This is a genomic window from Actinosynnema sp. NPDC023794 (genome assembly GCF_040639675.1).
Classification (GTDB): domain Bacteria; phylum Actinomycetota; class Actinomycetes; order Mycobacteriales; family Pseudonocardiaceae; genus Actinosynnema; species Actinosynnema luteola.
Window position 1 is genome coordinate 1 of record NZ_JBFAFR010000015.1, and the last position, 55918, is coordinate 55918.

At 71.5% G+C, this 55918-nt stretch carries 61 protein-coding genes, 1 tRNA gene and 1 pseudogene; 34 read left to right on the forward strand and 29 right to left on the reverse strand.

The window, feature by feature from the left end; translation table 11 throughout:
• The 4 genes from AB0H12_RS26845 to AB0H12_RS26860 form a co-directional block, all read left to right on the forward strand.
• A partial coding sequence (locus tag AB0H12_RS26845; RefSeq protein WP_499626378.1) for a cytochrome c oxidase subunit I occupies positions 1-1029 on the forward strand: 1029 nt, incomplete at its 5' end.
• Between the two features lie 88 nt (positions 1030-1117).
• Entirely contained in the window at positions 1118-2344 is a 1227-nt protein-coding gene (gene serB, locus AB0H12_RS26850) for a phosphoserine phosphatase SerB (RefSeq protein WP_499626379.1), read from the forward strand.
• Between the two features lie 14 nt (positions 2345-2358).
• A complete protein-coding gene (locus tag AB0H12_RS26855; protein ID WP_499626685.1) occupies positions 2359-3048 on the forward strand; it encodes a peptidyl-tRNA hydrolase in 690 nt (229 codons plus the stop codon).
• A gap of 25 nt (positions 3049-3073) precedes the next feature.
• Positions 3074-4483 (forward strand): phospholipase D-like domain-containing protein, encoded by a 1410-nt coding sequence (locus AB0H12_RS26860; protein ID WP_499626380.1) that lies wholly within the window; start codon positions 3074-3076, stop codon positions 4481-4483.
• Positions 4484-4638: 155 nt separating this feature from the next.
• Here the strand turns inward: AB0H12_RS26860 and AB0H12_RS26865 are convergent, their stop codons facing one another.
• Entirely contained in the window at positions 4639-6666 is a 2028-nt protein-coding gene (locus tag AB0H12_RS26865; protein ID WP_499626381.1) for an ATP-dependent DNA helicase, read from the reverse strand.
• Between the two features lie 143 nt (positions 6667-6809).
• The gene (locus AB0H12_RS26870; protein WP_499626383.1) at positions 6810-7385 is read right to left on the reverse strand and encodes a biotin transporter BioY; all 576 of its coding nucleotides are present in this window, start codon (positions 7383-7385) and stop codon (positions 6810-6812) included.
• Between the two features lie 439 nt (positions 7386-7824).
• Here AB0H12_RS26870 and AB0H12_RS26875 point away from each other — a divergent pair, with 439 nt between their 5' ends.
• The 4 genes from AB0H12_RS26875 to AB0H12_RS26890 all read left to right on the forward strand — a co-directional run bounded on the left by AB0H12_RS26875 (position 7825) and on the right by AB0H12_RS26890 (position 10826).
• Positions 7825-8625, forward strand: coding sequence for a choice-of-anchor protein CoaP (locus AB0H12_RS26875; protein WP_499626385.1), 801 nt, complete (start codon positions 7825-7827; stop codon positions 8623-8625).
• Positions 8626-8628: 3 nt separating this feature from the next.
• Positions 8629-8775 (forward strand): LPXTG cell wall anchor domain-containing protein, encoded by a 147-nt coding sequence (locus tag AB0H12_RS26880; protein ID WP_499626387.1) that lies wholly within the window; start codon positions 8629-8631, stop codon positions 8773-8775.
• 99 nt (positions 8776-8874) lie between these two features.
• Entirely contained in the window at positions 8875-10038 is a 1164-nt protein-coding gene (gene wecB / locus AB0H12_RS26885) for a non-hydrolyzing UDP-N-acetylglucosamine 2-epimerase (protein WP_499626388.1), read from the forward strand.
• A 125-nt stretch (positions 10039-10163) separates the two neighbouring features.
• Complete coding sequence (locus AB0H12_RS26890) at positions 10164-10826, forward strand: hypothetical protein (protein WP_499626390.1); 663 nt, start codon at positions 10164-10166, stop codon at positions 10824-10826.
• A 151-nt stretch (positions 10827-10977) separates the two neighbouring features.
• On the opposite strand, the gene AB0H12_RS26895 is transcribed toward AB0H12_RS26890, so the two are convergent.
• Together AB0H12_RS26895 and AB0H12_RS26900 are read right to left on the reverse strand one after the other, a co-directional pair.
• A complete protein-coding gene (locus AB0H12_RS26895) occupies positions 10978-11547 on the reverse strand; it encodes an isochorismatase family protein (protein WP_499626392.1) in 570 nt (189 codons plus the stop codon).
• A gap of 10 nt (positions 11548-11557) precedes the next feature.
• Complete coding sequence (locus AB0H12_RS26900) at positions 11558-12832, reverse strand: nicotinate phosphoribosyltransferase (protein WP_499626394.1); 1275 nt, start codon at positions 12830-12832, stop codon at positions 11558-11560.
• A gap of 76 nt (positions 12833-12908) precedes the next feature.
• On the opposite strand from AB0H12_RS26900, the gene clpS reads away from it, so the two are divergent.
• The 7 genes from clpS (at position 12909) to AB0H12_RS26935 (ending at position 16782) form a co-directional block, all read left to right on the forward strand.
• On the forward strand, positions 12909-13208 hold the full coding sequence (gene clpS, locus AB0H12_RS26905) for an ATP-dependent Clp protease adapter ClpS (protein ID WP_053717098.1): 300 nt from the start codon (positions 12909-12911) through the stop codon (positions 13206-13208).
• A complete protein-coding gene (locus AB0H12_RS26910) occupies positions 13205-13762 on the forward strand; it encodes a DUF2017 domain-containing protein (RefSeq protein WP_230566059.1) in 558 nt (185 codons plus the stop codon). Before clpS ends, AB0H12_RS26910 begins: the two co-directional genes overlap by 4 nt.
• Positions 13762-14325: a peptidase S58, DmpA gene (locus AB0H12_RS26915; RefSeq protein ID WP_499626397.1), complete on the forward strand. Its 564-nt coding sequence runs from the start codon at positions 13762-13764 to the stop codon at positions 14323-14325. Before AB0H12_RS26910 ends, AB0H12_RS26915 begins: the two co-directional genes overlap by 1 nt.
• Positions 14326-14421: 96 nt before the next feature.
• Entirely contained in the window at positions 14422-14946 is a 525-nt protein-coding gene (locus tag AB0H12_RS26920) for a DUF2231 domain-containing protein (RefSeq protein ID WP_499626399.1), read from the forward strand.
• Positions 14947-14997: 51 nt separating this feature from the next.
• Positions 14998-15453 carry a M67 family metallopeptidase gene (locus tag AB0H12_RS26925; protein WP_073889135.1) on the forward strand — a complete coding sequence of 152 codons (456 nt, stop codon included), beginning with the start codon at positions 14998-15000 and terminating at the stop codon, positions 15451-15453.
• A gap of 71 nt (positions 15454-15524) precedes the next feature.
• Complete coding sequence (locus tag AB0H12_RS26930; protein WP_230566056.1) at positions 15525-15797, forward strand: MoaD/ThiS family protein; 273 nt, start codon at positions 15525-15527, stop codon at positions 15795-15797.
• A 34-nt stretch (positions 15798-15831) separates the two neighbouring features.
• Positions 15832-16782: a PLP-dependent cysteine synthase family protein gene (locus AB0H12_RS26935; RefSeq protein ID WP_499626401.1), complete on the forward strand. Its 951-nt coding sequence runs from the start codon at positions 15832-15834 to the stop codon at positions 16780-16782.
• 51 nt (positions 16783-16833) lie between these two features.
• On the opposite strand, the gene AB0H12_RS26940 is transcribed toward AB0H12_RS26935, so the two are convergent.
• Both AB0H12_RS26940 and AB0H12_RS26945 read right to left on the reverse strand, forming a co-directional pair.
• Positions 16834-18144, reverse strand: coding sequence for an extracellular catalytic domain type 1 short-chain-length polyhydroxyalkanoate depolymerase (locus AB0H12_RS26940; protein WP_499626402.1), 1311 nt, complete (start codon positions 18142-18144; stop codon positions 16834-16836).
• Positions 18141-18824 (reverse strand): polysaccharide deacetylase family protein, encoded by a 684-nt coding sequence (locus AB0H12_RS26945; protein ID WP_499626404.1) that lies wholly within the window; start codon positions 18822-18824, stop codon positions 18141-18143. Before AB0H12_RS26945 ends, AB0H12_RS26940 begins: the two co-directional genes overlap by 4 nt.
• A 423-nt stretch (positions 18825-19247) precedes the next feature.
• Between AB0H12_RS26945 and AB0H12_RS26950 the strand changes: the two genes are divergently transcribed.
• Positions 19248-20018, forward strand: coding sequence for an MBL fold metallo-hydrolase (locus AB0H12_RS26950; RefSeq protein WP_499626406.1), 771 nt, complete (start codon positions 19248-19250; stop codon positions 20016-20018).
• Here the strand turns inward: AB0H12_RS26950 and AB0H12_RS26955 are convergent.
• Positions 20015-20860 carry an SMP-30/gluconolactonase/LRE family protein gene (locus AB0H12_RS26955; RefSeq protein WP_499626408.1) on the reverse strand — a complete coding sequence of 282 codons (846 nt, stop codon included), beginning with the start codon at positions 20858-20860 and terminating at the stop codon, positions 20015-20017. The genes AB0H12_RS26950 and AB0H12_RS26955 overlap by 4 nt on opposite strands.
• 148 nt (positions 20861-21008) lie before the next feature.
• Here AB0H12_RS26955 and AB0H12_RS26960 point away from each other — a divergent pair, with 148 nt between their 5' ends.
• From AB0H12_RS26960 to AB0H12_RS26980, 5 genes are read left to right on the forward strand one after another with little or no spacing between them, the layout of a single operon-like run.
• Complete coding sequence (locus tag AB0H12_RS26960; RefSeq protein WP_499626687.1) at positions 21009-21632, forward strand: rhomboid family intramembrane serine protease; 624 nt, start codon at positions 21009-21011, stop codon at positions 21630-21632.
• A complete protein-coding gene (murI, locus tag AB0H12_RS26965) occupies positions 21629-22426 on the forward strand; it encodes a glutamate racemase (protein ID WP_499626409.1) in 798 nt (265 codons plus the stop codon). The genes AB0H12_RS26960 and murI overlap by 4 nt, the downstream gene beginning before the upstream one ends.
• A 17-nt stretch (positions 22427-22443) precedes the next feature.
• A complete protein-coding gene (locus AB0H12_RS26970; protein WP_499626411.1) occupies positions 22444-23256 on the forward strand; it encodes an MBL fold metallo-hydrolase in 813 nt (270 codons plus the stop codon).
• Positions 23246-23749 carry a hemerythrin domain-containing protein gene (locus tag AB0H12_RS26975; RefSeq protein WP_499626413.1) on the forward strand — a complete coding sequence of 168 codons (504 nt, stop codon included), beginning with the start codon at positions 23246-23248 and terminating at the stop codon, positions 23747-23749. The genes AB0H12_RS26970 and AB0H12_RS26975 overlap by 11 nt, the downstream gene beginning before the upstream one ends.
• A gap of 10 nt (positions 23750-23759) precedes the next feature.
• Complete coding sequence (locus tag AB0H12_RS26980) at positions 23760-24158, forward strand: OsmC family protein (protein ID WP_499626415.1); 399 nt, start codon at positions 23760-23762, stop codon at positions 24156-24158.
• A 150-nt stretch (positions 24159-24308) separates the two neighbouring features.
• Here the strand turns inward: AB0H12_RS26980 and AB0H12_RS26985 are convergent, their stop codons facing one another.
• Positions 24309-24833, reverse strand: coding sequence for a DUF2231 domain-containing protein (locus AB0H12_RS26985; RefSeq protein WP_499626417.1), 525 nt, complete (start codon positions 24831-24833; stop codon positions 24309-24311).
• A 54-nt stretch (positions 24834-24887) separates the two neighbouring features.
• Between AB0H12_RS26985 and rph the strand changes: the two genes are divergently transcribed.
• Both rph and rdgB read left to right on the forward strand, forming a co-directional pair.
• A complete protein-coding gene (rph, locus tag AB0H12_RS26990) occupies positions 24888-25652 on the forward strand; it encodes a ribonuclease PH (RefSeq protein ID WP_123743797.1) in 765 nt (254 codons plus the stop codon).
• A complete protein-coding gene (gene rdgB, locus AB0H12_RS26995; RefSeq protein WP_499626419.1) occupies positions 25649-26254 on the forward strand; it encodes an RdgB/HAM1 family non-canonical purine NTP pyrophosphatase in 606 nt (201 codons plus the stop codon). Before rph ends, rdgB begins: the two co-directional genes overlap by 4 nt.
• Here the strand turns inward: rdgB and AB0H12_RS27000 are convergent.
• The 4 genes from AB0H12_RS27000 to AB0H12_RS27015 all read right to left on the reverse strand — a co-directional run bounded on the left by AB0H12_RS27000 (position 26245) and on the right by AB0H12_RS27015 (position 31714).
• Positions 26245-29343 (reverse strand): NACHT domain-containing protein, encoded by a 3099-nt coding sequence (locus AB0H12_RS27000; RefSeq protein WP_499626689.1) that lies wholly within the window; start codon positions 29341-29343, stop codon positions 26245-26247. The two genes, rdgB and AB0H12_RS27000, sit on opposite strands and share 10 nt — an antisense overlap.
• A 15-nt stretch (positions 29344-29358) precedes the next feature.
• Positions 29359-29832, reverse strand: coding sequence for a thioredoxin-dependent thiol peroxidase (gene bcp / locus AB0H12_RS27005; RefSeq protein WP_499626420.1), 474 nt, complete (start codon positions 29830-29832; stop codon positions 29359-29361).
• Positions 29833-29851: 19 nt separating this feature from the next.
• Positions 29852-30382, reverse strand: a complete 531-nt coding sequence (locus tag AB0H12_RS27010; protein ID WP_499626422.1) for a hypothetical protein — start codon at positions 30380-30382, stop codon at positions 29852-29854.
• Positions 30383-30670: 288 nt separating this feature from the next.
• The gene (locus tag AB0H12_RS27015) at positions 30671-31714 is read right to left on the reverse strand and encodes an LLM class flavin-dependent oxidoreductase (protein ID WP_499626425.1); all 1044 of its coding nucleotides are present in this window, start codon (positions 31712-31714) and stop codon (positions 30671-30673) included.
• Positions 31715-31808: 94 nt separating this feature from the next.
• Here AB0H12_RS27015 and AB0H12_RS27020 point away from each other — a divergent pair.
• A pseudogene (locus AB0H12_RS27020) lies at positions 31809-32850 on the forward strand (FAD-dependent oxidoreductase).
• Here AB0H12_RS27020 and AB0H12_RS27025 read toward each other — a convergent pair.
• Entirely contained in the window at positions 32816-34147 is a 1332-nt protein-coding gene (locus AB0H12_RS27025; protein ID WP_499626426.1) for a styrene monooxygenase/indole monooxygenase family protein, read from the reverse strand. The pseudogene AB0H12_RS27020 and the gene AB0H12_RS27025 overlap by 35 nt on opposite strands.
• Before the next feature lie 67 nt (positions 34148-34214).
• Here AB0H12_RS27025 and AB0H12_RS27030 point away from each other — a divergent pair, with 67 nt between their 5' ends.
• Both AB0H12_RS27030 and AB0H12_RS27035 read left to right on the forward strand, forming a co-directional pair.
• Positions 34215-35288, forward strand: a complete 1074-nt coding sequence (locus AB0H12_RS27030) for a sensor histidine kinase (RefSeq protein ID WP_499626428.1) — start codon at positions 34215-34217, stop codon at positions 35286-35288.
• Entirely contained in the window at positions 35279-35917 is a 639-nt protein-coding gene (locus AB0H12_RS27035) for a response regulator transcription factor (protein ID WP_499626430.1), read from the forward strand. The genes AB0H12_RS27030 and AB0H12_RS27035 overlap by 10 nt, the downstream gene beginning before the upstream one ends.
• Here AB0H12_RS27035 and AB0H12_RS27040 read toward each other — a convergent pair.
• The gene (locus tag AB0H12_RS27040) at positions 35902-36519 is read right to left on the reverse strand and encodes a DedA family protein (protein ID WP_499626431.1); all 618 of its coding nucleotides are present in this window, start codon (positions 36517-36519) and stop codon (positions 35902-35904) included. The two genes, AB0H12_RS27035 and AB0H12_RS27040, sit on opposite strands and share 16 nt — an antisense overlap.
• A gap of 68 nt (positions 36520-36587) precedes the next feature.
• Complete coding sequence (locus AB0H12_RS27045) at positions 36588-37010, reverse strand: SRPBCC family protein (protein WP_499626433.1); 423 nt, start codon at positions 37008-37010, stop codon at positions 36588-36590.
• A 35-nt stretch (positions 37011-37045) separates the two neighbouring features.
• On the opposite strand from AB0H12_RS27045, the gene AB0H12_RS27050 reads away from it, so the two are divergent.
• Together AB0H12_RS27050 and AB0H12_RS27055 are read left to right on the forward strand one after the other, a co-directional pair.
• On the forward strand, positions 37046-37597 hold the full coding sequence (locus AB0H12_RS27050) for a TetR/AcrR family transcriptional regulator (protein WP_499626435.1): 552 nt from the start codon (positions 37046-37048) through the stop codon (positions 37595-37597).
• A gap of 191 nt (positions 37598-37788) precedes the next feature.
• Positions 37789-38739 (forward strand): CobW family GTP-binding protein, encoded by a 951-nt coding sequence (locus AB0H12_RS27055; RefSeq protein ID WP_499626437.1) that lies wholly within the window; start codon positions 37789-37791, stop codon positions 38737-38739.
• A 53-nt stretch (positions 38740-38792) separates the two neighbouring features.
• On the opposite strand, the gene AB0H12_RS27060 is transcribed toward AB0H12_RS27055, so the two are convergent.
• Positions 38793-38866: transfer RNA gene (locus AB0H12_RS27060), tRNA-Leu, on the reverse strand.
• Positions 38857-39300 (reverse strand): hypothetical protein, encoded by a 444-nt coding sequence (locus AB0H12_RS27065; protein ID WP_499626439.1) that lies wholly within the window; start codon positions 39298-39300, stop codon positions 38857-38859. Before AB0H12_RS27065 ends, AB0H12_RS27060 begins: the two co-directional genes overlap by 10 nt.
• 115 nt (positions 39301-39415) lie before the next feature.
• Here AB0H12_RS27065 and AB0H12_RS27070 point away from each other — a divergent pair, with 115 nt between their 5' ends.
• Positions 39416-39637, forward strand: a complete 222-nt coding sequence (locus tag AB0H12_RS27070) for a DUF3618 domain-containing protein (RefSeq protein ID WP_499626691.1) — start codon at positions 39416-39418, stop codon at positions 39635-39637.
• Between the two features lie 7 nt (positions 39638-39644).
• On the opposite strand, the gene AB0H12_RS27075 is transcribed toward AB0H12_RS27070, so the two are convergent.
• Together AB0H12_RS27075 and AB0H12_RS27080 are read right to left on the reverse strand one after the other, a co-directional pair.
• Positions 39645-40259, reverse strand: coding sequence for a TetR/AcrR family transcriptional regulator (locus tag AB0H12_RS27075; protein ID WP_230566030.1), 615 nt, complete (start codon positions 40257-40259; stop codon positions 39645-39647).
• Between the two features lie 94 nt (positions 40260-40353).
• Positions 40354-40614, reverse strand: a complete 261-nt coding sequence (locus AB0H12_RS27080; RefSeq protein ID WP_498780016.1) for a hypothetical protein — start codon at positions 40612-40614, stop codon at positions 40354-40356.
• Between the two features lie 223 nt (positions 40615-40837).
• Between AB0H12_RS27080 and AB0H12_RS27085 the strand changes: the two genes are divergently transcribed.
• Positions 40838-41356, forward strand: coding sequence for an LPXTG cell wall anchor domain-containing protein (locus AB0H12_RS27085; RefSeq protein ID WP_499626441.1), 519 nt, complete (start codon positions 40838-40840; stop codon positions 41354-41356).
• Between the two features lie 9 nt (positions 41357-41365).
• Here the strand turns inward: AB0H12_RS27085 and AB0H12_RS27090 are convergent, their stop codons facing one another.
• The gene (locus AB0H12_RS27090) at positions 41366-41974 is read right to left on the reverse strand and encodes a TetR/AcrR family transcriptional regulator (RefSeq protein WP_230566027.1); all 609 of its coding nucleotides are present in this window, start codon (positions 41972-41974) and stop codon (positions 41366-41368) included.
• Between the two features lie 77 nt (positions 41975-42051).
• Here AB0H12_RS27090 and AB0H12_RS27095 point away from each other — a divergent pair, with 77 nt between their 5' ends.
• On the forward strand, positions 42052-43539 hold the full coding sequence (locus AB0H12_RS27095; RefSeq protein WP_499626443.1) for a flavin-containing monooxygenase: 1488 nt from the start codon (positions 42052-42054) through the stop codon (positions 43537-43539).
• 128 nt (positions 43540-43667) lie between these two features.
• On the opposite strand, the gene AB0H12_RS27100 is transcribed toward AB0H12_RS27095, so the two are convergent.
• The 5 genes from AB0H12_RS27100 to AB0H12_RS27120 form a co-directional block, all read right to left on the reverse strand.
• Positions 43668-44384, reverse strand: coding sequence for a type 1 glutamine amidotransferase (locus tag AB0H12_RS27100; protein ID WP_499626445.1), 717 nt, complete (start codon positions 44382-44384; stop codon positions 43668-43670).
• The gene (locus AB0H12_RS27105; protein ID WP_499626447.1) at positions 44381-45559 is read right to left on the reverse strand and encodes a Mur ligase family protein; all 1179 of its coding nucleotides are present in this window, start codon (positions 45557-45559) and stop codon (positions 44381-44383) included. The genes AB0H12_RS27100 and AB0H12_RS27105 overlap by 4 nt, the downstream gene beginning before the upstream one ends.
• Before the next feature lie 114 nt (positions 45560-45673).
• Positions 45674-46156, reverse strand: a complete 483-nt coding sequence (locus AB0H12_RS27110; protein ID WP_230566023.1) for a helix-turn-helix domain-containing protein — start codon at positions 46154-46156, stop codon at positions 45674-45676.
• 130 nt (positions 46157-46286) lie between these two features.
• Positions 46287-46952, reverse strand: coding sequence for a SanA/YdcF family protein (locus tag AB0H12_RS27115; RefSeq protein WP_499626448.1), 666 nt, complete (start codon positions 46950-46952; stop codon positions 46287-46289).
• A gap of 20 nt (positions 46953-46972) precedes the next feature.
• The gene (locus AB0H12_RS27120) at positions 46973-48712 is read right to left on the reverse strand and encodes an LCP family protein (RefSeq protein WP_499626450.1); all 1740 of its coding nucleotides are present in this window, start codon (positions 48710-48712) and stop codon (positions 46973-46975) included.
• Between the two features lie 434 nt (positions 48713-49146).
• Between AB0H12_RS27120 and AB0H12_RS27125 the strand changes: the two genes are divergently transcribed.
• Positions 49147-52092: a glycine--tRNA ligase gene (locus AB0H12_RS27125; protein WP_499626692.1), complete on the forward strand. Its 2946-nt coding sequence runs from the start codon at positions 49147-49149 to the stop codon at positions 52090-52092.
• Between the two features lie 66 nt (positions 52093-52158).
• On the opposite strand, the gene AB0H12_RS27130 is transcribed toward AB0H12_RS27125, so the two are convergent.
• Positions 52159-52320 (reverse strand): hypothetical protein, encoded by a 162-nt coding sequence (locus AB0H12_RS27130; RefSeq protein WP_230566020.1) that lies wholly within the window; start codon positions 52318-52320, stop codon positions 52159-52161.
• Positions 52321-52630: 310 nt separating this feature from the next.
• Here AB0H12_RS27130 and AB0H12_RS27135 point away from each other — a divergent pair, with 310 nt between their 5' ends.
• The gene (locus AB0H12_RS27135; protein WP_499626453.1) at positions 52631-53740 is read left to right on the forward strand and encodes a sugar ABC transporter substrate-binding protein; all 1110 of its coding nucleotides are present in this window, start codon (positions 52631-52633) and stop codon (positions 53738-53740) included.
• Between the two features lie 16 nt (positions 53741-53756).
• Here AB0H12_RS27135 and AB0H12_RS27140 read toward each other — a convergent pair whose 3' ends face one another.
• Positions 53757-54479, reverse strand: coding sequence for a hypothetical protein (locus AB0H12_RS27140; protein ID WP_499626455.1), 723 nt, complete (start codon positions 54477-54479; stop codon positions 53757-53759).
• Between the two features lie 23 nt (positions 54480-54502).
• On the reverse strand, positions 54503-54835 hold the full coding sequence (locus tag AB0H12_RS27145; RefSeq protein WP_499626457.1) for a hypothetical protein: 333 nt from the start codon (positions 54833-54835) through the stop codon (positions 54503-54505).
• Positions 54836-55080: 245 nt separating this feature from the next.
• On the opposite strand from AB0H12_RS27145, the gene cspE reads away from it, so the two are divergent.
• A complete protein-coding gene (gene cspE, locus AB0H12_RS27150; protein WP_053717138.1) occupies positions 55081-55287 on the forward strand; it encodes a transcription antiterminator/RNA stability regulator CspE in 207 nt (68 codons plus the stop codon).
• Between the two features lie 84 nt (positions 55288-55371).
• Here the strand turns inward: cspE and AB0H12_RS27155 are convergent, their stop codons facing one another.
• Positions 55372-55791 (reverse strand): ester cyclase, encoded by a 420-nt coding sequence (locus AB0H12_RS27155; RefSeq protein WP_499626459.1) that lies wholly within the window; start codon positions 55789-55791, stop codon positions 55372-55374.
• Between the last annotated feature and the right edge of the window lie 127 nt (positions 55792-55918).

A 55918-nucleotide genomic window follows, 5' to 3' on the forward strand; every position in this document is an offset into this window, starting at 1 on the left:
CACCTGTTCTGGTTCTTCGGCCACCCCGAGGTCTACATCGTCGCGCTGCCGTTCTTCGGCATCGTGTCGGAGATCTTCCCGGTGTTCAGCCGCAAGCCGATCTTCGGCTACAACGGCCTGGTCTACGCGACGCTGGGCATCGCGGCGCTGTCCGTGGCCGTGTGGGCCCACCACATGTACGCCACCGGCGCGGTGCTGCTGCCGTTCTTCGCGTTCATGACGTTCCTGATCGCGGTGCCCACCGGCATCAAGTTCTTCAACTGGATCGGCACGATGTGGAAGGGGCAGCTGACGTTCGAGACACCGATGCTGTTCAGCATCGGCTTCATCGTCACGTTCCTCTTCGGCGGTCTGTCCGGCATCCTGCTGGCGGCGCCGGCGATCGACTTCCACGTGTCCGACACGTACTTCGTCGTCGCGCACTTCCACTACGTGCTGTACGGCACGATCGTGTTCGCCACGTTCGCGGGCATCTACTTCTGGTTCCCGAAGATCACCGGCCGGATGATGGACGAGCCGCTGGGCAAGCTCCACTTCTGGACCACGTTCCTCGGCTTCCACGCCACGTTCCTGGTGCAGCACTGGCTGGGCAACGAGGGCATGCCGCGCCGGTACGCGGACTACCTGCCCAGCGACGGCTTCACCACGCTGAACACGATCTCGACGATCGGCGCGTACATCCTCGGCGCGTCCACGCTGCCGTTCATCTGGAACATCTTCAAGTCCTACCGGTACGGCGAGACCGTGAAGGTGGACGACCCGTGGGGCTTCGGCAACTCGCTGGAGTGGGCGACCTCGTGCCCGCCGCCGCGGCACAACTTCACCGAGCTGCCGCGCATCCGCTCGGCGCGCCCGGCGTTCGAGCTGCACTACCCGCACATGATCGAGCGGCTGCACAGCGAGGCGCACGTGACGTTCACCGGCAAGGCCATCGCGCACGAGGACGCGAAGCCCGCGCCGTCGGAGGTGGCCGCCGCCGCTGTGCAATCGGGCACAGCCTCGGAGGACACCGAGGGCGACCACAAGTAGCGCTTGTAACCTGAGCGCAGGTTCAACGGCGAGCCCCGAAGACCGTTCCGGTCTCGGGGCTCGCCGCTGTCTGGCATAGGAGCCATCAGTGACCAAGCCCAGCGCCACGCCCGTCCTGATCACCGTCACCGGACCGGACAAGCCGGGGGTCTCCTCCGTGCTCTTCGCGGTGCTGACCAGGCACGGCGTGGAGATCCTCGACGTCGAGCAGGTCGTCATCCGCGGTCGGCTGGTGCTCGGCGTGCTCGTGGCCGCCGACCACGACCCGGAGGGGTTGCAGGAGGCCGTCGAGCAGGCCATGGCGACGGTGTCCATGCACGTCGAGGTGGAGATCGGCGCGGACTCGAAGCGGACCGCGCGGCTGGAGTCCAGCCACGTGCTGATCCTGCTCGGCCGACCGGTCACGGCCCGCGCGTTCACCGAGGTGGCGCGTCGGCTCGCGTCGCTCGGCGTGAACATCGACGCGATCCGCGGTGTCGCCGACTACCCCGTCACCGGCCTCGAGCTGCGGGTTTCGGTGGCCGAGGACACGCCGGAGAGCGACGCGCAGCTGCGGTCGGCGTTGGCCGAGGTGGCGGTGCGGGGTGGGCTGGACATCGCGGTGGAGCGGGCCGGGCTGACCCGGCGGGCCAAGCGGCTGGTGGTGTTCGACGTCGACTCCACGCTCATCCAGGGCGAGGTGATCGAGATGCTGGCCGCGCACGTCGGGGTGGAGCCGCAGGTCAAGGAGATCACCGACGCGGCGATGCGCGGCGAGCTCGACTTCACCGAGTCGCTGCGGCGGCGGGTGGCGCTGCTGGAGGGCCTGGACGAGTCCGTGCTGGACGAGGTCGCCGAGTCGCTGGAGCTGACGCCCGGCGCGCGGACGACCGTCCGGACGTTGAAGCGGCTCGGGTTCCGCTGCGGTGTGGTGTCCGGCGGCTTCACGCGCGTGATCCAGCGGCTGGTCGACGACCTCGGCCTGGACTTCTGCGCGGCCAACGAGCTGGAGATCGTGGACGGCAAGCTGACCGGCCGGGTCGTCGGCGAGGTCGTGGACCGGGCGGGCAAGGCGGTGGCGCTGCGGCGGTTCGCCGACGAGCAGGGCATCACGCTGGCGCAGACCGTGGCCGTCGGCGACGGCGCCAACGACATCGACATGCTCGGCGCGGCCGGGCTGGGCATCGCGTTCAACGCCAAGCCCGCGTTGCGCGAGGTGGCGGACACGGCGCTGTCGCACCCGTTCCTGGACGCGGTGCTGTTCGTGCTCGGCGTGACGCGTGCCGAGGTGGAGGCCGCGGACGCGGCGGACGGTCTGGAGCTGAACCGGCTGTGAACCCGATCCTGCGGATGCTGGTGGACCGGCACTACGCGACCGACGAGGAGGACCCGGAGTCGGTCCGGGCGATGCCGGTGGTGCTGCGGATCGAACGGTCCGCGCCGCCGTCCCGGACGGACGTGCTGGAGGCCGCCGCGGCCGCCGCCGTCGCGGTGTGCCTGGACGACCGCGCGCTGCCGGGCGGCGAGTGGCACGACGAGCTGGTGGCGTGGGTGCGCGGTCGGATCCGGAAGGTGACGCGGCGGGCACGGGGCGCGCACTGGGAGGCGGTGCAGTCGTTGCCGGGCGTGACGATCACGGTCGGCGGCGCCTCGGTGCGGGCGTTCGTGCCGGGGCGGGTGGTCGACCTGCCCAAGGAGCTGAGCCGGTTGCAGATCTCGGGCAGCGAGCTGCCGCCCGACGAGCCCGGCCCGGTCCCGCCCGGCGCTCACGAGCTCTGGCTGAACCCGCGCGTCGAGATGACGGCGGGCAAGGCCGCGGCCCAGGTGGGGCACGCGTCCATGCTGCTCGCGCCGCACCTGTCCGAGGCCGAGCTGAAGGAGTGGGCGGAGCTGGACTACCGGTGTGCCGTGCGGGCGCCGTCGGCGGCGGACTGGGACGCGCTGGTGGCGCGGCCGGACGTCGTGATGGTGCGGGACGCCGGGTACACCGAGGTCGCGCCCGGCACGGCGACGGTGGCCGTGCACCGACGTTTCGGCTGACCGTTTTGCGGTAACCATCCCCGGCGTGGGCCTGTTGGACGTGCTGGACGCCAAGCTCGGTGACGGGCTGGAGAGCTTGCTGTGCGCGCACCACGAACGCCGGCTGCGCAAACTCGGGTGGGGTTCGGCCTTCGGCTCGGAGGCCGGCTGGTGGACGCCCCGGCGGCCGGTGCGGACCGGCAACCGGGTCGAGGTGCTGGTGGACGGGCACGAGGTGCTGCCCGCCATCGCGTCGGCGATCTCGTCGGCACGCAGGTCCGTGCACCTGGCCGGGTGGTGCGCGAGCCCGGACTTCCGGCTGACCCGTGAACCGGGTTCGCCGACGTTGCGCGAGCTGCTGGCGTCGGCCGCGTCCCGGGTGCCGGTGCGCGTGCTGCTGTGGGCGGGGCCGCCGGTGCCGATGTTCGAGCCGACCCGCAAGCGCGTGCTGGCGGCGCAGCGCGAGTTCATGCGCGACAGCGCGGTCCGGTGCGAGATCGACGCGCGGGAGCGGACGCTGCACTGCCACCACGAGAAGATCGTCGTGGTGGACGACGAGGTGGCGTTCGTCGGCGGCATGGACCTGACCGCGGTGGAGGGCGACCGCCACGACACCGCCGAGCACCCGCCCCGCGAGCCGCTGGGCTGGCACGACATCGGGACGCGCCTGCACGGGCCGATCGTCGCGGACGTGGCCGACCACTTCCGCCTGCGCTGGCAGGAGATCGCCGGCGAGCACCTGCCCCCGGCGACGCCGCCCGCGCCCGCCGGCCCGTCCTCGGCCCAGCTCGTGCGGACGATCCCGGAGCGCACCTACGACTTCGCGCCGCGCGGCGAGTTCAGCCTGCTCGACTCCTACCTCCGCGCCCTGCGTTCGGCGACGCGCCTGATCTACCTCGAGAACCAGTTCCTCTGGTCACCCGAGGTCACCGAGGTCCTGATCGACAAGCTCCGCAACCCGCCCGACCCGGACTTCCGCACGGTCCTCGTGCTGCCGCGCAAGCCGAGCAACGGCGCGGACACCACCCGCGGCCAGCTGGGACGCCTGCTGGACGCCGATGACGGCAACCACCGCCTGGTGGCGGCCACGCTGTCCTCGCACGACGGCGCGACGTCCTCGTCGGTCTACGTGCACGCGAAACTGGCCATCGTGGACGACCGCTGGCTGAGCATCGGCTCGGCCAACCTGAACGAGCACTCGCTGTTCAACGACACCGAGGTCAACGTCGTCACCGACGACCCCGACATCGCCCGCGACACGCGCCTGCGCCTCTGGTCCGAACACCTGCAACGCCCGCTCTCCGACGTCACCGCTCCCGCCCACGACGTCGTCGACCGCCTCTGGCGGCCCACCCTGACCGCCCCGGGCAAGCACCGCCTGACCGCCCTGCCCGGCGTCTCCCGCCGCGCCGGCCGCCTCCAAGGCCCGCTCCGCGGCCTCCTCGTCGACGGCTGACCGCGCGTGTCGTACCTCCGGACCGCGCGTGTCCTACCTTCACGTCCCGCGTGTCCTGCGTTCAGGACGCGCGTGTCCTACGTTCAGGACGCGCGTGTCCTACGTTCAGGACCCCCGAGTTCAACGCTCAGAACACGCGACCTGCGGAAACGGCGTCAGTTGTTCGCCGCGTCGAGCCGCTTGAGCGCCGCCCGCACGACCTCCGGGTCGTACGTCGTCCAGAACGGCGGCAGCGAGGCGCGCAGGAACCCGCCGTAACGGGCCGTCGCCAGCCGCGGGTCGAGGATCGCCACCACGCCCTTGTCGTTCATCGAACGCAGCAGCCGCCCGGCCCCCTGCGCCAGCAACAGCGCCGCATGGGTGGCCGCCACGGTGAGGAAACCGTTGCCGCCGCGCGACTCCACCGCCTTCTGCCGCGCCGACGCCAGCGGGTCGTCCGGCCGCGGGAACGGGATGCGGTCCATCACCACCAGCGACAGCGCCGGTCCCGGCACGTCCACGCCCTGCCACAACGACAACGTGCCGAACAGGCACGTCCGCGCGTCCTCGGCGAACCGCTTCACCAACTGCCCCGTGGCGTCGTCACCCTGGCACAGCACGGGGTGGTCCACCTTGTCCCGCAACGCCTCCGCCGCCGCCTTCGCCGCTCGCATCGACGAGAACAGCCCCAACGTGCGCCCGCCCGCCGCGTTGACCAGACCCTCGATCTCGTCCACGTAGGACGGTGGCAGCCCGTCGCGCCCCGGCGGCGGCAGGTGCCGTGCCACGTACAGGATCCCGCTGGTGCCGTGCTCGAACGGCGAGCCGACGTCCAGCCCGCTCCACCGCGGCACGCTCAGGTCCGACGGCGGCTCCTTGTCCGTCGCCGTCCCCTCGGCCTTCTGCGCCCCCGACGCCGCCGGCAGACCCCACTGCCGCGCCAACGTGTCGAACGTGCCGCCCAACGTCAACGTCGCCGAGGTCAGGACCGTGGTCCGCTTCCCGAACAGCCGCTCCCGCAGCAACCCGCCGACGCCCAACGGCGCGACCCGCAACGACGGCGGCTTGTTGCGGTCGGCGAAGTCACCCGACACCCAGACCACGTCGTGGTCGGAGTCGAACGCCTCCAGGATCCGCGTGGCGCAGTCGTGCACGTCGTCCAGCAGCGACATCGCCAACTTGCGCGACGTGGCGCCGTCCACGTCCTCCTTGCGCTCCGGCCCCAACGACGTGATGCACGCGTGCGCCGCGTCCTTGGTCGCCCGCAACGCACCGGCCAACGCCTGCGGCAGGCTGTCCAGCCGACCGGCCGGCAACTCCTCCAGGATCATCGCCAGACCGTCGCTCGCCTCGGCCATCCGGTCGGCCACGGTCTGGTCGATCAGCCGCCCGCAACGCCGCGCGGCCGTGGCGACCAGGGACGCGCTCAGCTCCTCCGTCGCCACCGACGTGACGCGGTCGACCAGGTCGTGCGCCTCGTCGATCACCACGACGTCGTGATCGGGCAGGACCTGGTAGCCCTCCAGCGCGTCCACGGCGAGCATCGCGTGGTTGGTCACGACGACGTCCGCCTTGCCCGCCTCGGCGCGGGCCTTCTCGGCGAAGCAGTCCACGCCGATCGGGCACTTGTTCACGCCGAGGCACTCGCGCGCGGTCACGGAGACCTGACGCCACGCCTGGTCCGTGACGCCCGGCACGAGCTCGTCCCGGTCACCGGTCTCGGTGTCGGACGACCACTCGTGCAGGCGCTTGATCTCGCGGCCCATCTTGGACACCGCGAACGGGTCGAACAGGCCCGCGTCCTCCGGCTCGTCCGGCGCTCCCGTGTGCAGGCGGTGCATGCACAGGTAGTTGCGGCGGCCCTTGAGGATCGCGAACCTCGGCTCGCGCCCCAGCTCCTTGCGCAACGCCTTGGCGAGCCGGGGCAGGTCGCGGTCGACCAGCTGGCGTTGCAGCGCGATGGTCGCGGTGGAGATGACGACCGTCGTCTCCTCGGCCACGGCGTGCCGCAGCGCGGGCACCAGGTAGGCCAGCGACTTGCCCGTGCCGGTGCCCGCCTGGACGGCCAGGTGCTCGCCGGTCCGGATCGACCGCTCGACGGCCTCCGCCATGTCGACCTGGCCCTGGCGTTCGGCACCGCCCACCGCCTCCACGGCAACGGCGAGCAACGTCCTGGTGTCGGGGATCGCGGTGGTGGCGGGCACGGCGAAGACCGTACCCGCCCACCCCGTCACCGCGGGCCGGACACCCCAACGCGTGCTGAGCGTTGAACTCGGGTGTTCCGAACGTAGGACACGCGCGTTCTGGGACGTAGGACTCTCGCGCGCTGGAGGTAGGACTCTCGGGGTTACTTGCGGTTGACCAGGGCCCAGGTCGCCGGCAGGAGACCGGCGGCCAGGGCGATCTTCAGCGCGTCGCCCAGCAGGAACGGCGTCACGCCCAGCTGCAACGCCTTGCCGAAGCCGACACCCGCCGCGGCCATCAGCCACGGCACGCCGCACGCGTAGATCGCCAGGTTGCCCACCGCCATCGTGCCGACGGTCCGCAACGGCGTCCGGTCACCGCCGCGGGCGGCCAGGTGGCCGACCAGCGCGCTGGCGAACACGAACCCGACCACGTACCCGAGCGACGCGGGCGTGCCCGACGAACCGCCCTGGAACCACGGCACGCCGGCCACACCGGCGACCAGGTACAGGACCATCGACGCGCCACCGCGCTGCCACCCGAGCGCCGCGCCCACCAGCAGGGCGGCGAACGTCTGGCCGGTCAGCGGCACGGGGCTGCCCGGCACCGGCAGCGCGACCTGGGCGGCCAGGCCGGTCAACCCGGCGCCCGCGACGACCAGGGCGATGTCACGCGCGAGAGCGCCCGGGACCAGGTCGGCGAGCACCGCGCGACGGCCGGGAACGGCGAGGACGGACACTTGGGACCTCCCAGAGGATCGACTCACCGGGAGGTTAACCGGCGATCACTCGTTCGGTCTTTGTCGAAGCTCTACAAAGTTGGCCATCTCACGCGCGACGAGCCGACGCGCCAGTGGTCCAGCGCCACGTCACCGGGGCGATCACCCGGTTGGGACGTTCGGCACCGGGCACGCAAGCACCTCTGACCGAGTCCTTTCCATCGATCGAGGGATCGCCCGATAGGGCTGCGTGGTGGTCATCGGGTCTGCATAGAGCGAACCTCACCCCCGGAACGAGTGACAACGTGACGTGTTTTCGGGCAGTTCACCCACGTTCAGTGGCCGTGATTGGGCGATTCGAGTGGTGGTTGTCCCTCTTTACGGTCAGCAACCCTTAATGCGACGGGAGGAACGCCGATAGGGGCATTTGCTCGACCAGACGTTTCGAGGAAGGGGTCCCATGCGTGCGCCAATGACGCGTCACGCCGCGGTGGCCGGCTTGGTCGCCGTCGCGGCGCTGGTCGTCGGAGCCGGACCGGCCTCGGCGGCGCCCGGGGACGCCTCGGCCGGTGGCGCGCGGGTCGACTTGTCGCTGCCGGGCCGTGCCGCGGTGTCGGCCGGCCCGTTCGCCGCCGTCGACGCGAACGGCCCCACCGCCGCCACGTTCGCGGGGGTGGACCTGCCGAACGCCCTGAGCACCGGCGTGATCAACGCGTCCGCGTCACGCGACGACAAGACCGGCGGCGTCGGCGCCCGGGCGAGCACCGCCGACGTCCGGCTCGACCTGCTCTCGACCACGACCGGCGGCGTGTCCGCCGAACTGGTCGAAGCCGAGTGCGCGGCCACCCAGAGGGGCCTGGTGGGCACGGCCGAGCTCGTCGGCCTGGACCTCGGCGGGCTCGGCGGGCTCGGCGAGATCGGCGAGATCGGCGAGATCGGCGCCCGACCCGCGCCCGACACCACGATCGACGTCGGCCTCCCCGGCGTGGGCACCGCCGAGGTGGTGTTCAACGAGCAGGTGCGCAACGCCGACGGCAGCCTCACCGTCAACGGCGTCCACGTGACCCTGGTCGGCGGCACGCCGGGCCCGGTCGGCGTCGGTGACCTGGTGCTCTCGACCGTCACCTGCGGTCCGGCCGGCCTGCCGATCCCGATGGCGTCCGGCGCTGGCCTGTGCGTCGGGCTCGGCCTGCTCGCCCTGTTCGGCGTGCCCGTCGGCGCCGCGGCGCTGCGCCGACGACACGAACCCGCGGCGGTCTGAGCCGTGTACGAGGTCCCCGGCAGCGGTGACGCGGTCGGCACGGGAACCGACTCGTCGGCGGCGACCGGCGCCGGACTCGCGTGGCGGGTGGTGGCCGGCCTCGTCCTGGCCCGCGCGGCCCGCGGGCGACGAGCGACAGCCGACGAGTAGCGCGCGTGCGCCCCGGCCACGCGCCGACCCCCAGTCGCGCGGCCGGGGCGCCGCACCCAGCCCCGGGACACCTCTCGAAACCGCAGTGAAGGGAGCAAGGTGAAGGAAGTCGTGCTGCTCGCGGGCACCCGATCCGAAGCGGTGAAGATCGCGCCGGTGGCGCTGGCGCTTGGTGACCACCCGGTGCTCCGGCCCGTGATCGTCCACAGTGGACAGCGCAACGGAATGGTCGAGCAGGCCCTGAGCGCGTTCGGCCTGCTCGTGGACGTCGAGCCGGCCGTGCCGCGGGCCACCGGCGGCCAGGCCGAGCTGTTGGCCCGCCTGGTCGCGGAGTTCGACCGCCTGCTGCGCGGGCGCGACCCGGCCGTCGTCCTCGTGCCGGGCGACACGACCACCGCGCTGGCCGGCGCGCTCGCCGCGTTCTGGCGCGGCACCCCGGTCGCGCACCTCGCAGCCGGGCTGCCCACCGGCGACGTCGCCGGACCGTTCCCCGAGGAGGGAGCCCGGCGAATGATCGCCCGGATCGCCACCCTGCACCTCGTGCCGACCGACGACGACGCCGCCGCGCTCGTCCGCGAGGGCATGGGCGACCGCCGGATCGTGGTCACCGGCAACACCGTGGTCGACGCCGTGCAGCGGATCGCCGCCGCCGACCTGCCCGCCCGCGACCCCGACCTCGCGGTGCTCGAACGCGTGCTCGACGAGCGCTCCGAGCGACTGGTGCTGGTCACGGCGCACCGGCGCGAGTCGTGGGGCAAGCCGTTGACGCGCGTGCTGCACGCCGTGCGGGCGATCGCCGACCGACACCCCGACGTGCGCGTGCTGCTGCCCGTGCACCCGGACCCGCGGGTGCGTGCGGCGGCACGGGCCGTGCTCGGCGGGCACGAGCGGATCGTGGTGACCGGGCCGTTGGACTACTCGGACCTCGTGCGCGCGCTGCGGCGGTCCTCGCTCGTGCTCACCGACTCCGGCGGCATCCAGGAGGGGGCGCCCACGTTCGGCGTGCCGGTGCTGGTGCTGCGCGACACGACCGAGCGGGTGTCCGCGGTGGAGGCGGGCGGGGCGTGGCTGGTCGGCACCGACCCGATCCGGATCATCGCCGAGGCCGGCTGGGTGCTCGGCGCGCGGCTGCGGCTGCCGCGGGGGCGCAACCCGTTCGGCGACGGCCGCGCGGCGATCCGGGTGCGTGGCGCGTTGGAGCGGCTCGTCGGTCTGCCGAGTGATTTCGCCGGCGCGCCGCTGCCGCTGCGCATCCCGTGCTGACCGCGTTCCGTCACTCGAACAGGTATCGGTTCTCCTCTTGCGGGTGATGTATGCGCGAGATCGTCGGGTCGTGTCCGCCGGAGCTCGATAGTCCTCACGACCGCGAATAGCAGAAGGGCGACACGATGAAGCAGAACGGAGCGCGCCGGGTCGGCGCCGTGACCGCGGCGCTGGTGCTCGGCCTGGTCACCGCCGCGCCACCGGCGTCGGCGGCCAACCCGGCGGGGGTGGCGTCCGTCGGCTCCGCCGAGTTCACCAAGGCGGGCACGCGGGTCACCGTCGCGCCGCTGGCGCCGTGCGCGGTCGACGGCACGACGTCGAACAAGTCCGAGGCGGTGAGCCGCACGGGCGTCCGGTTCGGCGCGGGCACGTCGTCGTGCACCACCGCGGTGGCCGACCCGGAGAACGGCACGACCACGTCCACGTCCGAGGCGGTCGGCGCGGAGTTCGAGCTGTCGGCGCTGATGTCGGCGGGCGGGCCGAGGCTGCGGGTGGCCAGGTGGAAGGTCACCTGCGTGGGCACCGTGTCCGGCACCAACGCGGGGTGGGCGGCGGACGGCCTGCAGGGCTTCGCGGGGCTGCCCGAGCAGATCCCGACGAACTACGTGCACGAGGTGAAGGCGGGCGACGGCACGGTGCTGGCCACCGCGACGTTCGGCGAGACGAGCGTCGCGGACCCGAACGACGGCAGCATCGCGATGACCATGCTGCACCTGCGCTTCACCGAGGCGTCCACCGTGACCGGCGACGTCGTCCTCGGCGCGACCGCCTGCTCCCCGACCCCCTGACCCCGCGCGTGTCGAACCTCCAGGCCCGCGTGTCGAACGCTCAGGACCTCCGAATTCACCGTTCAGGACCGCGACCGGCGGACGTGAACGCCGAACTCACCCGACCTGGGCGTTCGACACGCGGGACCCGAGCGTTCGACACGCCGGTCGGTCAGCCGACGCGAGGGGTGCCGGACAGCGTCACGCCGGCGTCGCCCAGCCGCGTCAACGCGCTGTCCACGGTCGCCTGCGACACGCCCGCCGTCAGGTCCAGCAGCACGGTCGTCGCGAACCCGGCGTTCGCCGCGTCCACCGCCGTCGCACGCACGCAGTGGTCGGTCGCCACCCCCACCACGTCCACCTGCTCCACGCCACGCGCCCGCAGCCAGTCCACCAACTGCTCACCCGAGCGCGACGAGCCCTCGAACCCCGAGTACGCCGCCGCGTACGCGCCCTTGGAGAACACTTCCTCCACCGCCGTCACGTCGAACTCCGGGTGGAACGCCGCACCGGCCGTCCCCGCCACGCAGTGCACCGGCCACGAGTCGACGAAGTCCGGCGTCTCGCTGAAGTGCGCCCCCGGGTCGATGTGGTAGTCACGCGTCGCCACCACGTGGTCGTACGACGACGAGGCGACGTGCGCCGAGACCGCCGCCGCCACCGCCGCGCCACCGGGCACCGCCAGGGAGCCGCCCTCGCAGAAGTCGACCTGCACGTCCACCACGATCAGCGCCTTGCTCATCTTGCGCCCCCTACAGGAACGTCGTCGGGATCGCGGGCTCGCCGCGGGACAGCTTCAGACCTTCCCACGGCACGGTCACGAGGGCAGCACGCAGCCGTTCCCGGCTCTCCGCCAACGTGTCCAGGCCGTCGACCCGTCGGCCGGCGCGGACCAGCGGCACGGCGAGCAGCCGGTCGTGCGCGCCCGTCGACGGTTCGGAGTCGTGCGGGAACACGACCTCCTCCAACGCCGTCCCGGTCTCCTTGTGCCGCCGCAGCGCGCTCTTGCGCCCACCGCGCGACTCCTTGTGCGAGCTGCGCTTGGCCACCGGCCGCCCGTCCACCTCGACCAGCTTGTAGACCATGCCCGCGGTCGGCGCGCCGGACCCCGTGACCAGGGACGTGCCCACGCCGTACGCGTCCACCGGCTCCGCGCGCAGCATCGCGATCGAGTACTCGTCCAGGTCGCCCGACACCACGATCCGGGTGTTCCGCGCGCCCAACGAGTCCAGTTGGTCACGCGCCTGCCGCGCCAGCACGCCCAGGTCGCCCGAGTCGATCCGCACCGCGCCCAGCGCCGGCCCCGCCACCTCGACGGCGGTCTTGATGCCGTTGGTGATGTCGTAGGTGTCCACCAGGAGCGTCGTGTCCACGCCCAACGCCTCGACCTGCGACCGGAACGCCGCCTCCTCGCTGTCGTGCAGGAGGGTGAACGCGTGCGCGCACGTGCCGGCGGTCGGGATGCCGTGCCGCCGTGCCGCCTCCAGGTTCGACGTCGCGGTGAACCCGGCCAGGTACGCGGCGCGGGCCGCCGCCACGGCCGCCTCCTCGTGCGTGCGGCGCGACCCCATCTCGATCATGCGCCGACCGTTGGCCGCGCCCACCATCCGCGCCGCCGCCGAGGCGATGGCGCTGTCGTGGTTGAGGATCGACAGCGCCAGGGTCTCCAGCACCACCCCGACGCCGAACGGCGCCCGCACGGACAGGATGGGCGAGCCCGGGAAGTACAGCTCACCCTCCGGGTAGCCGTCCACGTCCCCGGTGAACGAGTAGTCCGCCAGCCACGACAGGGTGGCCTCGTCGACCACGTTCGTGCGTTCCAGCAGCTCAAGGTCACGTTCGGTGAACGTGAAGTCGGTGATCGCGTCCAGCAGCCTCCCGGTGCCCGCGACCACCCCGTACCGCCTGCCCTCCGGCAACCGCCGGGCGAAGACTTCGAAGACGCACGGCCGGTCGGCGGTGCCGTCGCGCAGCGCTGCGGCGAGCATCGTCAACTCGTAGTGGTCGGTGAACAGCGACGTCGACATGCGGGGAAGCCTAAGCCGTGGGCCAGGGTGCCCCTGAGGGCTCCACCGCGGACCGGAACATGACACCATTGGCGGTATGACCACGCCCGTCGAGCATGAGCGGACGCAGGTTGACCCGGCCGGCGAGGAGGTCCGCACCGAGGACCGCCCGTGGCAGACCCTGGTCTGGAACGACCCGGTGAACCTGATGTCCTACGTGACGTACGTGTTCCAGAAGCTGTTCGGCTACAGCCGCGACCACGCGACCAAGCTGATGCTGGACGTGCACCACAAGGGCAGGGCGATCGTGTCGTCGGGGACCAAGGACAAGGTGGAGGCCGACGTGGCCAAGCTGCACGCGGCCGGGCTCTGGGCGACCATGCAGCGTTCGTCGTGAAGAAGTGGACACGCACCGGCGACCAGGTGCTCGGCCGGTTCGACCGGCAGGAAGCAGCCGTGGTGCGCGGCCTGGTGAGCCAGATCCAGGACATGCTGATGGCACGCGCCGAAGAGGCGCCGCAGGACGAGCTGGCGGAGCTGACCGGCATCCGCACCGGCCCGTCCACGCCGCCGGACGACCCGATCCTCGGTCGGCTGCTGCCCGACTTCCACCGGCTCGACCCCGACGCGCCCGATCCGGCCGAGGTCGACTCGGCCAACGCGCTGCGGTCGCTGCACGAGCCCGAGCTGCTGGACCTGAAGACCGGTGTCGCGGCGGTGGTGCTGCAGACGTGCCCGCCCGACGGCGGTGAGGTGCGGCTGGCGCTGGAGCAGGCCGAGGCGTGGCTGTCGGCGTTGAACGACGTGCGGCTGGCGCTGGGGACGGCGTTGGACGTGCAGGAGGACATGCCGGACGAGCTGCCGCCGGACGACCCGCGGTCGCCGCACCTGGGCGTGTACCACTGGTTGACGTGGGTGCAGGAGACGCTGATCGAAGCGGTCATGGCCTGATGCTGCTCGGGCGGGCGCCGGGTGTGGCGGTGTTGCTGACGCCCGCGGGCGCCGTGGCCGGGGTGGACGTCCGGGGTGCGCCGGTAGGCACGCGTGAGCTGGACCTGCTGGACCCGTCGACGTTGGTGCGGCGGGTGCACGCCGTGGTGCTGGGCGGGCCTTCGGCCGTGGACGGTGCCGTGCGGTGGCTGGCGGAGCGCGGCCACGGCTTCCCGGTGGGCAAGCGCCCGTTCGAAGTGGTCCCGATCGTGCCCGCCGCGGAGCCCTTGGGCCTGCCTCCGGCCGACGGTTACTCGGTGTGCACCTCCGCGGCGCCCCTCGACGTGCCCGCTCTGGCCCTGATCGGCTCGACCGCCGTGGGGCTCGTCGTGGTGGACGCCGACCTGGACCCGGCGGAATGCAGAAGGGTCGCGATGTCCGCCCACGACGCCTTCGCCCGCACCGGCGTGACCGTGCCCGCCACCGTCTTCGCCGTCGCCACGGGCCGTCCGACCGCCATCCCGCTGAACGACCTCTGCACCACCGCCACCGACGCCCTCCACCAGGCGACCGGCCGGTTCTGAGCGTTCAACTCCCGCGAGGGTCCTACGTTCAGGTCGCGTGTGTCCTACGTTCGGAATGCCTGAGTTCAACGCTCGGGAAGCGGGTAACCCGGCGGTATGGCGGGTGTGCAGAGGGCGTTGAGGTGGGTGCGGACCAGTCCGGCGGTGGACAAGGCGGCCGGGGCGTTGGCGGAGGCGGTGCCGGCGACGTTGCGCAGGCGCGAGGTGACCGAACTGCTGCGGACACGGGCGCTCGGCCGGCCCGTGCACCCGGCGGTCGTGGCGCTGCCCATCGGGCTGTACGCGGCGTCGGCGGCGTTGGACCTCATGCCGGGCAGCGGCAAGGCGGCCCGCGCCGTGATCGGCGCCGGGCTGGTGATCGCGCCCGCCGCCCTGGCCACCGAACTGGCCGAGTACGGCACGTTGGACGAGAAGCAGCGGCGCACGGCGTTCGTGCAGCTGACGGCCAACGCGGTGGCGAACGTGTGCTACCTCACGTCCTTCCGTCTCCGCGGCCACGGCTTCGGCGTCGTGGCCAGGGCCGTCTCGGCACTCGGTCTCGCGGCCCTCGGCGCGGGCGGCCTCCTCGGCGTCCGGACGGCCGATCCCGCCGCGCCCGGAGGCGTGCGCGAACCGGTGTAGTGCGGGTTCTCACACGGCGGGACACCTTCCCCCACCACGTAGGATGGAGGGGTGCTGGTGATTCGCCGTGACCTCGTGGACGCGATGGTGGCCCATGCCCGTCGCGACCACCCGGACGAGGCATGCGGGATCATCGCGGGCCCGGAGGGCTCCGACCGCCCGGAGCGGTTCATCGCGATGGACAACGCCGAGCGCTCGCCGACGTTCTACCGCTTCGACTCGATGGAGCAGCTGCGCGTCCACCGCGAGATGAGCGCCAACGACGAGGAGACGATCGTCGTCTACCACTCGCACACCGCCACGGAGGCGTACCCGTCCCGCACGGACATCTCCTACGCGAGCGAGCCCCAGGCGCACTACGTGCTCATCTCCACCCGTGACCCGGAGCAGCACGAGCTGCGCTCCTACCGGATCGTGGACGGCGTGGTGACCGAAGAGCCGGTCGAGGTCGTGGAGTCGTACATGTTCGCCCACACCGGCGCCGACGACACGCCCGACTGTCCCTGAGCCCCTCCAGGTGCGCCCGCGCACCACACGTGGCACCACCTCACCAAACCCGGCTCCTCGGAGGTACCAGCATGGCCGTCACCGTCTCCATCCCCACGATCCTGCGCACCCACACCGGTGGGCAGAAGTCCGTCGAGGCCGCGGGCGCGACGCTCGCGGAGGTCATCGACGACCTGGAGACCAACCACGGTGGCCTGAAGCAGCGCCTGGTCAAGGAAGGCGCGCTCCACCGGTTCGTCAACGTCTACGTCAACGACGAGGACGTGCGGTTCGCGGGCGGCCTCGGCGCCGCGGTCAAGGACGGCGACACCGTGACGATCCTCCCGGCCGTCGCGGGCGGCTGACCCACCCCGGAAGGATCCACTGCGGAGGAACATCGTGGCCCGGTACGAGTCACTGCTCGACACCGTCGGCGGCACGCCCCTGGTGGGGCTGCCCCGGCTGTCGCCGTCGAAGGACGTGCGGCTGTGGGCGAAGCTGGAGGACCGCAACCCGACCGGCTCGATCAAGGACCGCCCGGTCCTGATGATGATCGAGGAGGCCGAGCGGAGCGGGGTGCTCACGCCGGGCTGCACGATCCTCGAACCGACGTCGGGCAACACCGGCATCGCCCTCGCCATGGCCGCCAAGCTCAAGGGCTACGGCCTGGTGTGCGTGATGCCGGAGAACACGTCCACCGAGCGCAAGCAGCTGCTCCAGGCCTACGGCGCGCGGATCGTGTTCTCGCCGGCGGCGGGCGGCTCGAACCAGGCCGTGGCGCTGGCGAAGGAGCTCTCCGCGCAGAACCCGGACTGGGTGATGCTCTACCAGTACGGAAACCCGTCGAACCCCGGCGCGCACTACCACGGCACCGGGCCGGAGCTGCTGAAGGACCTGCCGACGATCACGCACTTCGTCGCGGGCCTCGGCACCACCGGCACGCTGGTCGGCGTCGGCCGGTACCTGCGCGAGCACAAGCCGGACGTGCAGGTCATCGCGGCCGAACCGCGGTACGGCGAGCTGGTCTACGGCCTGCGCAACCTCGACGAGGGCTTCGTGCCCGAGCTGTACGACGCCGAGGTGCTGACCGGTCGCTACTCGGTCGGCTCCTACGACGCGCTGCGCCGCACCCGGCAGCTGCTCGAGGTGGAGGGCATCTTCGCGGGCATCTCCACCGGTGCGATCCTGCACGCGGCGCTGGCCGCGGCGGAGAAGGCCGCGGCGCGCGGCGAGTCGGCGGACGTGGCGTTCGTCGTCGCGGACGCGGGGTGGAAGTACCTGTCCACCGGCGCGTACGCGGGCACGCTCGACGAAGCCGCGGAACGGCTCGACGGTCACCTCTGGGCCTGAGCCCGCAATGCCGGAAGGGCCCCGCCGGGTGGCGGGGCCCTTCTCGTGCGGTCAGCCGATCGTGCAGGGGATCCCGTTGAGCCGGAACGAACTCGGCTTCTCGGTGTTGCCGCCGTGCGTGGCCTGGAAGCCGAAACCGACCGACGCGGACGGGTTGATCGTGCCGTTGTAGTTGACGTTGGTCGCGTTGACCATGCCGCTGGTCGGCGAGTAGGTCGCGCTCCAGCCGCTGGTGATCGCCTGCCCGGTGGGCAGGGTGAACGCGAGGACCCAGCCGTTCACCGGCGTCGTGCCGGTGTTGACCACCGTGATGCTCGCCGTCAGGCCGGTGTTCCAGGCGTTGACGGTGTAGGTCACCCGGCAGTTCGGCACCGGTGAGGTGGTGATGCTGCTGGTCGTCGAGGTCCCGGTCGTCGTGGTGCTGGTGGTCGTGCTCGTCGTGGTCGTGGTGCCCGTCGGCTTGTCCAGCCCGAAGAACTGGATGGCGCGCAACGCCATGCCCGCGCCCATCAGGTTGTGGCCGGTGCCTTGCAGGGAGATGGCCTCGACCTTGTCGCCGTAACGGGTGCGCGTCCACCCGGACTGCGGACTGTCGCTGGACGTCGGCGTGGTGGACAGGCCGTGGACGTTGGTCCACTGGTCGATCGTCTCGCCGAAGTTCGGGTACCGCAGCGTGTCGTCCGCGGTGCCGTGCCAGACCTGCACGCGCGGTCGGGCGCCGCTGTAGCCGGGGTGCATGCCGCGGGCGAGGTTGCCCCACTCCTGCGGCGTGCGGAGCACCTGGCCGTTGGCGCAGGCGCTGTTCCAGCCCGAACCGTCGGTGGTGGCGAAGCAACCGGCCGGCACGCCCGCGAACGCGGCGCCCGCGGCGAACACGTCCGGGTAGTTGGCCAGCATGACGTTCGTGGTCATCGCGCCGGACGAGACGCCGGTGACGAACACGCGGCTCGTGTCGCCGTTGTAGCGCTGGAGCACGTACCGGACCATCGACATCAGCCCGACCGGGTCGCTGCCGCCGTCCCGCCGCAGCGCCTGCTGGCTCGACACGTCGAAGCACTGCCCGCTGCGGGTCGCCGACGGGTAGATCACGATGAAGCCGTGCTGGTCGGCGAGCCGGGCGAAGTCCGTGCCCGAGTGGAACGCCGGGCCGGTGCCCGTGCAGTAGTGCACGGCCAGCAGCACGCCCGGCCTGGCCTGGGTGCGGTCCGGCACGTACAGGTGCATGCGCAGGTTGCTGGGGTTGGCGCCGAAGCCGGTGACCTCGGTCAGCGTGGCGGCCGACGCCTGCGGTGCGGCGACGAAGGCCAGCACGAAGGCCGCCGCGACCGCGAGGGAACCCACGATCGCGCCGAGGACCTTCACGGAGCCACCACCCGTCCGGTGTCGTCGATGCGGCCGGGGCAGAGGTTCTTGGCCGCCAGGCCCTGGACGATGCGCGGCACGGCGTTGACCGTGTTCTGGTAGCTCGCGTGCATGAGCACGATGCCGCCGGCGTTCGCGCTGGTCGCGGCACGCACGATGGCGTCGGTGGACGCGCCGTTCCAGTCCTGCGTGTCGACCGACCAGATGATTTGGGTCAGGCCGAGCTTGCGCGCCTCGGTCTGCACGGTCGCGTTCGTCGCGCCGTACGGCGGGCGGAACAGCGTCGGCGTCCGGCCGGTGGCGTTGCGGATCGCGTTCTGGGTGTCACCGAGCTCCTTGGCCACGGCGGCGGCGCTCAGGTTCGTCAGGTACGGGTGCGACCACGAGTGGTTGCCGACCCACATGCCCGCCTGCGCGGTCTCACGCGCCAGTTGCGGCTGTTGCTGCACGCGTGAACCGAGGTCGAAGAACGTGGCCCGCGCGCCCGCCGAGCGCAGCGCGCTCAACAGGGGGCGGGTGAACTGCGCGTTCGGGCCGTCGTCGTAGGTCAGCGCGACGTACCCGTTGCAGGCGAGCGCGACCGCCCCGGCTTTCGGGGCGGGCGCGGCGCCCGCTGCGTTCGTGGACAGCAGTGGCGCGACCACCAGCAGCACCACGGCCAGAAGGGTTCTCAAGACCATTCCCTCCTCCTTGAGGATCACGGCGTGAGTTGTCGTCACTATGTGTCGCCGAGTGGTTTCGGACAACGACTTTCGTGAATGTTGCGAGTCTCAAATGGCATGTTGAGCTGCGGCAACGCGCGGTGCCCCCGTTTGGCCGCGCCGGTTGCGCCCGGAAACTTTCGGTCAGCTCCGCCGCACGGGGGCCCTAATCTTCCGGGTGGCCGCCCGAAGTAATAGCAAAACAGGCCCGACGATCCCGTCGGTGGCCATCCGCGTGGAATTGCCGCGTTACCGAATCCGCTTCGGAAAGCCGCAGGCCCGTGCACGCTCCCGACCTCGGTTGATGCATTCGAGTGAACCTGTGCGGCGGTCGAATTCAATGGTCGGCGCACACCGTGTTTCCGCATTTTTGCCGTCATCGGTCCTGCTATCGTTTAGCCCATGCAATTGACGGTGCTCGGGTGTGCGGGCAGCGCGCCGGGACCCGATCTGCCGACCTCCGGGTACCTGGTGGAGGCGGGCGGCGTGCGGATCGTGATGGAGCTCGGCAGCGGGGTGTTCGGCCCGCTCACGCGGCTCTGCGACCCGTTCGACCTCGACGCCGTGCTGCTGTCGCACCTGCACCTCGACCACTGCGCCGACTTCGGCTCGCTCGCCGTGCACCGGCGCGAGCACCCGGAGCCGCCCTACGACGTCACCGAACGCCGGTTGCCGGTGTTCGCGCCGGCGCACGCGCCGTCCCGCCTGGCCAGCGCGCACGCCGCCGACCGGGCCTCGCTCGCGACGACGGACCTGACCGAGACGTTCGACTTCGTGCCGCTCGCGCCCGGCCGGTACGCCATCGGCCCGGTGGACGTCGAGGTGGCAGCCATGCGCCACATCTGCGAGGCCTACGGGTTCCGCATCTCGTACGGCGGCGCGTCGCTGGTGTTCTCCGGCGACACGGTGCCGTGCCCGGAGCTGGTGCGGCTGGCCGCGGGCGCCGACCTGCTGCTGGCCGACTCGGCGTGGCGCGAGCAGGCGGGCCGCGCCAACTACCTGCACATGAGCGGGCAGGAGGCGGGAGAGGTGGCCAAGGCCGCCGGTGTCGGCCGCCTGGTGCTGACCCACGTCCTGCCGTGGTCGGACCACGACGGCGTCCTGAGCGACGCGGCGGAGGCGTTCCCGGGCCCGGTCACGCTGGCCGCGCCGGGCGCCACCTACGCGCTCTAGCCCGCGAACGCGGTCGACGGCAGGCCCTCGCCGACGCCCGGCAGCACCAGGACCGAACCGGCCAGCTCGCTCGACGCGTCACCGCTCAACCCGACGCGCGCGGTCGTCACGTACAGGTCGGTGAAGTCCGCGCCGCCGAAGGAGCACGCCGTCGGCTGGCCCACCGGCAGCTCGACCTCCCGGTCCAGCACGCCGTCCGGCGTGTACCGGTGCAGCGCCGCGCCGCCCCACAGCGCGACCCAGATCGCGCCGGACGCGTCCACGGTGAGGCCGTCGGGCAGCCCGCGCGGCACCTCGACGAGCGGGCGGCGGTTCGTCGCCTCACCGGTCCCGCGGTCGTAGTCGAGGACGTCGATCCGCCGTTCCGCCGAGTCGATGTAGTACATGAGCGTGGCGTCGGGGCTCCAGCCGATGCCGTTGCTGACGCTCACCTTGTCCAGCACGACCTTCGCGTCGCCGCTCGGCTCCACGCGGGCCAGCCAGCCGCCGGGGTCCTCGTCGTACCGCATCGTGCCCGCCCACAGCCTGCCCGCCGGGTCGATCGCGGCGTCGTTGCCGCGCACGCCGTCGCGCGCCCAGTAGACGAGCCACGTCTTGACGCCGTCCCGGTCGATCAAGGCCACGCCGTCGCGCAGGTTCAGCACCAGGCCGCCGCGGGTCCGGGGCTTGGCCGCGCCCACGTGCTGCGGCACTTCGAGGACGGCGTCGTCGTCGCGCGAGGGGTTGTACCGGTGCACCTCGCTGCGGAGGACGTCCACCCAGAGCAGCGTTCCGCTGGCGTGGTCCCACGTGGGGGCCTCACCCAGTTCCGCTTCGGCCCGCACCGCCACTTCGATCGACACCGGCACAGCCTACGGTCACGCCCCGGTCGCACAGGGGCGAAGACGGAGAAGTCACGTTGAACGGAAGTCACCGCTGGATCGCCCGATCCGCGCGTAGCCTGGTGACGTGGACCCCACCGGCCCCTTCACACCGCCGACGCCCGAGCCGGTGGTCGCCGCGCCCAAGCAGCCCAAGCCGTTGGCCAAGCGCGTCGTGCCGCCGAGGCCCGTGCTGTCGGCGGTGGTCGTGCTCGGCTTCGTCGGCCTGCTCTACGTCGTCGAGGCGATCGACACCGTGCTCGGCGGCAGGCTCGACAACGACGGCGTGCTCCCGCGCGACTTCAGCCAGTGGGACAACATCCTGTGGTACCCGCTGCTGCACGGCGACTGGACCCACCTGACCGGCAACGCGGTGCCGCTGCTCGTGCTGTCGTACCTGGCGACCTCCGCCGGGATCAAGCAGTTCCTCCAGGTCACCGCGGTCATCTGGCTGACCAGCGGCCTCGGGGTGTGGATCTTCGGCTCCTACGGCAGCCACATCGGCGCGTCCGGCCTCGTCTTCGGCTTCCTGGTGTTCCTGCTGGTGCGCGGCGTCTTCGCGCGCAGCCCGCTGCAGATCGTGCTGGCCGTGGTCGTCTTCGCGATCTACGGCGCGGCGCTGTGGGGCGTGCTGCCGGGCCAGCCGGGCATCTCGTGGGAGGGTCACCTGTTCGGCGCGCTCGGCGGCGTCCTCGCGGCGTGGGGCGTCGCCCGGGATGCCGGCAAGAGCGCCCGGACTACGCTCGACGTGTGACCGTCACCGCCGATTCGCCCATCGCGATCTTCGACTCCGGCGTCGGCGGGCTGACCGTCGCACGGGCGATCATGGACCAGCTGCCGGGCGAGCGGATCAGCTACGTCGGTGACACGGTCAACTGCCCGTACGGCCCGCTGCCGATCGCCGAGGCGCGCAAGTACGCCCTGGAAGTGATGGACCGGCAGGTCGCCGACGGTGCGAAGCTGCTGGTCATCGCCTGCAACACGGCGTCGGCGGCCTGCCTGCGCGACGCGCGCGAGCGTTACGACATCCCGGTGATCGAGGTCGTGCTGCCCGCCGTGCGCCGGGCGGCGGCCACCACGCGCACGGGCCGGGTCGGAGTCATCGGCACGGCGGGCACGGTCGCGTCCGGCGCGTACCAGGACGCGTTCGCCGCCGCACGGGACATCGAGGTCACGGCGGTCGCGTGCCCCAGGTTCGTGGACTTCGTGGAGCGCGGCATCACCTCCGGCCGCCAGGTGCTCGGCCTGGCGCAGGCCTACCTGGAACCGTTGCAGCGGGCCGAGGTCGACACGCTCGTCCTCGGCTGCACGCACTACCCGCTGCTGACCGGCGTGCTGCAGATCGTGATGGGCGACGGCGTGACGCTCGTCTCCAGCGCCGAGGAGACCGTGAAGGACGTCGTGCGGGTGCTCACGGAGCGCGACCTGTTCCGCGCCGGCGACCCCGATCAGCGGTTCGGCTGCACCGGTCCGGTCGAGCCGTTCGCCAGGCTGGCACGCCGATTCCTGCCCGGGTTGGAAAAGGCGACCTTCCAAGCCCACGGCTGACCTGGCACGCTCCACGGGTGCTGTTGACCATCCTCGGCTGCTCGGGCAGCCTGCCGGGACCGCACGGGCCCGCATCCGGCTACCTCGTCGAGGCGGAGGGCTGCCGACTCGCGATCGAACTGGGCAGCGGGGTCCTGGCGTCGCTGCAGACGCGTCACGACGCGTTCTCGTTGGACGCCCTGCTGTTCTCCCACCTGCACCCGGACCACTGCGCCGACTTCACCACCCTCGCCGTCATCCGCCGCTACCACACCCACCCGCCGTACGACACGCGAGAACGCCGGCTGCCCGTGCACGGGCCGGCCGAGGCCGCCGACCGGTTCGCCCGCGCGTACGCGGAGACGGCCGACGAGCTGCTCACCACGGACCTGGGCGACGTGTTCGAGTTCCACGCCCTCGCCGACGGCGCGGTGACCCGCGTCGGGCCGTTCGAGATCACGGCCGTCCGGGTGAACCACCCGACCGAGACGTACGGGTTCCGCATCGCCACCAAGACGGCGACGTTGGCCTACACCGGCGACACGGGGCCGTGCGAGGCGTTACGCGGCTTGGCGCGTGACGTGGACGTGCTGCTGTCCGAGGCGACGTGGACGCACTCCGACGACCGGCCGCCCGGCACGCACCTGTCCGGCGTGCAGGCGGGCGAGGTGGCGGCGGACGCCGGGGTCGGGCGGCTGCTGCTCACGCACATCGCGCCGTGGACCGATCGCGACGCCGTGCTGGCCGAGGCGCGCAGCCGGTTCACCGGGCCGGTCGACGTGGTCAACCAAGGTGACACGTACGCGGTTGACCGGTCTGAGGTGCGGGTAATCGGCGGCCATGGCAACTGATGTCGTCGAGTTGATCCTGGCCGACCACCGGAAGTTCGAGGAGCTGTTCCGCGCGCTGCGCGACCGGAACTCCGACCGCTCGACGGTGCTCGGCGAGTTGGCGGCGCTGCTCGTGGCGCACGCCGAGGCCGAGGAGTCCAAGGTGTACCCGGCCCTCAAGCGGTACAAGGAAGTCGACAACGCCGAGGTCGACCACGGCGCGGAGGAGCACGCCGAGGGCCACCAGGCGTTGCTGGCGTTGATGGAGGTCGAGGACACGAGCTCCGAGGAGTGGGAGAGCAAGCTGGAGGAGTTGGTCCAGGCGCTCAACCACCACGTGGACGAAGAGGAGCGGACGATCCTCAACGACGCGCGGGAGGAGGTGTCCGACGAGCGGCGCGACGAGCTCGGCCGGCTGTTCACCGAGATCCGGCAGAGCAGGCTGGACGACGACTGCGGTGACATCGACTACGTCCGCAAGATCGCGGCAGCCACGGAGGACCGGATCGACTAGCGTCGATCGTGTGTCGAACGTCGAGGTGCGCCGGGTCGGTCAGCACGATTTCGTGGCCACGAACGACCGGGGTGCGTCGGTGCGCGTCGGCCGCAAGGGCGCCGAGGGCTCGTTCACGCCGGTGGAGCTGCTGCTCGCGGCGGCGGCGGGCTGCGCGGTGGTGACGGCGGAGACGCTGGTGACCCGCCGCGTGGACGGCGAGCTGGTGGCGCGTGCGGACGACGTGCGCTCGGCGGACGGGCACTCGCTGACCAGCGTGCCGGTCGCGCTCGACTACGACATCTCCCAGCTGGACGACACCCAACGCGCCGCCCTGGAGACCGCCGTCCTCCGCGCCATCGACCAGCTGTGCACCGTCACCCGCACCCTGAAAGCCGCCCCGCCGACCCCTCTGACCCTCCCCACCTGACCCGCGAGAGTCCTACCTCCACCCCACGAGAGTCCTACGTTCACGAGCGGTGAGTTCACCGTTCACGAGCGGTGAGTTCAACACTGAGCGTTGAACTCGGGGTCCGTGAACGTAGGACTCTCGGGCACTGGACGTAGGACTCTCGCGGGGTCAGATGGTGCTCACGTAGTCGTAGACGGCGGTCGAGCCGCTGTGGCCGATGCGGACGGTCTGGATGGTGGCGGCGGCGCCGGCGGCGATGACCAGCACGGCGACGACCGTCGAGATCCGGCGCCACGTCTTCGGCACGGCCGGGTCCTCGACGGCGGCCACGCGTTCGCGATCGGCCAGGCGGCCGGCGACCAGCAGGGCCACCACGACCACGAGGAACCCCAGCGCGAACGGCAGCAGGTCGTTGCCCAGGTCGGCGTGCCGCTGGGCCGCCGGGTCCTCGAAACCCGCCGCCTGCATCTTCGCGATCAGCTGCTCGCCCGCCCACTGCGCCAACGGCACCGAACCGACGGCCACCAGCGTCACGCCGAGCAGGGGCCACGCGTACCGCTGCCGCCACCGGGGCACGACGGCCAGCGCGGCGGCGCCCGCCGCGGCCAGCGGGAGCAGCACCACCACGGCGTGGACCAGCAGCGGGTGCGCGGGGAGACCGAAGATCGTCACCAGGTCGTCTGCGAGTGCCATGTCTCTCCCTACGCCGGTGGGTTGCTCCCGGGTTCAGCGACATAGGGTAGTGCCGTGCTGAGGACCGATGGCAGGAACGACGACGTACTGCGCGACATCCGGATCACCCGCGGCTTCCAGCAGTGGCCCGCCGGGTCGGTGCTGATCGAGTTCGGCAACACGCGGGTGTTGTGCGCGGCCAGCGTGACCGAGGGCGTGCCGCGGTGGCGGTCCGGCTCGGGGCTCGGCTGGGTGACCGCCGAATACGCGATGCTGCCCTCCGCGACGCACACGCGCAGCGACCGTGAGTCGGTGAAGGGCCGGATCGGGGGGCGCACGCACGAGATCAGCCGCCTGATCGGGCGATCTTTGCGGGCGTGCATCGACCTGGCCGCGCTCGGCGAGAACACGATCGTGATCGACTGCGACGTGATCCAGGCCGACGGCGGTACCCGCACCGCCGCCATCACCGGCGCGTACGTGGCCCTGGCCGACGCCGTCACCTACCTGGGCGCCGCCGGCCGCCTGGCCGACCCCCAGCCGCTCTCGTGCGCGGTGTCGGCGGTGTCGGTCGGCGTCGTGGACGGCCGCGTGCGCCTCGACCTGCCGTACGAAGAGGACTCCCGCGCCGAGGTCGACATGAACGTCGTCGCCACGGACGCCGGCACGTTGATCGAGGTCCAGGGCACCGGCGAGGGCGCCACCTTCGCCCGGTCGACGCTGGACAAGATGCTCGACCTCGCGCTGGCCGGCTGCGCCGAGTTGAACCGCATCCAGGCGGAGGCGCTGGCCCTGCCGTACCCCGGCGTCCTGCCCGAGCCGAAGGCGAAGAAGAAGTGAAGCTGCTCCTGGCCTCGCGGAACAAGAAGAAGCTCGGCGAACTGCGCCGGATCCTGCTGGCCGAAGGGCTGGCGGGGATCGAGGTGGTCGGCCTGGACGACGTGCCGGAGTTCCCGGAGGCCCCGGAGACCGATCCCACGTTCGAGGGCAACGCCCTGGCCAAGGCCCGTGACGCGTTCAACGCCACCGGCCTCCCGTCGGTCGCGGACGATTCCGGCATCGCCATCGACGCGTTGAACGGCATGCCGGGCGTCCTGTCGGCCCGCTGGTCCGGTCGCCACGGCGACGACCAGGCCAACCTGGACCTGGTGCTGGGCCAACTCCGTGACGTCCCGGACGAGCGCAGGGGAGCGGCCTTCGTCTGCACGGCCGCGTTCGTGGCGGGCCCTGACACGGAAACCGTCGTGCGCGGCGAGTGGCGCGGCACCGTCACCCGCGAGCCTGCCGGCGAGAACGGCTTCGGCTACGACCCGATCTTCCGCCCGGAAGGCCACGACGTCACCTCGGCTGAACTCACGCCGGACCAGAAGGACGAGATCTCCCACCGGGGCCGCGCCCTGCGCCTTCTCCTGCCCCACCTGCGGCAGTTGGCTCAGTTGTAGTAGTCGACCTTCACCCCGGGACCGAGCACGTCCAGGCCGATGTGCTCGTCCCGGTGGTCGAGCTTGAGCTCGATGTTCAGCCCTTGGAGCGGCCGGAGGTCGAGCGGCCCGGATTTCGCGGCGCTCAAGGTCAGTCTCCTGAGCCGCTGGAGACCGGTCGCCACGGCGCAACGGTGCGCGACCACGCCGAGCAGTTCGAGGGTCTCCAGTTCGGGCAGGTGTTCCTCGATGCCGTCGGCCACCTCGGGGGCCGTGCCCCACCGCAGGCTGAACAGTCGCAATCCGCGCAGCCGGCGCAAGTGCGCCAGGCTCGTCTCTGGGTCCGGCAGCACGACGCTGAGGAAGCTGAGCCCGGCCAGGCGCGCCAGCGCTTCGACTTCGGCCGGGCTGTTCAACGCGAGGCCCCTGAGCTTCGGCAGTTGTTCGAGCACCTTGAGGTTGACGTGCCTGAAGGAACCCTGGACGAAGATCTGGCGGAGTTCGGAGTGCTCCGCGAGCGGGGCGAAATCGACTTCACCGGTGACCGGCAGCGAGAGGAACCGCAGGCGCGGAACTCCCTGGACGACACTGAGATCGGTGTGCGCCGCGCCATCCAACGACACACCGGCCGAGGCGAGTTCCCGCAGTAGGACCAGATGTTTCAGCAGGCGTGGGACGGTCACCCAGATGTAGCCGTTCTGCAGACGGGCGTCGGCCAGCACCTCGCGTGCGTAACGCTCGGGGTCGAAGTACTCCCAGGCCTTGACGAGTTCTCCCTGCACCGCCCACCTGCTGTCCCCCGCGTAGCGAGCGAGTCGGGGGATCGCCTCCGGGCCGATGGTCAGCGCGACCGTCCGAGTGGTGGCTGCCGCCGCAGCCTCCGACAAGGTGTCCAAGGTCTCCGGCAGGTAGCGCAGGACCCGGTGGCCGATGGACGCCAGGGAACGGGTCTCCCGAACGCTCCGGGGCGGCACGAGGTGATCGCGGATTACGCGGTCGATCCGCTCGTGCACCTCGGCGTCCACATCCGTGACGGTCTCCAGGCAGGCGGCAGCCAGGAGGCGTAATCGCCGGGCGCGGCGGGGTTCGGTGTCGGCGCGGTCGAGGATCTGGGTCAGCAAGGCCCGGGTTTGCGAGCGCTTGCCGTGACCGCACGCCATCACCACGGTCTCGCGCCACGTGTCCAGGTGCGCGTTCCCGGCCAACGTCTCGATGTGCTCCTGCTCGGTGGCCTCGCTCGCCGCCAGGTACTCCTGGAACGTCCGGTGCACGAAGTCGACCCGGCCCGGCACCGGCTCGCGCAGCACCCCGCTGCGCTCCAACAGGTGCGAGAGGACGACGTCCGGGGAAGAGTCCACGGTGGGCATCGAAGGCAGCTTCATGGACACGAAAGAGACCGCCCGATCGAGTGGCAGTTCAGACCTGCCCGCCTGGATCAGCCGCCACGCCAGATCACGCAGCAGCACGGTCTTCTCGGTCCCGGTCAGCATCCCCGCGATCTGGCGCTCGGCGTCCCTCAAATCCAGCAACATGGTCAACGCCGCCTGGTACAGCTCCATCCGGCTCTGCGGCAGCTCCGAAGTCCGCCCCAGGTTCAACGCGCACAGCATCGCGCACAACAACGGCGACGCGGCCAGCGCCCGCAAGTGCGGCCGGTTGTCCAACTGCCGCAGCAACCGCCGCTCCGCCACCGGCAGGTCCTCCGGCGCGCAGGGCAACGACTCGGCATCACGCGCGGCCTCGTGCCAGCGCTGCAGGAACACCCGCACGTCGGCCGGGCTCATCTGCTCCAACAACACCGAGCCGAATCCCTCGTCGTGCAGCCACCGCTGGTCCGCCGCCGCCGGCCGGGACGTCACCACCACCCGTGCCGAGGGGAACGCCGTCACCAGTTCCCGCAGCCACTCCCGCACCAGCCGACGACGACCCGCCGGCACTTCGTCCACCCCGTCGACCAGCACCAACCCCTGACCGGCGCGCAGCACGCGGTGCACCCAGCCCTGAGGCATCAAGCCGGCCAACCACCCCGCCGCGTGGTCCAGGAACTGCTCGGGCCGGGGCAGCGGCGAGTCCGCGTACCGGCGCAGCCGCACGACCAGCGGCACCAGGCCGTTCCACGACGCCAGCCGGTCGGTGAACGCCTCCCGCGCCGCCGTCACGGCCAGCCAGTCCAGCAACGTCGTCTTGCCCGACCCGGCCTCACCGCGCACCAACGTGCGGTCGGCGTTGCCGATGGCCGCCTCCACCCGCATCGACCCGTGCACGTGGTCCACGTCCGCGCCGAACCAGCGGTCGAACTCGAAGCGGGAGCCGCGGTGGTCCTGGTCGGTGACGCTCAGGCTCAGGTAGGCCACGCTCAACGCCAGCTTCGGCCGGTGGCGCATGGTCAGGCCCAGCAGTTCGAGGCGGTCCACGGTGTTCGCCACGTAGCGCAGGTACTCGTCGCGGAACTCCTCGTCGGTGTCCGCGCCGGTCGGCGCGTGCAGGCTGGTGCGGGGCAGCCGGGACAGCACGTCCTCCAGCAGCGCGGCCTGCTGCGAGGCACGTCCCAGCACCTCGGCCAACGCCCGCGGCTGGAACGCCGGCAGGTGCCGGATCACCTGGACGAGGTAGCGGCACGCCTGGTCCAGCGCGATCTCGTACAGGCGGGTCGCCTGCTCGGACAGCCCGGCGTCGCGGACGAGCGTGGCGCGCACCCGACGGGCCAGCAGCTCGGGGTCGGCGTCGGCGGCCAGCAACGCCTCGTCGGACAGGTCCAGCTCGCCCAAGGCGTCGACCACGGCGTCCAGGGCCGCGGCGACCTCGCCGGGTGGCAACGACGCGAACTTGGCCGCCAACAGCGGCTCGAGCTGGTCACCCACCTGGTGACCGATACCCACGATCAGGTGATCCAAGCGGTCGCGCTGGCGGATCGACGACAGCTCTTCGGCGGCCAGCGAAGCCAACGACGCCGTGCGGTCGCGCGACGCCCGCCGGCGTGCCAGCCACGACTTCGCCGCGTGCTGCGCGACGGCCTCACCGATCTTGCCGGCCGCCGCCTCCAGAATGGCGATGGTGCCCTCCCCGTGCTCCGAACCGACAGGTTCGAGCAGGGGAGGACACCCGGCAATCGGTCGTACGGGTGATCAGGCGGGCAGCTCGCGCAGCAGCTTGGCCACGTGCCCGGTCGCGCGGACGTTGTACATGGCCTTCTCGACCTTCCCCTCGGGGTCGACCAGGAACGTCGAGCGGATCACGCCCATGACGGTCCGGCCGTAGTTCTGCTTCTCCCCGAACGCGCCCCACTCGGTCAGCACCTCGCGGTCGACGTCGGACAGCAGCGGGAAGTTCAGGCCCTCCGCCTCGGCGAACTTGGCCAGCTTCTCCGGCTTGTCCGGCGAGATGCCGACGACCTCGTAGCCCGACGACGCGAGGTCGCCGATGCTGTCGCGGAAGTCGCACGCCTGCTTCGTGCAGCCCGGCGTGCCCGCGGCCGGGTAGAAGTAGACGACCACGGAGCGGCCGGCGTAGTCGGAAAGCGAGACGGGCTTGCCCTCGCTGTCGGGCAGCGTGAACGCCGGGGCCTGGTCGCCCGGGGACAGGCGCTTCTGCTCGGTCATGGCCCCAGACGCTACAAGGTCAGGCGACGCCCTCGAACGTCGCGCTCGGGTCCTGGTCGGCGCCGTTCGGCTCGACCACGAGCTGCAACCGCACCGGGTCGGCGGGCACGGCGAACGCCATCGTCAGCACGGTCTCCGCACCGGGCGCCACCTCGTTGACCCCGGCGCCGACGCCGTTGAGCCCCTGCACGGAGTCGCGCACCTCGGCGACGGGCTGACCGTCGACCAACGCGCGCACGGACAGCTGGCTGGTGCGGTAGGCGGTCTTGGTGCCGTTGACCACGGTCAGCGTGAACACGGCGGTGCGCGGCGACTGCGGGAACGACGTGTCGCTCGGTCTGAGCGACCGGGGCGCGGCCACGGTGACCGCCATGCCGTTGCCCCACACCCGCTGGGTGCCGAACGCCGTGAACGAGGCCGACGACGGCTCGTCGCCGCGTTGCTCGGCCACCGCGGACGGACCGGGGGGCGTGGAAATGTCGGAGGGGTCCGCACATCCCGCCATTGCCAGGCCTAGGCACACGCCGACGGCCAGTCTGGCGAACTTCACGAACCTCCCCTTCCCGCCCCGGCGGTGGGCTTGACTGCGACTGCCACCACCATGACGGTGCAGGGGGGTGCTCGGTGACCGAACAGGGGCCTTGATTCGCACCTGGTGCCTGCCTGTGGCCAAGCCGTGATGACGCACGGCTGCCCGCGTGGGCGGCGCCACACCTGGCGGCGACCACGCGGGTCGGCGGCGGCCGAGCGATCGGGCGCGGGGAGCGCCCGGAAGTTGGGGAGCGCGTCGGGGGGCGTGCGCGCTCCACTACGATCATCGCGCCCCGTGGCGGAACCGCTACACCTCTACGTCGGTCTTCACCCGTTCGGACGAACCCTGGACGGTCGAACGCCCCGCGAGATCGGCCAGCAGTTCGTAAGACCTCAGCCGGTCCGACTGCTCGGCGACCATCGTCGTCACCATCAGCTCATCCGCCCGGGTGTCCTCCAGCAGCCGTTCGAGTCCCGCCTCGACCGTCTTCGGGGAGCCGATGACCTGCGACGCGATCCGGTCGGAGAAGATCAGCCGCTCGATGTCGGTGTACGGGTAGTCGGCGGCCTCCTGGTCGGTGGCCAGCGGGCCGGGCCGCCCGCTGCGCAGCTTGACGAACGCGAGCGCGCCGGGACCGGCGATCCACTGCGCGTGCTCGTCGGTGTCGGCGACGATCACCGAGGCGCAGACCAGCGCGTAGGGCTCCGCCAGCCGTTCGGAGGGCCGGAACCGCTCGCGGTACAGGGCCAGGGCGGGCAGCGTGTTCTCCGCGCTGAAGTGGTGCGCGAACGCGAACGGCAGCCCGAGCAGACCCGCGACCTGCGCGCTGTACCCGCTCGACCCGAGCAGGAACACGTCCGGCTTGTTGCCCTCGGCGGGCATCGCGTTGAGCTCCTCGGTGCCGTTGAAGTAGCCGGTCAGCTCGCTGAGCTGCTGCGGGAAGTCGTCCACCGACAGCGGGCCGGTGGTCCGGCGCAACGCCTGCGCCGTGCGCTGGTCGGTGCCGGGCGCGCGGCCGATGCCGAGGTCGATGCGGCCCGGGTGCAGGGCGGACAGCGTGCCGAACTGCTCGGCCACGACCAGCGGCGGGTGGTTGGGCAGCATCACGCCGCCGGAGCCGACCCGCAGCGTGGTGGTGGCGTCGGCGACGTGGCCGATGAGGATCGCGGGCGAGGAGCTGGCGATGCCGGGCATGTTGTGGTGCTCGGCGAGCCAGAACCGGGTGAAGCCGAGCCGCTCGACGTGCTGGGCCAGCTCACGCGTGTGCTTGAGCGCCGTGCGCGCGTCCGTCGCCGTGGTGACCGTGGCGAGGTCGAGGGCGGACAGGGGCACGTCACGGAGTCGGGTCATGCCTTCGACCAACGCCGAAGACCCCGAATGCCTTCCTGGTGTGACGGTCGCGACACCGGGAAAGGCCCGACCCGGCGCCGGCGTTGACCAAGGTATGGACGTGGTGGTCATCGGTGCAGGTCAGGCGGGGTTGTCGGCGGCATACTTCCTCAAGCGCGCGAACCTCGACCACGTCGTGCTGGACGCGGACGCCGGTCCGGGCGGCGCGTGGCGGCACCGCTGGCCGACGTTGCGGATGGCGACCGTGCACGGCATCCACGACCTGCCGGGCATGCCGTTCGCCGAGCCGGACCCGACCGCGCCCGCCAACGAGGTGCTGCCCGCCTACTTCGCCGACTTCGAGCGCCGCAACGGCATCGAGGTGCGGCGGCCGGTGCGGGTGCACGCCGTCCGCGACCACGGCGGCCTGCTGCGCGTCGAGACCGACCGCGGCGTCTGGGAGGCCGAGGCGCTGGTCAACGCCACCGGCACGTGGACCCGCCCGTTCTGGCCCCGCTACCCCGGCCAGGAGCTGTTCCGGGGCCGTCAGCTGCACTCCTCGCAGTACCGGGGGGCCGGAGGAGTTCGCCGGGCAGCACGTCGTCGTGGTCGGCGGCGGCACGTCGGCCGTGCAGCAGTTGCTGGAGATCGACCGGCACGCCGCCCGCACCACCTGGGCGACCCGCCGTGAGCCGGAGTTCTCCGACCAGCCGTTCACGCCGGAACTCGGCCGTGCCGTGGTCGCCGAGGTGGAGGACCGCGTCCGCCGCGGCCTGCCGCCGCGCAGCGTGGTCAGCGTGACGGGCCTGAGCCTCACGCCGGCGGTTCGCGAGGCCCTGGAGACCGGAGTGCCGGCCCGGCGGCCGGTGTTCGACCGGATCACCGAGGACGGCGTGGTCTGGCCCGACGGCGCGCACGAGCGGGTCGACGCCATCCTGTGGGCGACGGGGTTCCGCGCCGCCCTCGACCACCTCGCCCCGCTGCGCCTGCGCGGACCCGGCGGCGGCATCCGGCTCGACGGCACGAGGGTCGTCGCCGACCCGCGCGTCCACCTCGTCGGCTACGGCCCGTCGGCCAGCACGGTCGGCGCCACCCGGGCGGGGCGTGCGGCGGCGAAGGAGATCAAGGCGTCGCTGTCCGGCCGACGGGCCGCTTGAGCAGCCTCGACGCCTTCTGGCCCAGCAGGTTCACCCCGACGCCCAGCTTGTACCGCAGCACGTCCAGCTGACGCACGTTGCGCCGGGCCAGGAACTCCCGGGTGGCCGCCGCGTCGAAGAACCACGGGAACAGCGACGACGGGTCGTTGAACCCCTCCCACAGCTGCTCGCCGATGTCCTCGCGGCGTGACGCGGCGAGCATCACGGTCTTCTGCTCGTCGTTGAGCGGCGCGAGCAGCCCGTTGGAGAAGTCGCTGGTGTAGCAGCCGCGCTCCCACCACTCGTCGAACCTCTCGGTCAGCCACAACGCGGTGAACGGCCCGCCGTGCGCGGTCAGCTCCTCGGCGAAGAACCGGGCCATCCGGGTGGCGTTGTTCGCGCCCTGGCCGGCCAGCGGGTCGTTGAGCACGACGGCGTCGCCGAGGCCGAGCACGTGCCGCCCGGACGGCAGCACGGCGACCGGCTTGCGCACCACCGGCACGATCTGGCCCTTGATCCAGGTCACCGGGCTGGTCGGGCGCGCGGGCCGCAGGAACGCCGACTCGTGCGGGAACAGGTCGTCCACCACGTCCTTGAGCACGGCCAAGCCCTCGTCGGCCGAGGTCACGTCGCCGAAGCGGTCCGCGCGACCGCCCGGCGCCGCCTCGACCACGATGCTGCGCGACTCGCCGACGTCCTTGTCGTGGAACGGGATCCAGAACACCTCCAGCGTGCCCGGCAGGAACGAGAACACGCCCTCCCGGTGCTCGGGCCGGGCCGCCATCTCGTAGCCGTGGATGTTGACCATGAACAGGCTGCGCTGCGGTTCCGAGTGCACCGACCGGACCGGATCGCGCTCGAACAGGCCGGTCAGCGACTTGTGCCCGGCCGTGACGACCACCAGGTCGTGTGACGCGGCCAGCCGGTCCAGGTCGTCCACGTCGACCGTGTCGATCACCACCGACGCGCCGCGCGACCCCAGCTCCTTCAGGCCGGCGGAGAACTTCAACCGCTGGTCGACGGCCAGCGCGGGCTTGCGCAGCGGCGCGTCGACCGAGAACGCCAGCGAGCGGTCCTCCGTGAACAGGTCCAGGTGGATGCGGCGCATCCGGGAGGCCTCCGGCCAGAAGTCGAGGCCCAGGTCGGCCTCGTACTCGACCTGGTCGCCGAACAGGCAGGCGGTCGGCCGGCCGCGGTCGTCGAGGTGCTCCTCGGCGGTCCGGTCGGAGTAGAGGGTGACCTGCCATCCGGCGCGCAAGAGCGCCGCCGATAACACCAAGCCCGCTTGACCTGCGCCGATGACCGCGATTGTGCCCACGGTACAGATCCTCTGCAGAGGATGTGCGATCGCCAATAGCACGATCGGGTCGACTAACCTCGATCAGGTGCACAGGGGGTTGCGCGCTGTTGCCGGATTGTTGCTGGGTTTCGGCTCCGCGCTGGTTGATCTGCTCGTCGTGGTGTTCGCCCGGAAGGCGGCCGTCGCGGTCGCCGGGCTGGAGCGGCGGCGGCTGCGGACGTTCCTCGGCATCGACAGCGCGGAGCCGACGCGCGAGCAGGCGCTGCGCTACCTGGCCGTGCGCGCGCCGGTCGGCCTGTTCGGCGGCTTCGTGCTGGCCTGGCTGTTCTACGGCCTGGCGATGGGCGTCATCGTGCTGTACCGGCTGGTCGCGGGCGGTCCGGAGAGCGGCCTGGACCGCTCCGACGACTGGACGGCCTTCCTGTGGACGGGGTTGATCGGCCTGGTCCTGCTCTACATCGAGGTGCAGGGCATCGTCGGCGTGATCGCGCTGGAGGGGAAGGTCGCCCGGCGCTGGCTCGGCCCGAGCGAGTCGGAGCTGCTGCGCCTGCGCATCGACGAGCTGGCCGCGAGCCGGGCGGGCATCGTGGCGGCCGTCGACGCCGAGCGCAGGCGCATCGAACGCGACCTGCACGACGGCGTGCAGCAACGGCTGGTCGCGCTGGGCATGCTGCTCGGCCGCGCCCGCCGCAACCCGGGCCACGCCGACGAGCTGCTCGCGCAGGCGCACGAGGAGTCCCGGCACGTCCTGGAGGACCTGCGCGAGGTGGCCTGGCGGGTGTACCCGGCGGCGCTGGACTCGTTGGGGCTGGTCGACGCGCTGGAGGCGGTGGCGGACCGGTCCTCGATCCCGGTGCGGATCACGTGCGCGCCGCTGGCCGCCGCGCCGCAGGTGGAGACCGCGGTGTACTTCGTGGTCTGCGAGGCGGTGACGAACGCGGCCAAGCACTCGGGTGCGACCATGATCGGCGTGGACATCACCGAGGAGGCGGGGGCCGTGCGCGTGCGGGTCGTGGACGACGGCGTCGGGGGAGCGGACCCGGCGGGCGGCGGGCTGGCCGGCCTGTCCCGGCGGGTGCTCGCGCTGGACGGCGCGTTCGACGTGACCAGCCCGGTCGGCGGTCCCACGGTGATCACCGCGGACGTGCCGTGCGGGTGATCCTGGCGGAGGACTCGACGTTGCTGCGCGAGGGTCTGGTGCGGTTGCTGGTCGAGGAGGGCCACGACGTGCTCGCGGCCGTCGGTGACGCGGAAGCGCTGATCAGCGCGGTGGCGGCGCACCTGCCGGACGTCGTGGTGACCGACGTGCGGATGCCGCCCACGAACTCCGACGAGGGCCTCAAGGCCGCGCTGGAGATCCGCAGGCGGTTCCCCGGCGTCGGCGTGCTGGTGCTGTCGCAGTACGTCGAGCAGCGCTACGCCGTCGACCTGCTCACCGAGCACGCCGACGGCGTGGGCTACCTGCTCAAGGACCGGGTGGTCCAGGTGGAGGAGTTCCTGGACGCGCTGCGCCGGGTCGGCGCGGGCGACGTGGCGTTCGACCCGGAGGTGGTGCGACGGCTGCTGGCCCGGACGACCCACCCGTTGGACGTGCTGACCGAGCGGGAGCGCCAGGTGTTGGCGCACATGGCCGAGGGGCACACGAACAACGCGATCGCGTCCCGGCTGCACGTGTCGCGCAGCGCGGTGGAGAAGCACATCAACTCGATCTTCGACAAGCTCGGCCTGTCCGCTGTGGACGGCTACAGCCGGCGCGTGCTGGCGATCCTGCGCTACTTGCGCGCCTGAGCCTTCTTCCTCTGGGTCAGGCGCGACACCACGAACCAGCCGACCGCCAGCACGACCAGTCCGATCACGACCTTCGACACGATCCCCATGTACTGGTCGACGAGGTGGTAGTTCGAGCCCAGCACGTACCCGGCGAGGATGAGCGCGCTGTTCCAGATCAGGCTGCCCGCCGCGGTCAGCAGCAGGAAACCGGGCAGCGGCATGCGCTCCACGCCCGCCGGGATCGAGATGAGGCTGCGGAAGATCGGCACCATCCGGCCGAAGAACACCGTCGCCTTGCCGTGCCGCGCGAACCACTCCTCGGTCCGGTCCACATCGGACACCTTGACCAGCGGTAGCCGTTGCGCGATGGCCCTGATCCGGTCACGGCCCAACAGCGCGCCGAGGTAGTACAGCGCGAGCGCGCCGGCGACCGACCCGGTGGTGGTCCACAGGATCGCGGCGAACAGGTTCATCTTGCCCTGGCTCGCGGTGAAGCCCGCCAGCGGCAGGAACAGCTCGCTCGGCAGGGGTGGGAAGAGGTTCTCCAGCGCGATCGCGATCCCGGCGCCGGGCGCGCCCAGCGCTTCCATCAGGTCGGTGACCCACGAGACGACATCCATGATCCCAAGTTACGAACGCGCCGACGCCGTCACCATGAAGCCGACCTCACACCGGGGTGTGGAAAACCTCAGTTCCCGGCGGAGGCGTGCGCGGCGAGCCCTTTCGCGTACCGCGTGATCACGGCCTGGAGCACCGTGCGGTAGAGCCACCCCGTCCCCGGTGTCTTCGGCTCGAACGACGAGTGCCAGCGGATCGCCGTCCCGTCGCCGTCCGGCGTGAGGTCGATGAACGCGTGGTAGTCGCGAATGGCGAGACCCGACAGCAGGACGTAGCCCACCCGCCGGTTCGGCGTCAGTTCGACGACCTCCTCCCTCGTGAGCGCCTTGCGGCCTTTGTTGTGGAATACCCGCACTTCGCCGACGCCATTCGCGTCACCCGCGCGTTCTCTCTCGTACCGCACCACGGGCGACCACTCGGGCCACGTCGAGCTGTCCGCGGCCAGGCGGTAAACCCGTTCCGGCGGGGCTTCGCTGTGAACTTGGACATCCACTCTCTGTACCATGCGGTACATGTACCATCTGGTACATGCCGGAACAAGGGGCCGCTCGCGAAAGACTCCTCGCCGCCGTGGTCGACCACCTGGCCGAGCACAGCCTCGGTGACCTGAGCCTGCGTCGGCTGGCCGAGGCGGTCGGCACGAGCCACCGGATGCTCATCTACCACTTCGGCTCGATGGAGGGCCTGCTGGTCGAGGTCGTGCGCGCGGTCGAGGCTCGGCAACGCGCGGTGCTGGCCTCGTTGCCGGCCGACGACCCCGCCGAGGCCGCCCGCGCGTTCTGGCGCACGCTCACCGACCCGTCCCTGCGCGCCCACGAGCGCCTGTTCTTCGAGCTGTACGCCCAAGCCGCCCAGGGCCGACCCGGCACCACCGCGCTGCTGGACGGCATCGTCACCGACTGGCTGGAACCCGTCGCGGCCATCCAGCGATCCCTCGGCCACCCGCCCGACGTCGCCGACGCCCGCGCCCGCCTGGGCCTCGCCGTCGCCCGCGGCCTGCTCCTGGACCTGGTCGCCACCGACGACCTCCCCGCCGTCAACGCCGCCATGGAGCAGTTCATCACCCTGACCACCCCGTGAGTCCAACGCTCAGAACGCGTGAGTCCTCCGTTCGCGTCGCGCGTGTCCTACGTTCGGAACACCTGAGTTGAACGCTCAGACGCCCGGCGGACGTCCGTGAGCACGTCCGAGCGTTGAATTCACGTGCTCTGAACGCAGGACTCTCGACGCCTGGGCGTAGGACTCTCGCGGGGGACGTAGGATTCGGCGGCGTGAAACGGATCCCGGTGGTGGTGGTGGCGGGGTTCCTCGGCTCCGGCAAGACGACGTTGCTCAACCACCTGCTCGGCGGCAGTCGCGGCACGCGGGTCGGGGTGGTGGTCAACGACTTCGGCGCCATCGGCATCGACGCGATGAGCGTGGCCGGTCAGGTCGACTCCACCGTCTCGCTCAGCAACGGCTGCCTGTGCTGCGCCGTGGACGTCAGCGAACTCGACGGGATGCTCGCCAAGCTCGACTCCCTGGTGGACGTCATCGTCATCGAGGCGAGCGGCCTGGCCGAACCGCAGGCCATGGCACGGATGGTGCTCGCGAGCGAGAACCCGCGCCTGACCTACGGCGGCCTGGTGCTGCTGGTCGACGCGGCGGAGTTCCCCGACGACCTGGCCAGGCACGTGCGCGTGGCTGACCTGGTGGTGCTCAACAAGGTCGACCGCGTCACGGACCCGTCGGCGCTCGCGGCCGAGGTCGACCGGCTCAAGCCCGGCGTGCCCGTGGTCCGGTCGTCGTTCGGCCGCGTCGACCCGGCCCTGCTGTTCGACCCACGTCCGCGCGAGCGGTTCGGCCAGCTGTCGTTCGAGGACCTGCTGGACGAAGAGCACGACCACGTGCGCTACGACAGCGTCGAATTCACGGGTGGCGCGATGAACCCGTTGCGGCTCATGGCTTTCCTCGACGCCCGACCCAAGGGCCTGTACCGGATCAAGGGTTTCGTGCGGTTCGACGTGCCCGGCCACCGGCAGCGGTTCGGCCTGCACACCGTCGGCGCGTTCCTGCGGTTCGAACGCTCGGCGTGGCCGGGACCGCGGCGCACCGAGCTCGTGCTGATCGGCACGGGCCTGGACGTCGCCGCGATCCGCGCCGGACTGGCCGCCTGCGAGGAACCGGACCCGGGCGCCGTGGACCCGCAGTCGATGCTCGAAGTCCTGCGCTACACCGCGTGAGCGAGCCCCCGTGGCCCCCGGCGCGGAACGCCGAGGGCCGCCGGTGGGCGACGTGGGCTCGGAGAGACTCGAACTCTCACTGGCACGGACCTAAACCGTGTGCCTCTGCCAATTGGGCTACGAGCCCGTCGTCGCAAGCTTATCGGCAGGCTTCAGCAGCCCGATGCCGAGGGACACGACGCCCGCCGCCAGGCTCAGACCGCCCACGTAGAGCAGGACGACCAGGCCGTTCGCCCGCGTCACGTCCTCGCCCATGGCGGAGAAGAAGAACCCCGCGGGCATGAGGATCGCCGCGATCGGCACGCCGAGCCGGGCCACCCAACCCCACAGCCCGCGCACGTCCGCCGCGTCGGCGAACAGCAGGCACACCAGGCTGAGGATCACCAGCACGCCGGCGTGCGCGTGACCGGCGCGGAAGAACGACTGCTGGAACTCGGTCAGCGGCACCTCGCCCTGCACCACGGTGGTCAGGAACCGACCGCCGAACTCGACGCCGACGACGCTCAGCAACAGCACGCCCGCCAACCGGCGGGACGCGAGAGACAACCGGATGGCGGCCATGACGCTCCTCCACTCGAATGGAAACAGCGTTATAAAAGCACTCGTCCGCCGGTCAGGTCAACGTGGTCGCGGCGTCTCAACTACGGTTGTGACCAAGGAGCAGGTAGGAGGAGATGTGGCCCGCGATCCCGACACCATCCAGCGCGAGATCGAGCAGGCTCGTGACGCGCTGGCCGTGACCCTCGACGAGCTGGGGACGAGGGCGAATCCCCAGCGCTTCGTCGAGTCCGGCAAGAACAGCGTGCGCGCGAAGCTCGACGAACCCAAGATCCGGTACTCGCTGATCGCGGTGGCCGTGCTCATCGGGTTCGCCTTGCTGCGCAAGCTGTTCCGCTGAAGGTGCGCTACTGCCCCTTGGCGACGAGGGGCACCAGCACCTGTTCCACCACGCGGTCGACGAAGGGCCGGTCCAGCGGGTCTCCGGTGAGCATCAACCGGTAGATCAGGGCCGCGCCCGCGATCTCGACCGCCATGCCGCGCGGCGCGTCCTGGCGGAGTTCACCGCGCTCTTCGGCGCGCTCCAGGATGCGCCGCAGCACGTCCCGCTGCGCGGTCAGGAACGTCTCGCGGAACGCCGAGGCGAGCTCGGGCTCGTGCGGCAGCTCGCCGACGAGGGCCTGCGCCGCCTTGCCGATCGGGCCGGACAGGAACGCGGCGAACGCGCTGAGGAACTCGCGCAGGTCGCCGGCGAGCGAGCCGGTGTCCGGCTCGGCCAGGTTCCGCTGCGCCAACTGCGTGCACGTGTCGATCACCAGGTCGAGCTTCGACTCCCACCGCCGGTAGATGGTCGCCTTGCCCGCACGGGCGCGCGCCGCGACGGCGTCCATCGTCAGCGCGCGGTACCCGACTTCGGCCATCACCTCCAGCGCGGCCTGTCGCAACGCGTCGTCCCGGCTGGCGTCCCTCGGTCTGCCTCGCTGCGGGGTCCGAGTCGCCCCGCTGTACACCGGTGTGGCCATTTCGCGCTCCTGTCGCCTTTGGCGGGACATCCTAGGCCGGGTGCGCCCGGAATTGGCCACAGATCATCTTCGCGGGCGCCGCGCCGCTTCGGGTTCACCCCGTCGGTGGGGGCACGAGACCCGCGCGGGTGTGCAGGTACGCCACCGAGAACGCGAGCGCGTCGCCCTCCAGCAGGTGCACGACGGCACGGGCGGAGCGCCCGATCGCGATCTCCTCCACCAGTTGGTCGGCGGCCAGCCTGGCCGCGATCAGGCCTGGTGCGGTGGCCCCGAGCTCCTTGCCGGCGGCGCGGACGGTGACCGCCCAGTCGTCGCCGTCGCGTCGGTAGTTCGCGGTGATGGGGAGTGTGGTCATGCCTTGCCTTCCGTGGTTGTTGCGCATATCTGACCGGCGTTTGGGAGTTGGTGCGGCGCCATTCCTTCGATCGTGTGAGGTCGCCTGGGAAGGCTTGGGAACCCTGTGTCCTCACCCATTCGTGGAATCGAATACGGTGCACACACCGTGCATGAGCGGTAACGCGCGGCTACCGGCCACCGATAGGCCATTTGGAGCAATGTCCCACGTCTGAGAGGTCCTGATGAGCCGTCGAGTGGTCGTCGTGGTGTGCCTGTTGCTGGGGTTGGCGTTCGCGCCGGGTGCGGCGTCGGCCGACCCGTCGTGGGAGGTGCCGGACGGGTGGGGCGACAAGGTGTGGGGTGACGTCTGCAAGCACCGCGGTGATCCGCCGTGCCACACGACGACCACGCGCACGACGACCCCCTCGACCGGCTGGACGTCCACCGGGGCGACCACGACGACGACCGACGTGTCCGGCACGTCCGCGACCTCCGTCACCACCACGGACGTCACCACCACGGACGTCGCCGGCACCACGAGCGCGGTGGTCACCTCGACGTCACACGCGGGAGCCACGACCAGCGCGGTCGGCGCCACCGCGAGCGCCGGTGCGCCGCAGGCTCCCCGCGTGGTGAGGTCGTCCACCGACCACGCGTTGGCGGCGACGGGCGCCTCTCCGCTGTGGACGGCCGTCGGCGGCCTGGTCGTGCTGCTCGGCGGCGCGGTGCTGCTGCTGTTCAGCCGCCGTCGTCGCGCCTGACCGCGCCGCTCACGTCGTGAGTCGGCTCGCCACGCCCCGCCACACGACGTCCATCACGTAGGCCGTCGCGAGCGCGGGCCCCACCTCGGGCCTGCGCTCGCACCACAGCGCGAGCCGTTCCGTCGAGCCGACCACGATCTCGGCGAACGCCTCGGCCTCCACCGCGTCCACGTCGGAGTCGAAGCTGCCGATCACGGCCGCGATCAGGTCGGTCTGCTGGCGCCGGATGCCTTCGACCTCCTCGACGGCCGACGGCACGGTGATCGCCGCCTCCTGTCGCAACAGTGCCCACGACTGCTTGTGCTCGGCGATGAACTCGAAGAACGCCATCAGGCCGCGCCGCAGGACCTCCTCGGGCCCGTCCGCGCCGGTGATCGCCTGCTGCGTGCGTTCGAGCAGCTCCGTGCGCGCCCGGTGGATGCAGCCGATGAGCAGGCCCTCCTTGGAGCCGAAGTACTCGTAGAGCATCGGCTTGGACACACCCACCCGTTCGGCGATCTCGTCCATCGACGCCGCCAGGTACCCGCGTTCGGCGAAGACGCCTTCGGCGATGTCGAGCATCTGCGCCTTGCGCTCGGCCTTGGGCATCCGCCGGCGGCGCGGCTCGGTGGTGGTCACGGAGACGAGACTACCGGAGGTAACTTACTTCGAGTAACCTACTGGAGAGTATGTAGGCTGACGTAGAGGAGACGGGCATGCACCGAGAGGTCGAAGTCCTGATCGTCGGCACGGGCTTCTCCGGCCTGGGCATGGCGATCGAGCTGAAGCGGGCGGGGCGGCGCGACTTCGTCGTGCTGGAGAAGGCGGGCGACCTCGGCGGCACCTGGCGGGACAACTCCTACCCCGGCTGCGCGTGCGACGTCCCCTCCCACATGTACTCGTTCTCGTTCGAGCTCAACCCGCGCTGGTCGCGCATGTTCGCCCGGCAGCCGGAGATCTGGGACTACCTCAAGCGGGTGGCCGAGAAGTACCGGCTGCGCGAGCACATCCGGTTCAACAGCAAGGTCGGCGGCGCGCGGTGGGACGAGGACGCGAAGGTCTGGCACGTCGCCACCGAGAACGGCGACACCTACACCGCGAAGTCGGTGGTGGCGGGCGTCGGCGCGTTGCACATCCCGAACATCCCGACCCTGCCGGGCATCGAGGCGTTCCAGGGCAAGACCTTTCACTCGGCCGAGTGGGACCACGACTACGACCTGCGCGGCAAGCGGGTCGCCGTGGTCGGCACGGGTGCGAGCGCGATCCAGTTCGTGCCGCGGATCGCCGACGAGGTCGGCCGGCTGACGTTGTTCCAGCGCACGCCGCCGTGGATCATGCCCAAGATCGACCGGGACATCACCACGTGGGAGCAGAAGCTGTTCCGCGCGTTGCCGTTCACCCAGCGCCTGTACCGCGACTTCGTGTACTGGACGCGGGAGTCGAGCGCGCTCGGCTTCGCCGTGAACCCGAAGATCATGGAGTTCGCGCAGAACATCGCCAAGCGGCACATGCGCCGCCAGGTGCCGGACGGGGCGTTGCGGGCGAAGCTGACGCCGGACTACACCATGGGCTGCAAGCGGGTGCTGATCAGCAACGACTACTACCCGGCGCTGGGCAAGCCGAACGTGGACCTGGTGACCGACGGCATCGCCGAGGTGCGGGCGAACAGCGTGGTGGACCGGGCCGGGGTCGAGCACGAGGTCGACGTGATCATCTACGGCACGGGGTTCCACGTGGTCGACTCGTTCGACTACCTCGACGTCACCGGCAAGGGCGGTGTCGACCTGGCCAAGCAGTGGCGTGAGAAGGGCATCGAGACGTACTACGGCATCACGGTCTCGGGCTTCCCGAACTTCTTCTTCCTGCTCGGCCCGAACACCGGGCTCGGGCACAACTCCGTGGTGTTCATGATCGAGTCGCAGATCCGGTACGTCCGGCAGTGCCTGGAGCTGCTCGACCGCCACCAGGCCGACGAGCTGGACGTGCGGCCTGACGTCCAGGCGAGGTTCAACCGGCAGTTGCAGCGCAAGCTGTCCAGGGGCGTGTGGACCGAGGGCGGCTGCAAGAGCTGGTACCTCGACGCGCAGGGCATCAACCGCACGGTCTGGCCGGGCTTCACCTGGCGCTACTGGATGCGCACCAAGACCGTCCGCGCCGAGGACTACACCCTGACCCGCGCCCGCCGCACCCGCGTCCCCGCGTGACCCGAACGGAGAACTCGGGGTACCTGAGCGTTCGACACGCGGGCGCTGAACGTTCGACACGCGCGTGTCGAACACTCAGGTACCGCGTGTCGAACGCTCAGGACCGGTGAGTTCTCCGTTCAGGACGCTCAGGCGGTGACGCCGGCGGCCTTGGCGCGCTCGGCGCGCAGGCGGGTCACGTCGGGCAGGTCGAGCGGGCCCGGCTTGACGCCCGTGGCCCACTCGATCAGCAGGTCGGCGATCTGCGGGTTGCGCGGCAGCACGGGACCGTGCAGGTAGGTGCACAGGATCCGGCCCTGCACCGCGCCCTCCACCGAGCCGTCGTTGCCCGTGCCCACCTTGACGTGCGCCAACGGCCGGGCGGACGGCCCCAGGACGGTGCGACCCTGGTGGTTCTCGAACCCGGTCAGCAGGCCCTCGAACAGGCCGTCGGCCGGGGTCGCGATCACCTCGCCGATGGCCCGGCTGCCGCCCGCGTGCGACGTCGAGTCGATCAACCCGAGGCCGGAGTGCGTCACCTGGTCGGCCCGGGTGAACGACTCGCCGAAGATCTGGATCCCCGCGCACACGCCGAGGATCACCGCGCCGCGCGCCGCCGCGCGCTGCATCCCCGGGTGCTCCCGCAGGTGCCGCACGGCCAACGTCTGCGCCGTGTCTTCACCGCCGCCGACCACGTAGATGTCGCACGACTCGGGCACGGGCTCGCCGAACCGGATGTTCACGATCTCGGCGGAGATGCCCCGCCACGTCATCCGCTTCTCCAGCACGACCGCGTTGCCGAAGTCGCCGTACGTGCCGAGCAGGTCGGGCAGCACGAGTGCGATCTGGACCTTGCTGGTGCTCACTGGGCGGCCCTCGCGTTCAGGTCGCGGAATGCGGTGTAGTTGGCGATCACCTCGACCGGACCGGGCGGCATGGCGTCGATCGCCAGCAGCGGGTCCGGCACGATCGTGTGCTCGACCTCGGCGTACGTCAGCCGCACGGCCAGGTCCGTCGCCCGCTCGCCGGACGCGATCACCTGCCGCCCGCGCAACCGCTCGAACGGCACGTCCCACAGCCACGACAGGTCGCGGCCGTCGGCCTCGTGCGCGTTGATCACGAGCACGGCGGGGTGGTCGGCCTCGCGCACCACGGTCAGCGTCTCGCTCCACCCGGCCGGGTTCTTCGACAGCAGCAGCCGGGCCCGGTGCCCGGACCGCTGGATCGTCCGGTACCGACCGGCCACGTTGGACACCGCGCGCAACCGCTGCACGGCCTCCTCCACGGGCACGCCGAGCGCGGCGGCGGCGGCCGCGGCCATCACCGCGTTGGCCTGGTTGAACTTGCCGGGCAGCCGCAGCGCCAGCTCCACCTTCACGCCGTTGGGCGTGACCAGGTACCCGTCGCCGGTCACCCACTGGGGCCGCGGCCGGGACAGGTCGCACCCGGTGCAGTGCCAGTGCTCGCCCTCCCAGCGGATCGGGTCGCCGCAGCGCGGGCACGAGGCGGCGTCGTTGTGCCAGCCCGTCCCGGTGGCGACCCACACCACGTTCGCCGAGTCGCGGGCCGCCGACGTCACCATGATGTCGTCGCAGTTGGCCACCACGACCCCGGTCACCGACGTCAACGCCGTGCGCAGCGACTTCTCGATGGTGCGCACCTCGCCGACCCGGTCGAGCTGGTCGCGGCTGAGGTTGAGCAGCACGGCCACGGCGGGCGCGGCGGCGCGCACGACCTCGGGGAAGTACCCCTCGTCGACCTCCAGCACCGCGAACGGCGCGTCGGGCTGCTTGGACAGCGCGGTCACGTGCCCGTCGGGCATGTTCGCGCCACCGTGGTTGGTGGCGACCTCGCCCAGGAACGACACGGCCCGGCTGAGCATCATCGTGCTGGTCGTCTTGCCGTTGGTGCCGGTCACCAGGGCGACCGAGCGACCGGACGTCAAGTGCGCCAGGGCCTGCGGGTCGAGCTTCAGCGCGACCCGGCCGCCGATCATGCCGCCCGCGCCCAGGCCCATCTTCTGCGACAGCTTGGAACTCATGTTGCCCAGTCGCACGGCCGCCGCGGTGCGCAGCGGCAGGCGGGCTGGGTCTGCACCTGGAGTGTTCGGCAAACCGACTTCCCGGATCTGTCAGGGGAGGGAGATCCCCCGATGCTACCGGTGCCGCTGGTGGTCCAGCTCCCGCAGGGTCCGGATCAGGTCCACCGTGCTGAGCTGGCACAACTGGGCCATGTACTCCAGCGCGGGCAGGTCGAGGTGCACCTCGGGCGGCTGGCCGGGCACCAGGTGCGCGAGCCTGCCCTGCGCCCAGCGCCGCAGCGGCATCAGCTGCGGCCGCGGATCGGCGACGACCGTGGCCAGGTCGACCGAGAGGTGGCCGGCGGGCGCGTCACCGAACACGCGTTCGTGCACTCGGGCGAGCACCTGGTGCGCGGGCACGCCCAGCGCGACGCAGATCTCCACCAACCGGGTCACCGAGCACTGGCGGGTGCCCAGCTCGTACGTGGCCAGCGTTTGCAGCGAGATGTCGCTCTGCAGTCGGCGGTTGAGTTCCTTGCGGGTCCATCCGCGCTGCTTGCGAAGGCTGCGGAGCTCATCACCGAGCACGCGTTGGTACGCCGCTGTGTCGATCTGCACCGTCGATCCTCCAGTCCGCTGGGGCCCCGGCAGACCCCACGCAGATGGAAAGCGCGACAGGACGGTTGCTTACGCGGGTTGTCCGATTTATCGCCCGATCGGGCTAACGAGTGGTACCGAAAGTAGCATCTCAGCGCTTCAAGGCGCTGGTGACGGCCGTTTCGACCGGCCCGAGGAACTGTGGATCGGGCTTGGCGACGACGCCGTCCCACATGGCCTTGCCCGCCGCGAACACCTCCCGGAAGTGCCCGTAGGCGGTGGTCGACACCCGGTCGGACGTGTCGTGGCCGACGCCGAACGCGTCGAGGCCCGCCGAACGGCACAGCGCCACCGCGCGGGGCAGGTGGAACTCCTGGGTCACCACGGTCAGCCGCTCGACGCCGAAGATCCGCTTCGCCCGCGTGCACGAGTCCCACGTGTCCAGGCCCGCGTAGTCGGCCACCACGACGTCCGCGGGCACGCCGCGCCCGATCAGGTAAGTGCGCATCGCGGTCGGCTCGTCGTACTCGGTCCGGCTGTTGTCGCCGCTGACCAGCAGCACCTGGACCTTGCCGCGCCGGTACAGGTCCGCGGCCACGTCCAACCGGCCCGCCAGGAACGGCGTCGGCGTGCCCGACCTGGTCAGGCCCGCACCCAGGACCAGCGCCACCGGCGCGTCCGGCACGTCGGCCGCGTCGTGCCGGTAGGCGGCGCTACTGGTCCGCACCCACACCCACGGCGTGGCCGCGAGCACGGCCAGCACGCCGAGCGCGATCAGCACCCGCTTCCAGGGCACCCGTTCGACGAAGCTCCCCACGACTACCCCCGAGTCGACGATCAGTTCACGCAGCGCACCCCGTCCGCCGTGATCGGCGGTTCGGTCGTCGTGGTCGTGTCCGGTTGCTGCTGCCGCGCGCCGTCCAGGCCGACCAGCCGGTCGCCGGCGAGCGTCTGCGTGCCCGGCCCGGAGTAGTCCGCGCCGACGAACACGCGGACGTGACCGGCCGGGATGGTGTCGTCCTGCTCGATCTCGAGCCCGCCGAGGGACTCGGCGACGGCCTCCGCGCCCGCCTCGCCGCCCACGCCGTAGCGCACCACGGACGTGGCCATGGGCGTGGCGTTGTCGGCGCCGCCGTCGGTGTACCGCTCGGCCACCAGCGCCTGGAGCACCCGGCCGGCCAGCCCGGGCGAACCGGAGGCGTTGCGAACCTCGACGGTCACCGACGCCTTGTCGACGGCCGGCGCGGTGGTGCCGGTGGTGTTCGGGTCGGCGTTGAGGTTCTTGAAGAACTTCTTCACCTCGCGCTCGTTGACCTCGACCGCCAAGCCGTCCTCGGGCGTCTCCAGCTCGGGGTTGCCGGTCGGGATCGTCTCGAACTTGAGGTTGCCGCCGGTCAGGTCCTTCATCTGGGTGGCGAACTGCAGCACGTTCCAGTCCTTGTCCAGCACGATGGACTTGGTCAGCGCGTCGATCAGGGAGCGGAGCTTGCCGGGGTCGGACAGCGTGCCGGCGGACAGGATCTGCTTGGCCAGGCCCGCCATGAACACCTGCTGGCGCACGATCCGGTCGAGGTCGCCGCGCAGCAGCCCGTACCGCTGCCGGACGAACGCCAGCGCCTCGCGGCCTTGGATCTTCTGCGGCCCGGCGGCGAAGTTCGCGCCGGACATGTTGTCGCGGGTGGCCTGGTTCAGGCACACGTCCACGCCGCCGACGGCCTTGGTGATCTCGTAGAACCCGACCAGGTTGATCTCGGCGTAGCGGTCGATGGTCACGCCGGTGAGGTTCTCGATGGTCCCGATGAGGTTCTTCGCGCCCGCCTGCCGCGACTGGACCTCGAGCTGCGCCGGGTCGGTGACGCCCTCGCGCTCCAGCTTCGCGATCGCGTCGTTCTTGCCGTAGCCGTACGCAGAGTTGATCTTGTGCCGCCCGTAGCCGCCGTCGATCTGCACGTAGGAGTCGCGCGGGAACGACACCGCGACCGCCTTGCCGCCGTCGTTCGGCACGTGCATGAGGATCAGCGTGTCGGTGTTCAGGCCGCCGTCGTTCTCGTTGCCCGCGTGCAGCTCGTTCAGGATCTCCTGGGGCAGCGGGTTGCCCTTGGCGTCGGTGCGGCTGTCCATGCCGACCATGAGGATGTCGACCGAACCGTCGGCGGGCTTCTCGCCACCGCCTTCGTCGCTGATGACGTCCGTGGTGGCGATGTCGCTGAGCAGCGTGTTCAGGTTCGCCCACGCGTAGCCGGTGCCCAGCAGCACGGCGACGGAGAACAGCGCGAGGAGCGACCGCCCGAAGATCGCGCTGCCGGACGTGCCGCGCTCGGGCGGGCGGCGACGCGGCGGACCGGTGCGGCCGGCGGGCGGGCGGGGGCGTCGGCCGGTGGGACGTTGAGCCGGGGCGATCCGCTGCGGGTCGGCCGGGCGCCTGCCGTCGGCGTCGCGCTCGCCGGGACGACGGCCGGCCGCCGGTCGGGGACGTTCGGACGCGGGCCTCGGGCGGCCGGGTTCGCTGCCTGCCCGCGCACGCTCGTCCCTGGGCGCGTTCGGCCGGGGCCGTTCACCCGACGAGGGGTCGGTCACCGGGCGTTTCGGCCGCTCACCGGGCACGCGTCCGCGTTCGCCGGCCGGGCGGTCCGGCTGGCCGGGCGCGCGTCGCCCACCGGTCGGGCGCTCGGGCCCGCGCGGCGGCGGGTCGAACCGCCCCCCTGGCTCGGAGCGCCGTGGCGGCTCCTGGGCGCGCGGCGGCTGACCTGCGTGGGGGCTCCGAGGGGGAACGGGTCGCCGGCGGAACCCATCGGGTTCGCCTGGCCTCGGCGGCCGGTTGTCCACTCCCACTCCTCCCATGTACCCGGGTTCGTCCCAGTGGACGCATGGCGGGCCGCCCAGGTTGCCACCAGCGTCGCACAGCGCGTTCGCCGGACGTGGTGATACCGGTCCGCGGGCGGGCTGACCAGGTCGGTTACCCGATTGTGAGGTCCGCGGTCCCGCGTTCGTAGACTGCCACCGTGCTGACCATGCAGGATGCGCTGCTCGCGCTGACCAGGTACTGGACCGAACGGGGCTGCGTCGTCGTGCAGCCGTACAACACCGAAGTCGGCGCCGGTACGTTGAACCCCGCCACCGTGCTGAGGGTGCTGGGTCCGGAGCCCTGGCGCGTGTCCTACGTCGAACCGAGCGTTCGGCCCGACGACGCGCGGTACGGCGAGAACCCGAACCGACTGCAGACCCACACCCAGTTCCAGGTCATCCTCAAGCCCGACCCGGGTAACCCCCAGGAGCTGTACCTGGGCAGCCTCGAAGCGCTCGGCATCGACGTGCGGGCGCACGACGTGCGGTTCGTGGAGGACAACTGGGCCTCGCCCGCACTCGGCGCCTGGGGCCTCGGCTGGGAGGTGTGGCTGGACGGGTTGGAGATCACCCAGTTCACCTACTTCCAGCAGGCGGGCGGCATGTCGCTCGACCCGGTGTCGGTGGAGATCACCTACGGCATCGAACGCATCATGATGGCCCTGCAGGGTGTCGACCACTTCAAGGACATCTCCTACGCGCCCGGCATCTCCTACGGCGAGGCGTTCGGCCAGGCCGAGTACGAGATGAGCCGCTACTACCTCGACGACGCCGACGTGGAGGCGAACAAGCGGCTGTTCGAGGAGTACGCCTCCGAGGCGCGCCGGATGCTCGACGCGCGGCTGCCCGTGCCCGCGCACAACTACGTGCTCAAGTGCTCGCACGCGTTCAACGTGCTCGACGCGCGTGGCGCGATCAGCACCACCGAGCGGGCCCGCGCGTTCGGCCGGATGCGCGGCCTGGCCCGCGAGGTCGCCGGGCTGTGGGCGGCCCGCCGCGAGGAGCTGGGCCACCCGCTCGGCCTGGCCGAGGTGCCCGCCGCGGCGACGCTGCCGGACACGTTCGCCGAGGTCACGGCCCCGAGCACGCTGCTGTTCGAGATCGGCGCGGAGGAGCTGCCGCCCGCCGAGGTGACCCGGACCGTGGAGGCGGTCGGCAAGGCCGTGGCGGACAAGCTCGGCGCGACCAGGCTGGCGCACGGCGCGGTCGAGGTGCACGGCACACCGCGCCGGGTCGTGGTGCTGGTGCCCGACGTCGCGCCGCGCGAGCCGGACGCGGAGAAGACCGTGCGCGGTCCCCGCGTGTCGGCCGCTTTCGACGCCGACGGCAACCCGACCAAGGCCGTGCAGGGCTTCGCCCGCGGCCAGGGCGTGGACGTCGACGCGCTCGGCCGCGTCACCGAGAACGGCGTCGAGCACGTCGCCCTCGTGCGCACGGACCCCGGTCGCGGCGCGGTGGAGGTGCTCAGCGGGCTGCTCGGCGAGGTGGTGTCCGAGCTGCGCGCCGAGAAGAACATGAAGTGGAGCGACCCGAAGCTGTCGTTCACCCGCCCGATCCGCTGGCTGCTCGCCCTGCTGGGCACGACACCCGTGCCGGTCGCCGTGTCGTCGCTGGCCGCCGAGCCGAAGACCCGCGTGCACCGCACCGCCGCCACGCCCGTGGTCGACGTGCCCGCGGCGGACGGTTACCTGGAGTTCCTGGCCGGGCACGGCATCGACGCGTCGGCGCTGCGGCGACGTGACGCCATCGTGGCCCGCGCCGAGGAGCTGGCCGCGTCCGTGGGCGGGGTCGTGGACTTCGAGGGCGTGCTGGACGAGGTCACGAACCTGGTCGAGCGGCCGACGCCCATCCTCGGCTCGTTCGAGGAGCGCTACCTGGAGCTGCCCGCCCAGATCCTCACCACCGTGATGCGCAAGCACCAGCGGTACCTGCCGGTGCGCGCCCAGGACGGCTCGCTGCTGCCCCACTTCGTGGCGGTGGCGAACGGCGAGGTGGACGTCGACCTGGTCCGTGCGGGCAACGAGGCCGTGCTGCGCGCCCGGTACGAGGACGCGGCGTTCTTCTGGCGTGCCGACCTGCGCACGCCGTTGGAGGACATGAAGGCCGGGCTGGAGAAGCTGACGTTCGCCGACAAGCTCGGTTCGATGGCCGACCGGGCGGGCCGGATCGCGGCGCTCGCGCGGCGGCTCGCCGAGGAGGTCGGCGCGGCCGACGAGACCCTGGCGCGCGCGGGCGAGCTGGCCAAGTTCGACCTCGGCTCGCAGATGGTGATCGAGCTGTCGAGCCTCGCCGGCGTGATGGCCCGCGAGTACGCCGAGCGGGCGGGGGAGACCCCCGAGGTCGCGCGGGCGCTGTGGGAGATGGAGTTGCCGCGCTCGGCGGGTGACGCGGTGCCGTCGTCCACGCCCGGCGCGCTGCTGTCGCTGGCCGACCGGTTCGACCTGCTGGCCGGGCTGTTCGGCATCGGGGCGAACCCGACGGGCAGCTCCGACCCGTTCGGGCTGCGGCGGGCGGCACTGGGTGCGGTGAGCGTGCTGCGGGCGTTCCCGGACCTGAAGGACATCACGCTGACCAAGGCGCTGGCGCTGGCCGCCCAGGAGCTGGAGGTGTCGGCGGAGGCGCTGGACACGGCTCGCGAGTTCGCCGTGCGGCGGTACGAGCAGCAGCTGCTCGACGCCGGGCACGACCACCGGTTCGTCAACGCCGTGCTGCCGCTGGCCGACGCGCCCGCGGTGGCCGACACGACGTTGGCCGAGCTGACCGGGCTGGCCGGCGACCCGGACTTCGCCGCGCTGGTGGCGGCGTTGCAGCGGGTGCGGCGGATCGTGCCCGCGGACACCGTGGGCGAGTACGACCCGGAGGCGCTGGTGGAGCCCGCCGAGGTGGCGTTGCACAAGGCGCTGGCCGACGTGCCCGCCGGCGTCACGGGGCTGGCCGCGTTCGTCGCCGCCGCGAACGGGCTCACCGGGCCGGTGAACACGTTCTTCGACGAGGTGCTGGTGATGGCCGAGGACGCCGACGTGCGGCGGGCCAGGCTGGGGCTGCTGGCCGCGATCCGCGACCTGGCGGCGCCGGTGCTGGACTGGCAGGCCCTGGGCACCGCGCTGGGCTGAGGGACCCGTGCACGACGAAGATCCCGGCTCGCCGGCTCGCCGGAGGGCGGGGATCTTCGTCTGCCGCTACATGTCGCGGTTGTCTTCGCTCGTCAGGAACTGGGCCGGCGACGGCGAACTGGCGACGGCGAGGTCCGGCGTGACCTGTTCGGCGGCGGCCGGCCCGGCGCCCAAGGCGAGCAGTGCCGCGGCGATCGCGGCCACCAGCGCTGCGGGGACGATTCTCACGCTGTTCTCCTCACACACCCGGCCAGGGTTCGGCACGCGACACCATCGCACACAAATCGTCCGAACGGGAGTCCCCTTTCCGCACTTGCGGGCTGCGTGACCAATCGGGTGCGGAGCGTGATAAGTACGCTCTGTAACGCTCCGACCTGCGGCTTCGATGTTCCGGGAAGGTCAACTGTCCGAATGGGGCAGACCATTCGGAGCTGCGGGGTTGCTACGTCTTGACGAACCCGCACCCGGAGGGATGGAATTCCGGGACATTCCGTATTTCCCGGGTCCACGTCGATGTGCCCGTGCAAGGGGTTGGCGAATGCGAAGGCTAGTCAGAGCCGTGTCCTGCGGTCTCCTCGTCCTGTTCGCCGCCGGCTGCGGCACCGCGGTCGACCCGCTCGCGCCCCCGACGGGCAGCCGGGCGCCGCGGCCGGTGGTCGGCGTGATCCTGCCCGACCGGTCCTCGTCGGACCGGTGGGAGGAGCAGGACCGGCCGCTGCTGCTCCAGGCGCTGAGCTTCGCGGGCATCGAGGGCGTGATCGAGAACGCGGACGGTGACGAGGCCAGGTTCGCCAGCATCGCCGACGAGATGATCGGGCGCGGCGTGAAGGTGCTGATGACGACGCCGCTGAGCCCCGAGGGCGGCGCGGCGGTCGAGCGCAAGGCGCGGGACGCGGGCATCCCGGTCATCAACTACGACCGGATCAGCCTGGGCGGCCAGGCCGACTACTACGTCTCGTTCGACAACCTCAACGTCGGCGAGCTGCAGGCCGAGGGGCTGCTCAAGTGCCTCGGCGAGAAGCAGGGCGCGCGGATCATCGAGCTGCAGGGCGCGCCGACGGACAACAACGCCACCCTGTTCTTCGACGGCCAGCGCCGCAAGCTCGGCCCGAAGTACGACACGGGCGCGTTGAAGCTGGTCGACAGCAAGCCGATCGACAAGTGGGACCCGCTGATCGGCAAGGCCGCGTTCGAGCAGATGCTGTCGGCCAACGGCGGCGCGGTGGACGGCGTGGTCGCGGCCAACGACGGGCTGGCCGGCGCGGCGATCGAGGTGCTCAAGGCCAAGGGCCTGGCCGGCCGGGTGCCGGTGACCGGCCAGGACGCCACGCTGGAGGGCCTGCGCTCGATCCTGCGCGGCGAGCAGTGCATGACGGTCTACAAGCCGATCCGGGACGAGGCCGAGGCGGCGGCGCGGCTGGCCATCGCGGTGGCCCGCGGCGACCTCAGCGGCGCGGACGACCTGGCCACCGGCAACACCCGCGACCTCGTGGCGAAGCGGGACGTGAAGTCGGTGCTGCTGGGCGCGGACCTGATCACCCGGGACAACGTGCGCGTGCTGGTGGCCGAGGGCGTGGTCAAGCACGCGGACCTGTGCGCCGGCGACACCGCGGACGACTGCGCCGAGCTGGGCATCCTGACCAACTAGGCGCCCGCGCACCGGACTAGCCCTCCTCGTCGTGCCGCCCGGAGATGAACTCCTGCACCCGGATCTTCACCCGGATCAGCGGCTGGCGGATGCGGGCCTCCCGGCGGTACGCCCGGCGCAGCTTGCGCGAGCCCTCGGTGTACCGCCAGCGGGCCCACGGGGAACCGGGGCGGGCCAGCCGCAGCGCGCCGATCTCCGGCAGCACGGGTACCAGCAGCCCGATCAGCCCGGTCCACACCTTGCCCTTGAGCAGCGCCACGATGGCGAACCCGAGGTGGACCAGGATGATCAGCACGCGCACGGCCACGCCCTCGCCGTAGAACTCCTCGTAGCCGAGCGGACGGGCGCCGAGCAGGAGCAGGCCGGTCATCCCGATGGCGAGGAACACCGCGTCCACCGAGAGCCGGCCGTCCTTGGTCCAGTACACGTCGCGCAGGTGCAGCAGCAGGGCGAACTCGTCGAGCACGAGGGCCGCGCCGACGCCGAGCAGCGCCGCTGCGGCAACCCGCACCCCGTGCTGGTCGTCCGGCACGGCCAACCCGATCACGCCGCCGAGCAGCATGAAGACGGTGCCGAACACGACGTGGTGGATGTGCGTGCCACCGGGGGTGAAGTTGCCCGGCCACCAGCGCACCTTGGCCCTGATCAGGCGGACGCTGATCCGGATGAAGACGAAGGTGAGCACCAGGCCGAGGAAGAAGAACAGCAGCCGGGACTGGGGCAGGTGGAGCGCGTACACCACCCCATCTTCACCCGGCAGGGCTACTTGAACCTGATGCCGCCCTGGATGTCGCCCGCCTGCACGACGTTGCCGTGCACCGTGCCGGAGATCTGGTTGGTCACCCGGCCGGTCTGCGTGACGGCGTGGTGGGCCCGAAGCTCCGCGCCGAAGGCGGGATCGGCCTCGATGGTCCGCTCCAGCATTTCGCTCAACGCCCTGACCTGCGGCGAGTCCTCGGGTGCGCCTTCGGCGGCGGTGAGCGCCGCGGTGGCGACGGGATCGTCCGCGAACTTCGCGCGGACCAGCTCGTACAGGCCGGCGACGGCCCGCGTGGCGAGCGACGCGGCGATGGAGACCAGCATCGGTTCAGGCATCGGAGACCCCCTGTGATCGCGACCTCGCCCACGGTAGCAGTGCGACTCGCCGCATTCTTACGCTCGACTGCCGGCGGGATCTCGTGGTTGACTGTCTTCGGTCGTACCTTTCTGTGTTCGTGTTCCACCACGCTCGCGGAACGGAGTTGCGGGCGCCGAACTTTCCTCGCCAGGAGGGGCCGGGGCCCTAGCTGACCCGGTGGTCGCAAGCGCGATCCGGCACCTGTTAGAGGAGAAGTAGCAAGATGGCAGTTCAGGGCACCGTCAAGTGGTTCAACGCGGAGAAGGGCTTCGGCTTCATCTCCCCGGACAACGGTGGCGCCGACGTGTTCGTGCACTACTCGGAGATCCAGAGCAACGGCTACCGCACCCTGGAAGAGAACCAGCGGGTGGAGTTCGAGATCGGCCAGGGCCAGAAGGGCCCGCAGGCGCAGACGGTTCGACCGCTCTGACCTAATCCGGGTCACCACCAGGACCTGGATCTTTTCGGGCCGCCACACCTCGCAGCAGCGGGGGGTGGCGGCCCGAATCGTCGCTCAGGTGATCAGCGCGGGGGCCTGGTCGGCCTGCCCGCCGTAGACCCGCTTGCCCACCAGCCGGGCGTCGTCGAAGACGAAGAACGCCGTCGTGCGCACCCGGTAGGCCCGCCCCGTCGGCTCCTCGCCGCGGAGACTGCGCTGGTGGGTGCCCCGCAGCTCCAGTTCGACGATCACGGCGTCGTCGGCGTGGTGCAGCTCGACCAGCGTGCTGCGCTGGTCCGGGAACGCGTCGCGGACGTGCGCGTAGTAGCCCGCGACCTCGGCCCGGCCGTCGAACACCTGACCGGTCGCCACGATCTCGCACCGCGGGTGGTCGAAGGCGCCGACGGCGGTGTCGAACTCGTGTTCGTTCTCCGACTCCAGGTGCTCCAGCACGATCGCCTCCCGCAGGGCCCGCAGTGCCTTGGACGCGGTCATGCGCGCGATTCCCTCCGGTTCGTCGGTAGCTGACGACGAAACACGCAGTGCACCCACCAGTCAAGACGGCATCCTCGCCGAGTGGTCCCGATCGGGCGCGCGTTCACCCGTCGGGCCGTGCGCGCGA

Coding starts and splice junctions, on each gene's coding strand:
- AB0H12_RS26855 (WP_499626685.1), top strand. CDS start 2,359: ATGCTGGTGGACCGGCACTACGCGACCGACGAGGAGGACCCGGAGTCG.
- AB0H12_RS26875 (WP_499626385.1), top strand. CDS start 7,825: ATGCGTGCGCCAATGACGCGTCACGCCGCGGTGGCCGGCTTGGTCGCC.
- AB0H12_RS26890 (WP_499626390.1), top strand. CDS start 10,164: ATGAAGCAGAACGGAGCGCGCCGGGTCGGCGCCGTGACCGCGGCGCTG.
- AB0H12_RS26895 (WP_499626392.1), bottom strand. CDS start 11,547: ATGAGCAAGGCGCTGATCGTGGTGGACGTGCAGGTCGACTTCTGCGAG.
- AB0H12_RS26900 (WP_499626394.1), bottom strand. CDS start 12,832: ATGTCGACGTCGCTGTTCACCGACCACTACGAGTTGACGATGCTCGCC.
- clpS (WP_053717098.1), top strand. CDS start 12,909: ATGACCACGCCCGTCGAGCATGAGCGGACGCAGGTTGACCCGGCCGGC.
- AB0H12_RS26915 (WP_499626397.1), top strand. CDS start 13,762: ATGCTGCTCGGGCGGGCGCCGGGTGTGGCGGTGTTGCTGACGCCCGCG.
- AB0H12_RS26920 (WP_499626399.1), top strand. CDS start 14,422: ATGGCGGGTGTGCAGAGGGCGTTGAGGTGGGTGCGGACCAGTCCGGCG.
- AB0H12_RS26930 (WP_230566056.1), top strand. CDS start 15,525: ATGGCCGTCACCGTCTCCATCCCCACGATCCTGCGCACCCACACCGGT.
- AB0H12_RS26945 (WP_499626404.1), bottom strand. CDS start 18,824: ATGGTCTTGAGAACCCTTCTGGCCGTGGTGCTGCTGGTGGTCGCGCCA.
- AB0H12_RS26950 (WP_499626406.1), top strand. CDS start 19,248: ATGCAATTGACGGTGCTCGGGTGTGCGGGCAGCGCGCCGGGACCCGAT.
- AB0H12_RS26975 (WP_499626413.1), top strand. CDS start 23,246: ATGGCAACTGATGTCGTCGAGTTGATCCTGGCCGACCACCGGAAGTTC.
- AB0H12_RS26985 (WP_499626417.1), bottom strand. CDS start 24,833: ATGGCACTCGCAGACGACCTGGTGACGATCTTCGGTCTCCCCGCGCAC.
- bcp (WP_499626420.1), bottom strand. CDS start 29,832: ATGACCGAGCAGAAGCGCCTGTCCCCGGGCGACCAGGCCCCGGCGTTC.
- AB0H12_RS27015 (WP_499626425.1), bottom strand. CDS start 31,714: ATGACCCGACTCCGTGACGTGCCCCTGTCCGCCCTCGACCTCGCCACG.
- AB0H12_RS27040 (WP_499626431.1), bottom strand. CDS start 36,519: ATGGATGTCGTCTCGTGGGTCACCGACCTGATGGAAGCGCTGGGCGCG.
- AB0H12_RS27050 (WP_499626435.1), top strand. CDS start 37,046: ATGCCGGAACAAGGGGCCGCTCGCGAAAGACTCCTCGCCGCCGTGGTC.
- AB0H12_RS27065 (WP_499626439.1), bottom strand. CDS start 39,300: ATGGCCGCCATCCGGTTGTCTCTCGCGTCCCGCCGGTTGGCGGGCGTG.
- AB0H12_RS27075 (WP_230566030.1), bottom strand. CDS start 40,259: ATGGCCACACCGGTGTACAGCGGGGCGACTCGGACCCCGCAGCGAGGC.
- AB0H12_RS27080 (WP_498780016.1), bottom strand. CDS start 40,614: ATGACCACACTCCCCATCACCGCGAACTACCGACGCGACGGCGACGAC.
- AB0H12_RS27085 (WP_499626441.1), top strand. CDS start 40,838: ATGAGCCGTCGAGTGGTCGTCGTGGTGTGCCTGTTGCTGGGGTTGGCG.
- AB0H12_RS27095 (WP_499626443.1), top strand. CDS start 42,052: ATGCACCGAGAGGTCGAAGTCCTGATCGTCGGCACGGGCTTCTCCGGC.
- AB0H12_RS27105 (WP_499626447.1), bottom strand. CDS start 45,559: ATGAGTTCCAAGCTGTCGCAGAAGATGGGCCTGGGCGCGGGCGGCATG.
- AB0H12_RS27125 (WP_499626692.1), top strand. CDS start 49,147: ATGCAGGATGCGCTGCTCGCGCTGACCAGGTACTGGACCGAACGGGGC.
- AB0H12_RS27135 (WP_499626453.1), top strand. CDS start 52,631: ATGCGAAGGCTAGTCAGAGCCGTGTCCTGCGGTCTCCTCGTCCTGTTC.
- AB0H12_RS27145 (WP_499626457.1), bottom strand. CDS start 54,835: ATGCCTGAACCGATGCTGGTCTCCATCGCCGCGTCGCTCGCCACGCGG.
- cspE (WP_053717138.1), top strand. CDS start 55,081: ATGGCAGTTCAGGGCACCGTCAAGTGGTTCAACGCGGAGAAGGGCTTC.
- AB0H12_RS27155 (WP_499626459.1), bottom strand. CDS start 55,791: ATGACCGCGTCCAAGGCACTGCGGGCCCTGCGGGAGGCGATCGTGCTG.